General features: G+C 64.2%; 44 protein-coding genes and 1 pseudogene (2 of these 45 only partly in view). 33 read left to right on the top strand and 12 right to left on the bottom strand.

Features of this window, described 5'->3' with window-relative positions:
- Both QYQ99_RS09600 and QYQ99_RS09595 read left to right on the top strand, forming a co-directional pair.
- A protein-coding gene (locus QYQ99_RS09600; RefSeq protein WP_302092428.1) for a hypothetical protein crosses the window boundary here: on the top strand, positions 1-634 show its 3' portion. 437 nt of this gene lie to the left of the window's left edge; the window shows 634 of its 1,071 coding nt (coding positions 438-1,071); its start codon lies beyond the left edge, outside the window; the stop codon is at positions 632-634.
- Positions 635-736: 102 nt separating this feature from the next.
- Positions 737-1,462, top strand: coding sequence for an HAD family hydrolase (locus tag QYQ99_RS09595; RefSeq protein ID WP_302092427.1), 726 nt, complete (start codon positions 737-739; stop codon positions 1,460-1,462).
- Positions 1,463-1,465: 3 nt separating this feature from the next.
- Here the strand turns inward: QYQ99_RS09595 and QYQ99_RS09590 are convergent, their stop codons facing one another.
- Both QYQ99_RS09590 and QYQ99_RS09585 read right to left on the bottom strand, forming a co-directional pair.
- Complete coding sequence (locus QYQ99_RS09590; protein WP_302092426.1) at positions 1,466-2,161, bottom strand: DUF4336 domain-containing protein; 696 nt, start codon at positions 2,159-2,161, stop codon at positions 1,466-1,468.
- Positions 2,162-2,176: 15 nt separating this feature from the next.
- Positions 2,177-3,253, bottom strand: a complete 1,077-nt coding sequence (locus QYQ99_RS09585) for an AraC family transcriptional regulator (RefSeq protein ID WP_302092425.1) — start codon at positions 3,251-3,253, stop codon at positions 2,177-2,179.
- Between the two features lie 135 nt (positions 3,254-3,388).
- On the opposite strand from QYQ99_RS09585, the gene QYQ99_RS09580 reads away from it, so the two are divergent.
- Entirely contained in the window at positions 3,389-5,179 is a 1,791-nt protein-coding gene (locus QYQ99_RS09580; protein WP_302092424.1) for an AMP-binding protein, read from the top strand.
- Between the two features lie 131 nt (positions 5,180-5,310).
- Here the strand turns inward: QYQ99_RS09580 and QYQ99_RS09575 are convergent.
- Positions 5,311-6,546, bottom strand: a pseudogene (locus QYQ99_RS09575) (Na+/H+ antiporter); the annotation flags it as partial.
- A 222-nt stretch (positions 6,547-6,768) separates the two neighbouring features.
- On the opposite strand from QYQ99_RS09575, the gene QYQ99_RS09570 reads away from it, so the two are divergent.
- From QYQ99_RS09570 to QYQ99_RS09510, 13 genes are all read left to right on the top strand, one after another.
- On the top strand, positions 6,769-8,376 hold the full coding sequence (locus QYQ99_RS09570) for a carboxyl transferase domain-containing protein (RefSeq protein ID WP_302092422.1): 1,608 nt from the start codon (positions 6,769-6,771) through the stop codon (positions 8,374-8,376).
- 20 nt (positions 8,377-8,396) lie between these two features.
- Positions 8,397-9,335, top strand: a complete 939-nt coding sequence (locus QYQ99_RS09565; protein WP_302092421.1) for an alpha/beta hydrolase family protein — start codon at positions 8,397-8,399, stop codon at positions 9,333-9,335.
- A complete protein-coding gene (locus QYQ99_RS09560; RefSeq protein WP_302092420.1) occupies positions 9,332-10,114 on the top strand; it encodes an enoyl-CoA hydratase/isomerase family protein in 783 nt (260 codons plus the stop codon). The genes QYQ99_RS09565 and QYQ99_RS09560 overlap by 4 nt, the downstream gene beginning before the upstream one ends.
- 60 nt (positions 10,115-10,174) lie before the next feature.
- A complete protein-coding gene (locus QYQ99_RS09555; protein WP_302092419.1) occupies positions 10,175-10,927 on the top strand; it encodes a DUF4126 domain-containing protein in 753 nt (250 codons plus the stop codon).
- 58 nt (positions 10,928-10,985) lie between these two features.
- Positions 10,986-13,022 carry an acetyl/propionyl/methylcrotonyl-CoA carboxylase subunit alpha gene (locus QYQ99_RS09550; protein ID WP_302092418.1) on the top strand — a complete coding sequence of 679 codons (2,037 nt, stop codon included), beginning with the start codon at positions 10,986-10,988 and terminating at the stop codon, positions 13,020-13,022.
- Between the two features lie 178 nt (positions 13,023-13,200).
- Complete coding sequence (locus tag QYQ99_RS09545) at positions 13,201-14,124, top strand: 2-hydroxyacid dehydrogenase (protein WP_302092417.1); 924 nt, start codon at positions 13,201-13,203, stop codon at positions 14,122-14,124.
- 16 nt (positions 14,125-14,140) lie between these two features.
- Positions 14,141-15,049 carry a hydroxymethylglutaryl-CoA lyase gene (locus QYQ99_RS09540; RefSeq protein WP_302092416.1) on the top strand — a complete coding sequence of 303 codons (909 nt, stop codon included), beginning with the start codon at positions 14,141-14,143 and terminating at the stop codon, positions 15,047-15,049.
- Between the two features lie 75 nt (positions 15,050-15,124).
- Entirely contained in the window at positions 15,125-15,679 is a 555-nt protein-coding gene (locus QYQ99_RS09535; protein ID WP_302092415.1) for a DUF2799 domain-containing protein, read from the top strand.
- A 12-nt stretch (positions 15,680-15,691) separates the two neighbouring features.
- Positions 15,692-16,756: a hypothetical protein gene (locus QYQ99_RS09530; RefSeq protein ID WP_302092414.1), complete on the top strand. Its 1,065-nt coding sequence runs from the start codon at positions 15,692-15,694 to the stop codon at positions 16,754-16,756.
- Between the two features lie 40 nt (positions 16,757-16,796).
- Positions 16,797-17,294, top strand: a complete 498-nt coding sequence (locus QYQ99_RS09525; RefSeq protein WP_302092413.1) for a YbaK/EbsC family protein — start codon at positions 16,797-16,799, stop codon at positions 17,292-17,294.
- The gene (locus tag QYQ99_RS09520) at positions 17,291-17,590 is read left to right on the top strand and encodes a DUF1289 domain-containing protein (RefSeq protein ID WP_302092412.1); all 300 of its coding nucleotides are present in this window, start codon (positions 17,291-17,293) and stop codon (positions 17,588-17,590) included. The genes QYQ99_RS09525 and QYQ99_RS09520 overlap by 4 nt, the downstream gene beginning before the upstream one ends.
- Before the next feature lie 22 nt (positions 17,591-17,612).
- Complete coding sequence (locus QYQ99_RS09515) at positions 17,613-18,248, top strand: 2-hydroxychromene-2-carboxylate isomerase (RefSeq protein WP_302092411.1); 636 nt, start codon at positions 17,613-17,615, stop codon at positions 18,246-18,248.
- 158 nt (positions 18,249-18,406) lie between these two features.
- Positions 18,407-19,180: an SDR family oxidoreductase gene (locus QYQ99_RS09510; protein ID WP_302092410.1), complete on the top strand. Its 774-nt coding sequence runs from the start codon at positions 18,407-18,409 to the stop codon at positions 19,178-19,180.
- A 319-nt stretch (positions 19,181-19,499) separates the two neighbouring features.
- Here the strand turns inward: QYQ99_RS09510 and QYQ99_RS09505 are convergent, their stop codons facing one another.
- Positions 19,500-20,618, bottom strand: a complete 1,119-nt coding sequence (locus QYQ99_RS09505) for an NADH:flavin oxidoreductase/NADH oxidase (RefSeq protein ID WP_302092409.1) — start codon at positions 20,616-20,618, stop codon at positions 19,500-19,502.
- Positions 20,619-20,973: 355 nt separating this feature from the next.
- Here QYQ99_RS09505 and QYQ99_RS09500 point away from each other — a divergent pair, with 355 nt between their 5' ends.
- A complete protein-coding gene (locus QYQ99_RS09500; RefSeq protein WP_302092408.1) occupies positions 20,974-21,894 on the top strand; it encodes a LysR family transcriptional regulator in 921 nt (306 codons plus the stop codon).
- 92 nt (positions 21,895-21,986) lie between these two features.
- On the opposite strand, the gene QYQ99_RS09495 is transcribed toward QYQ99_RS09500, so the two are convergent.
- Both QYQ99_RS09495 and QYQ99_RS09490 read right to left on the bottom strand, forming a co-directional pair.
- Positions 21,987-23,720 carry a cation acetate symporter gene (locus QYQ99_RS09495; RefSeq protein WP_302092407.1) on the bottom strand — a complete coding sequence of 578 codons (1,734 nt, stop codon included), beginning with the start codon at positions 23,718-23,720 and terminating at the stop codon, positions 21,987-21,989.
- Entirely contained in the window at positions 23,717-24,025 is a 309-nt protein-coding gene (locus tag QYQ99_RS09490; protein WP_302092406.1) for a DUF485 domain-containing protein, read from the bottom strand. Before QYQ99_RS09490 ends, QYQ99_RS09495 begins: the two co-directional genes overlap by 4 nt.
- Before the next feature lie 292 nt (positions 24,026-24,317).
- Here QYQ99_RS09490 and QYQ99_RS09485 point away from each other — a divergent pair, with 292 nt between their 5' ends.
- The 6 genes from QYQ99_RS09485 to QYQ99_RS09460 all read left to right on the top strand — a co-directional run bounded on the left by QYQ99_RS09485 (position 24,318) and on the right by QYQ99_RS09460 (position 35,854).
- Positions 24,318-26,000 (top strand): MFS transporter, encoded by a 1,683-nt coding sequence (locus QYQ99_RS09485; RefSeq protein WP_302092405.1) that lies wholly within the window; start codon positions 24,318-24,320, stop codon positions 25,998-26,000.
- A 259-nt stretch (positions 26,001-26,259) separates the two neighbouring features.
- Complete coding sequence (locus tag QYQ99_RS09480; RefSeq protein ID WP_302092404.1) at positions 26,260-27,309, top strand: porin; 1,050 nt, start codon at positions 26,260-26,262, stop codon at positions 27,307-27,309.
- Positions 27,310-27,529: 220 nt separating this feature from the next.
- Positions 27,530-27,667 (top strand): hypothetical protein, encoded by a 138-nt coding sequence (locus QYQ99_RS09475; RefSeq protein ID WP_196354110.1) that lies wholly within the window; start codon positions 27,530-27,532, stop codon positions 27,665-27,667.
- Between the two features lie 137 nt (positions 27,668-27,804).
- Entirely contained in the window at positions 27,805-29,025 is a 1,221-nt protein-coding gene (locus QYQ99_RS09470; protein WP_302089465.1) for an ISL3 family transposase, read from the top strand.
- 115 nt (positions 29,026-29,140) lie between these two features.
- Positions 29,141-35,077 (top strand): excinuclease ABC subunit UvrA, encoded by a 5,937-nt coding sequence (gene uvrA / locus QYQ99_RS09465; protein WP_302092403.1) that lies wholly within the window; start codon positions 29,141-29,143, stop codon positions 35,075-35,077.
- A 15-nt stretch (positions 35,078-35,092) separates the two neighbouring features.
- Positions 35,093-35,854, top strand: coding sequence for a hypothetical protein (locus tag QYQ99_RS09460; protein ID WP_302092402.1), 762 nt, complete (start codon positions 35,093-35,095; stop codon positions 35,852-35,854).
- A gap of 72 nt (positions 35,855-35,926) precedes the next feature.
- Here the strand turns inward: QYQ99_RS09460 and QYQ99_RS09455 are convergent, their stop codons facing one another.
- The gene (locus QYQ99_RS09455; protein WP_302092401.1) at positions 35,927-36,220 is read right to left on the bottom strand and encodes a hypothetical protein; all 294 of its coding nucleotides are present in this window, start codon (positions 36,218-36,220) and stop codon (positions 35,927-35,929) included.
- Between QYQ99_RS09455 and QYQ99_RS09450 the strand changes: the two genes are divergently transcribed.
- Positions 36,210-40,316 (top strand): Pls/PosA family non-ribosomal peptide synthetase, encoded by a 4,107-nt coding sequence (locus QYQ99_RS09450; protein WP_302092400.1) that lies wholly within the window; start codon positions 36,210-36,212, stop codon positions 40,314-40,316. The two genes, QYQ99_RS09455 and QYQ99_RS09450, sit on opposite strands and share 11 nt — an antisense overlap.
- Complete coding sequence (locus tag QYQ99_RS09445) at positions 40,316-40,927, top strand: 4'-phosphopantetheinyl transferase family protein (protein WP_302092399.1); 612 nt, start codon at positions 40,316-40,318, stop codon at positions 40,925-40,927. Before QYQ99_RS09450 ends, QYQ99_RS09445 begins: the two co-directional genes overlap by 1 nt.
- Before the next feature lie 74 nt (positions 40,928-41,001).
- Here QYQ99_RS09445 and QYQ99_RS09440 read toward each other — a convergent pair whose 3' ends face one another.
- The 5 genes from QYQ99_RS09440 to QYQ99_RS09420 form a co-directional block, all read right to left on the bottom strand.
- Positions 41,002-42,288 (bottom strand): TRAP transporter large permease, encoded by a 1,287-nt coding sequence (locus QYQ99_RS09440; protein WP_302092398.1) that lies wholly within the window; start codon positions 42,286-42,288, stop codon positions 41,002-41,004.
- A 299-nt stretch (positions 42,289-42,587) separates the two neighbouring features.
- Positions 42,588-43,103 carry a TRAP transporter small permease gene (locus QYQ99_RS09435; protein WP_302092397.1) on the bottom strand — a complete coding sequence of 172 codons (516 nt, stop codon included), beginning with the start codon at positions 43,101-43,103 and terminating at the stop codon, positions 42,588-42,590.
- A 201-nt stretch (positions 43,104-43,304) separates the two neighbouring features.
- Positions 43,305-44,291, bottom strand: a complete 987-nt coding sequence (locus QYQ99_RS09430) for a TRAP transporter substrate-binding protein (protein ID WP_302092396.1) — start codon at positions 44,289-44,291, stop codon at positions 43,305-43,307.
- A 250-nt stretch (positions 44,292-44,541) separates the two neighbouring features.
- A complete protein-coding gene (locus QYQ99_RS09425; protein WP_302092395.1) occupies positions 44,542-45,342 on the bottom strand; it encodes an HAD-IIB family hydrolase in 801 nt (266 codons plus the stop codon).
- 170 nt (positions 45,343-45,512) lie between these two features.
- Positions 45,513-47,141, bottom strand: coding sequence for a peptide chain release factor 3 (locus tag QYQ99_RS09420; RefSeq protein WP_302092394.1), 1,629 nt, complete (start codon positions 47,139-47,141; stop codon positions 45,513-45,515).
- A gap of 276 nt (positions 47,142-47,417) precedes the next feature.
- On the opposite strand from QYQ99_RS09420, the gene QYQ99_RS09415 reads away from it, so the two are divergent.
- The 8 genes from QYQ99_RS09415 to QYQ99_RS09380 all read left to right on the top strand — a co-directional run.
- Entirely contained in the window at positions 47,418-48,692 is a 1,275-nt protein-coding gene (locus tag QYQ99_RS09415) for an MFS transporter (protein ID WP_302092393.1), read from the top strand.
- 108 nt (positions 48,693-48,800) lie between these two features.
- Positions 48,801-48,896 carry a K(+)-transporting ATPase subunit F gene (gene kdpF, locus QYQ99_RS09410; RefSeq protein ID WP_003061706.1) on the top strand — a complete coding sequence of 32 codons (96 nt, stop codon included), beginning with the start codon at positions 48,801-48,803 and terminating at the stop codon, positions 48,894-48,896.
- Positions 48,897-49,011: 115 nt separating this feature from the next.
- Positions 49,012-50,718: a potassium-transporting ATPase subunit KdpA gene (gene kdpA, locus QYQ99_RS09405; RefSeq protein WP_302092392.1), complete on the top strand. Its 1,707-nt coding sequence runs from the start codon at positions 49,012-49,014 to the stop codon at positions 50,716-50,718.
- Between the two features lie 64 nt (positions 50,719-50,782).
- Complete coding sequence (gene kdpC / locus QYQ99_RS09400; protein WP_302092391.1) at positions 50,783-51,496, top strand: K(+)-transporting ATPase subunit C; 714 nt, start codon at positions 50,783-50,785, stop codon at positions 51,494-51,496.
- Between the two features lie 3 nt (positions 51,497-51,499).
- A complete protein-coding gene (gene kdpB / locus QYQ99_RS09395; RefSeq protein ID WP_302092390.1) occupies positions 51,500-53,590 on the top strand; it encodes a potassium-transporting ATPase subunit KdpB in 2,091 nt (696 codons plus the stop codon).
- An 87-nt stretch (positions 53,591-53,677) separates the two neighbouring features.
- A complete protein-coding gene (locus tag QYQ99_RS09390) occupies positions 53,678-54,565 on the top strand; it encodes a TorF family putative porin (RefSeq protein WP_302092389.1) in 888 nt (295 codons plus the stop codon).
- Between the two features lie 29 nt (positions 54,566-54,594).
- Positions 54,595-57,288: a sensor histidine kinase gene (locus tag QYQ99_RS09385; protein ID WP_302092388.1), complete on the top strand. Its 2,694-nt coding sequence runs from the start codon at positions 54,595-54,597 to the stop codon at positions 57,286-57,288.
- 34 nt (positions 57,289-57,322) lie between these two features.
- On the top strand, positions 57,323-57,671 hold the 5' portion of the coding sequence (locus QYQ99_RS09380; RefSeq protein WP_302092387.1) for a response regulator. The gene runs 359 nt beyond the window's last position; only the first 349 of its 708 coding nucleotides appear in the window; its start codon is at positions 57,323-57,325; its stop codon lies off the right edge, out of view.

Genomic DNA, 57,671 nt, shown 5'->3' with positions numbered 1-57,671 from the left:
ACAGGGCAGCAGCGGCTATATGTACAAGTCCGACGCCGTGTTCAGCGATGTCAGCGATATCCGCAGCGTCTATGTCAAGGACCACAGCCGCAGCGACCAGTTCAGCTACAGAACGGTGACGCCGGTGGCCACGACTGCCGAAGCCTTTGCCACGGAGCTGAACGGCCAGGGCGCCGAAGGCTATCGCTATCTGGGTCCCCAGATCATCAACAACGAGCTGTTCAGCCTGTATGCCAAGCGCAACGACAGCGTCACCTATACCTATCAGGTCGACAAGCTCCCCAGCGCATCTTCGGCCGCCGATGCGGCAGCGATGAGAACGCGCCTGGCCCAGAAGGGTGCGGACGGCTGGTTCATCCGCGGCACGCAGGGTCTGGGCAGCGACCCGATGAACATGAGCTATGTGGATGTCTTCGAGAAAAGCTCGGCGCAGAATGGCGCCATCGAGTATCTGGTCGAGGCCTCGTCAGTCAATGACGCGCTCACGACCCAGCTGAGCAATATGAATGCCAATGCGGCCAACGGCTTCTTCTATTTCAGCGGCATCATGACCGCCGACAACAAGACCAGCACCATCTACGCCAAGAACAGCGCATGGATGATTCATCCGCTGGCCGGAGTGTCCTTCCCCTGAACTCGAAAAGGGGCATGGGCGCATAATCACGCCCTCTGTTTTTTGATCCGAGGCGCCGTTGGGCGCCTTTTTTGCATCCCCTGATGCGCTGGTAATGCTTCCATGACTGCTTTTGACGCTGTGCTTTTCGACTGTGATGGTGTGCTGGTGGACAGCGAATCCATCACCAATCGCGTGCTGTGCACCATGCTCAACGAATCCGGCTGGGCCATCAGCCAGGAGCAGTGCACGCGCGACTTCATCGGCAAGACGGTGCGCAGTCAGGCGGCCGTGATCGAGGCACATACCGGCAAGCCGCTGACCGATGCCTGGATGGCCGAGTTCTACGAGCGCCGCAATGCCGCCCTGCGTGCCGAGCTGGTGGCCATCGATGGCGCGCTGGAAGCGGTCAGGCAGATTCATGCGCTGTGCAACGGTCGCATTGCCTGCGCCTCCGGTGCGGACCGTGCCAAGGTGGAGATGCAGCTCGCCAAGGTGGGCATGGAGCCTTATTTTGCAGGCCATGTCTACAGCGGCCATGAAATGCCGCGCAGCAAGCCCTTTCCGGATGTCTATCTGGCAGCGGCAAAGGCGCTGAACGCCGATCCTGCCAAATGTCTGGTGATCGAGGACACCATGACCGGCGTTCAGGCCGGTGTGGCCGCCGGTGCCACCGTCTGGGGCTATTTTCCGGCCGATCAGGGCCATGCCACGGCAGAGCAGTTGCTCGAGGCAGGCGCCGCCTGCGTGTTCGGCGACATGGGCGATCTGCCCGCCATGTTCGATGCCGTGCGCAGGAGTGCCGCCAGCGCCTTGGCCGGCGATGTCGACGAGCACGACCTGCGCTAAAACTCAGTCCCAGATCGACAGCGCCTCGCGCAGCTTCTTCATGGGCTGATCGTCGATCACGCTGTTGTGCAGCAGGATCACACGCTGTACGGGCCAGCTTTCGAGCCGCTTCACCCAGCTGCGCACGGCGGCCCTGTCCCTGACCAGCAGGCGCACGGTGCGCGGCACGGTCAGGCGCTCATGCCCGCCCGTCAGACCCAGATACATGCGTACCGGCAGGCTCAGCGGCCCCTTCCAGCACTGCAGCACGTCGGTGGCGATGAGGCTGCCGCTGGCCGGATGGAACCACAGCGTCTCGTCGAGCAAGGGAAGGCCGTCCAGTGGCAGGCATTGCAGCTCGCCTGCCCAAGGGGCTTCGGAGTCCGGCGGCAAGGGCTCCAGCAGCGGAAGGTCCGGGCGCTTGCTCAGCACGCCCTGTGTGCCATAGATCCGGGCCTGTGGATAAAGCCTTGCCAGTTTGCCCACGAACAAGTGGTGCATGGCGCTGGGGGCGACGATGTGCTGCAGCGGTCCCAGGGCGTCGAGCGCCGCTTTCTGCCCGTCTGTCAGCGGCACTGCAGAGTGCGAGAACAGGCTGCCGTCGGCCAGCCGGATCACCGTCATGCGTGTGCTGACCTTCAGCCCTGCGTTGCTGAAGTGATAGTTGAGTGTCCATATCCCGTCGGCGATTGGGCACCAGTTTTCTGAGGATTCCTGCATGGAGAGTTCCTTGCGTCAGACGGCACGCTGGCCGGCGGTTTTGCGAAATTCCGAAGGGGACAGCCCGGTCCAGAGGCGAAAGGCGCGGATAAAGCTTTTGTCGTTGAGAAAGCCGCAGGCCTGGGCCACGCGCTTGATGGGGCGGCTGGTGCGCAGCAGCAGCGCAATCGCACGCTCACGCCGGATATCGTCCTTGAGGGACTGCAGCGAAATACCTTCTTCCTTGAGCTGGCGGTGCAGGCTGCGCTGGGACAGATGCAGCTGGCGGGACAGCGTTTCAGCCGTCTGCTGCTCTTCCCCGCTGGCGGCCAGCAGATGGCGCACTCGCTGCACCAGAGTCTTCTCGCGTTGGTAGGGGCGCACCTGGATCGGCAAGGCGCGTTGCAGCATGCGGTTGAGGGCCGCCTCGTCGCGCGCCAGAGGCGCCTGCAGCCAGCGTGCTTCAAACTGCAGGCTGGCGACGGGGGCATCAAAAGCGATGCTGCCCGGTGCGAACAGCACCTTGTAGACGCTGGCATGTGCGGGCTCGGAAAACGGAAAGCTGGCATGCAGCAGGCTGATCGGTTCGTTGATCAGCCAGCTTGCAAAGCCGTGGATATTGCGCAGCACCGATACCATGCAGAACTCGCGCATGCCCCCCAGTGGGCGGCTTTCATGCAGGGTGAGGGTGGCAATGCCGGCTTGCTCGCTGAGCTGAAGCTGTATGTCCTGCGCAATCAGTCCGTGATGGCGACACCAGCGCGCCAGCGCCAGGCCCAGTTGCGGAGCGCTGATGCTGGCACGCGCCAGCATGCCGTAGCTGCCCCAGGGCAGGCGGCGCTCGAACCAGCCCAAGGCTTCATCGTCCAGCTCGCGCATGGCTGCGTCGGAAAGAGCCTCCATCTGCAGGGCCGTGATGCGCTCGTCGGCATCGTCAATCAGATCTGGCGGGATTTGTGCCTTTTGCAGAGCGCCTAGCGCTGACATCTGCCTTGCTTCATAGGCACGGACAATGGCTTGAACAAACGCCATGGGGGTAATTGCCGGGTGCGATTTGAGCACGGAACTGGCATGGTGTGGCAGTGGAGTCTTGACCAGAGAGGGGGTGAGCATTTGGCAATTATTGCAACCTTTGTGACCTCTTCTGGACAGGGCTTGCCCTTATTCTGAGGCGTAGAAAACGGTGCTGAATGGACGCTGCGCAGCCAGTTCGCAGGTGGCTGCCGGCACGCAAGGAGACACAAGACCATGCCATCGCAAGTGAACGTGCTGACCGCCAGCTATGCCAAGGGACGCACGGATGTGCCGCTGATCGAGCAGACGATTGGCGATTTTTTTGCGGCAATGGCCGCGCGCCAGGGCTCGCGTGATGCGCTGGTCAGCCGTCATCAGGGTCTGCGCTACAGCTATGCCCAGCTGCATGTGGCCGCGCGCCAGCTGGCCAGCGCGCTGTTGTCGCAAGGGCTGGTCAAAGGCGACCGGGTGGGTATCTGGAGCCATAACAACGCCGAGTGGGTGCTGATGCAGCTGGCCACGGCTCAGGTGGGTCTGGTGCTGGTCAATATCAACCCGGCCTATCGCACCGCCGAAGTCGAATATGCGCTCAACAAGGTGGGCTGCAAGGCGCTGGTATCCATGCCGCGGTTCAAGACCAGCGACTATCTGGGCATGCTGCGCGAGTTGGCGCCCGAGCTGGCGAGCTGCGCGCCAGGCCAGCTGCAATCCAAGCGCCTGCCGGCCTTGCGCACCGTGGTGTGGATTGACGCGGCCGGCTCAGGCGCAGCCGGCTCAGGTGCGGCCGGCTCAGGTGCAGCCGGCTGTGCGAGCGGCACAGGTGCAGTGGATCTGGACGCCGAACAGCCCGGCATGCTGCGCTTTTCGCAGCTGATGGCGCAGGGCACCAGTGCGGATGAGCGCATCGATGCGATTGCGGCCACGCTCAGCAACCACGATCCCATCAATATCCAGTTCACCAGCGGCACCACGGGCTTTCCCAAGGGCGCGACGCTGACGCACCGCAACATCCTCAACAACGGCTTTTTCATTGGCGAATGCATGCGCCTCACGCCCGAGGACAGGCTTTGCATTCCCGTGCCGCTGTATCACTGCTTCGGCATGGTGCTGGGCAATCTGGCCTGCTTCACCCATGGCTCGACCATCGTCTATCCCAATGACGGCTTTGACCCCCTCACGGTGCTGGAAGCGGTGCAGGCCGAGAAATGCACGGGTCTGCACGGCGTGCCCACCATGTTCATTGCCGAGCTCGATCATCCGCGCTTTGCCGAGTTCGATCTGTCCACGCTGCGCACCGGCATCATGGCCGGCTCGCCCTGTCCCATCGAGGTGATGAAACGCGTGGTGCGCGACATGCATCTGAGCGAGATCACCATCGCCTACGGCATGACGGAAACCAGCCCCGTGAGCTGCCAGAGCGATGCCGACACGCCTCTGGAAAGACGTGTTGCCACCGTGGGCAAGGTGCAGCCGCATCTGGAGGTGAAGATTGTGGATCCGTCCACGGGCGAGGTCATGCCGCCGGGCCAGTCGGGCGAGCTGTGCACGCGCGGCTATTCCGTCATGCACGGCTACTGGAAAGACGAGGCCAGGACCCGCGAGGCCATCGACGCCGAGCAGTGGATGCATACCGGCGATCTGGCGACCATGGACGCTGAAGGCTATGTGAATATCGTGGGCCGCATCAAGGACATGGTGATCCGTGGTGGCGAGAACATCTATCCGCGTGAGATCGAGGAATTCCTCTACCGCCACCCCAAGGTGCAGGATGTGCAGGTGGTGGGCGTGCCCGATGTGCGCTATGGCGAGGAGCTGTGTGCGTGGATCATTGTCAAGCCCGGCCAGGAACTCGGCGAGGATGAGGTGCGCGACTTCTGCAAGGGGCAGATCGCGCACTACAAGGTGCCGCGCTATATCCGCTTTGTCCAGGCCTTCCCGATGACGGTGACGGGCAAGATCCAGAAGTTCAAGATTCGCGACGAGATGATCGAGTTGCTGGATCTGCGCGTCATCAAGACGGCCTGAATATGCGCTACCCCCTGAGCGGCTTCGCACCTTCCCCGCGCCGGGTGCCCCCCAAGGGGAGCGACACCCTCAGTGGGGGGCGGCCCTTCCTCGGTGTCTCTGGCTTAGTGATTGGACGGCGCGCTGGCCGTGGGCAGGCCCACGGCACCGATCACCAGCGTGAACAAAATGGTGCCGGTGGCGAGAAAGACCAGCATGTCGCGGCCCGGGAAGGGCTGGCCGTTGTTCAGCAGCATGGGCACGGACAGCGCACCGGCCAGCGTGACCGCGCCGCGAATGCCGGCCAGCGTGGTGGCCAGATTCAGCAGTGGCGAGGGACGCTCGGACATCTTGCCCTGCCGGTGGGCGCGCAGCAGCGAGCCATGCACACCCAGCACCAGCCAGATCCAGCGCATCAGCAGCAGCGCAAACGAAATCGCGGCCACATAGCCGACCAGAATCCACCAGTCATGGCCGGCCTGATGCAGCGGCACGCCGATGATGGATGGCAACTGCAGGCCCAGCAGCAGGAAGATGGCGCCGTTGAAGGCCGCTTCCACCATGCTCCAGGTGCCTTCGGTCTGCAGGCGTTCGCTGATATAGCTGCTGCGCTCCAGGTCGGCGAAATTGGTGGCGATGCCTGCGGCCACGGCAGCCAGAATGCCGGAGACACCGATTTTTTCGCCCACGATATAGGCGGCAAAAGGCAGCAGCACCAGCAGCAACACCATCTGCGTGGCGGCGACGTCACCCAGGCGGCGTGTGATGGTGCCGCGCGCATGGCTGAAGCCCCAGCCTATCAGCGCACCCACCCCCAGGCCGCCGACGGCCATCCAGGTGAATTCCTTGGCGACTTCGCCCCAGGAGAACATGCCGGTCAGCGTGGCGGCAATCGCAAATTTCAGCGCCACCAGGCCCGATGCGTCATTGAGCAGCGACTCGCCCTCCAGCACATGCATGGTCTTCTCGGGCATGCCCAGATTGCGCGTGATGGCCGAAACGGCCACGGCATCGGTGGGCGAGATCACGGCGGCCAGGGCAAAGGCCACGGTCAGCGGAATCTCGGGAATCATCCAGTGGATGAGATAGCCCAGGCCCAGCACGGTGAACAGCACCAGGCCCAGGGCCAGCAGCAAAATGGGTTTGGCCAGCGCAAAGAATTCACGCTTGGGGATGCGCCAGCCGTCGGCAAACAGCAGCGGCGGAATGAACAGCAGCAGGAACAGCTCGGGGTCGAACGCGATGTGCAGACCGGCTTGCGGCCAGGCAATCAGCGCACCCAGTGCGATTTGAATCAGAGGCAGGGGGATGGCCCGTATATAGCGGGCCACAATGCCTGTCAGCGCTCCCAGCAGCAAGACAAGCAGAACAGTTTCAACAGCGTGCATGAGGCATTTTCTTCAACTGCCGTGGCAGTGCTGTGTCCGAGCAAGAAAAAAACCAAGCTCTCACATCAGTTATCAAGCGGCAAAGTACGAGCCGTACCCCATGAAACTGGCGTGTGCCAAGCACGGGACGGCCGGCAAGGGCCGCCCCGCCGCGAGGCCGTCGTCCCCCCTAGGGGGAAGCGGCGCAGCCGCTCAGGGGCAATCATTTTTTAAGGGCAAGCGATGAGCATTCTGGGTACACAACTGAATCCGCGTTCGGCAGATTTCCTGGCCAACGCTGCCGCCATGCAGGCACTGGTCAATGAGCTGCACGCACGCTGCGATCAGAACGCACTGGGTGGCAATGAGGCGGCACGCGCCAAGCATGTGGCGCGCGGCAAGCTGCTGCCGCGAGAGCGCGTGCAGCGGCTGCTGGACCCCGGCACGCCGTTTCTGGAGCTGTCGCCGCTGGCCGCGCTCAATATGTACAACAACGATGCGCCGGGCGCCGGCGTGATCGTGGGCGTGGGCCGCGTCAGCGGCGTGGACTGCATGATCGTCTGCAACGACGCCACCGTGAAGGGCGGCACCTACTACCCGATGACGGTGAAAAAGCATCTGCGCGCCCAGGAAGTGGCGGCGCAGAACCGTCTGCCCTGCATCTATCTGGTCGATTCGGGCGGTGCCAATCTGCCCAATCAGGACGAGGTCTTCCCCGATCGCGAGCATTTCGGCCGCATCTTCTACAACCAGGCCAATATGAGCGCTCAGGGCATCGCCCAGATCGCCGTGGTCATGGGCTCATGCACGGCAGGCGGCGCCTATGTGCCGGCCATGAGCGACGAGTCCATCATCGTCAAGAACCAGGGCACCATCTTTCTGGGCGGCCCTCCCCTGGTCAAGGCGGCCACCGGCGAGGTGGTCAGTGCCGAGGACCTGGGCGGCGGCGATGTGCACACGCGTCTGTCGGGCGTGGCCGATCATCTGGCCGAGAACGATCTGCATGCGTTGGCGCTGGCACGCCAGGCGGTGGCGAACCTGAACAAGGCCAAGCCCGCGTCACAGGCCGATCATGCGCCAGCGGCGCCCCTCTTTGAGAGCGAAGAGCTGTATGGCGTGATTCCCGTCGATACGCGCAAGCCCTTCGATGTGCGCGAGATCATTGCCCGCATCGTGGACGGCAGCCAGTTCGACGAGTTCAAGGCCCGCTTCGGCAACACCCTGGTCTGCGGCTTTGCACGCATCGAAGGCATGCAGGTCGGCATCATCGCCAACAACGGCATCTTGTTTTCCGAGTCGGCCGTCAAGGGCGCGCACTTCATCGAGCTGTGCTGCCAGCGCAAGACTCCGTTGGTGTTCCTGCAGAACATTACGGGCTTTATGGTCGGGCGCAAATACGAGAACGAAGGCATTGCCCGCCACGGCGCCAAGCTGGTCACGGCCGTGGCCACGGCCGCGGTGCCCAAGTTCACCATCATCATCGGCGGCAGCTTTGGCGCGGGCAACTACGGCATGTGCGGCCGCGCCTATTCGCCCCGTTTCCTCTGGATGTGGCCCAACGCGCGCATCAGCGTCATGGGCGGCGAGCAGGCGGCCAGCGTGCTGGCCACCGTCAAGCGCGACGGCATCGAGGCCAAGGGCGGCAGCTGGAGTGCCGAAGAGGAGGAGCGCTTCAAGGCGCCTATCCGCCAGCAGTATGAAGATCAGGGCCATCCCTATTACGCGACGGCGCGTCTCTGGGACGACGGTGTGATCGATCCCGCCGACACGCGCCGCGTGCTGGCGCTGGGCCTGGCTGCCGCGCGCAATGCGCCGATTGAGGACACGCGCTTCGGCGTATTCCGCATGTAAGCGGGCAGAGGCTGTCAATCATGTCGCGTCGCCATTTCCTCACCTGCTTGCCGCCAGTCCTGCTGTCGGCTGCGCTGGCCATGCCCATGGCTGGCGCTGCCGAGCCAGCGGTGCAGCGCATGGATGCGCGCATTCCGGTCTGGGTGCCAGCGAGCGGCGATTCGCCCGCGCACCGCGCCGAGTTGGCAGGCCATGTCTATCGTCCTCAGGGGCAGGGCCCTTGGGGGCTGATCGTGCTCAGCCACGGCACGCCCAGCGGCAAAGAGGCGCGCGAAGCCATGACCGATCGCTACGGCCCGCAGGCGAGCGCTCTGGCCGAGCTGGGCTATGTGGTGGTGACGGGTTTGCGCCGCGGCTATGGCGCATCGGACGGTCCTCTGGCCGACCGCTACGGCAGCTGCGATGCCCCCGACTACGCCCATGCGGCCCAGGAGGCCGCGCGCGATGTGGCGGCCATCATGACTTACGGGCAAAAGCTGCCCTATGTCGATGGCTCGCATGTGCTGCTGCTGGGAAAGTCCGCCGGCGGCTTTGCATCGCTGGCTCTGGCGGCGCAGCAGCCTGCGGGCTTGCGCGGCGTCGTCAACTTTGCCGGCGGCCGGGGTTCACAGCCGCAGATGCGTGAGAAAGCAGCGGTTTGCGGCGAGGCGCAACTGCTCAAGACCGTGGCTGGCTTTGCCGCCACCAGCCGTGTGCCCCAGTTGTGGATCTATGCCGAGAACGATAGCTACTTTCGCCCGCCGCTGGTGCGCAAGATGGCGCAAAGCTATCTGGCCACAGGCCAGAATCTGAAGCTGGTGTTTGCGCCATCCAGTGGCGCGGAGGGACACCAGTTCTTTGACCGGGCAGCCAATATCGGGCAATGGCTGCCGCAGGTCCGTGAATTCCTGATGCAGCAGCTGCCGGGCACGGCGGCTGCGCAACTGCAAAACCCTAACTCACTGGGAGACAAGCCATGACTGCTTTGACTTTGACCGTGGATGGCGGCATCGCCCGCGTCACGCTGGCTCAGCCCGCCATTCGCAACGCCTTCAGCGATGCGGCGATTGCCGAGATCACCGCCGCCTTCCTTCAGGTCGGCGAGCGTGCCGATGTGCGCGCCGTGGTGCTGGCCGCCGAAGGACCCGCATTCTGCGCGGGCGCGGACCTGAACTGGATGCGCCGCATGGCCGATTACTCGCGCGACGAAAACCGTGTCGATGCGGGTTTGCTGGCCGAGATGCTGCGCGTCATCTACGAATGCCCCAAACCCACGATTGCGCGTGTGCAGGGCGATGTCTATGCGGGTGGCATGGGCCTGGTGGCCTGCTGCGATATGGCGGTGGCGGCCGACACGGCGGGCTTTTGCCTCAGCGAGGTCAAGATCGGCCTGATCCCCGCCACCATCAGCCCCTATGTGATCCGCGCCATGGGTGCCAGGGCCGCGCACCGCTACTTTCTCACGGGCGAGCGCTTTTCGGCGCAGGAGGCGCATCGCATCGGCTATGTGCATGAGGTGGTCGATGCCGACGGACTGGATGCCGTTGTCGACGGCTGGCTCAAGCATTTGCTCAGCGCCGGCCCCGCCGCCGTGCGGGCCTGCAAGCAACTGGTGCTGGACATGGCCGAGCGCGAAATCAGCGAGCAGCTGATTGCGGCGACGGTGGAGTCGATTGCCACCATCCGCGCCAGCAGCGAAGGCAAGGAAGGCGTGCAGGCTTTTCTCAACAAGCGCAAACCCAACTGGCTGCCCGGATGAGATGACCGACCTGGCGGCCGGGGCGCTTCAGCCTGCGGGCTCGCATAGGGAATGAACACCATGGATATCTGGCAAACCATCATCGACTGGCTGCACCGAACCGGCCTGCATATCGACCCCGATACGGCCAGGGCCGTGGGCGATGCTGCCGGCCAGGTCGGAGACGTGGCTGCCAGGGCCGGGCAGGCCGTGGGACAGATGGACATGGCGTCCATGCTGGCGCTGGCGGCAGCCCTGGGCTGGGCCAGCGGCTTTCGCCTCTATGCCGTGGTGTTCGCCGTGGGCCTGCTGGGAGCCAGTGGTCTGATGCCGCTGCCCGGCGGTCTGCATGTGCTGCAGCACCCGATGGTGCTGGTCATCAGCGGCGGTCTGCTGTTCGTGGAGTTCTTTGCCGACAAGATTCCCGTGGTCGATTCGGTCTGGGACCTGTTCCAGAGCGTGTTGCGCATTCCTGCCGGCGCGGCGCTGGCGGCCTCGGTCTTTGCTGCCGACAGCACCACCATGGCCATGGCTGCCGCGCTGATGGGCGGCACGCTGGCCGCGACCAGCCAGGCGGCCAAGACCACGACGCGAGCCCTCATCAACACCTCGCCCGAACCGTTCTCCAACGTAGGAGCCAGTCTGGCGGAAGACACGGTATCGCTGGGTGCCCTCTGGCTGGCGCTGACCCATCCGCTGGTGTTTGCCGCCGTGCTGCTGGTTGTGGTGATAGCGATGTGGCTGGTGATCTGGGCGCTTTGGCGCTTTCTCAAGGCGATTATTCGACGCCTGCGCGGCAGTGGTGAGGCGCAGGATCCATTGCAAAAAACATAGCTGCTTGCGTTTGACGGATATGCGCTGAGTGGTGATTTGACCGATAACCGGAGACGATATGTTCAAGAAAATTCTGATTGCGAATAGAGGTGAAATCGCCTGCCGCGTAGCCGCCACCGCCCGTCGCATGGGTGTGAAGACCGTGGCGGTGTATTCGGATGCCGATGCCCGGGCCAAGCATGTCGCGGCCTGCGACGAGGCCGTGCATATCGGCGGCAGCGCGCCCAAGGACAGCTACCTGCGCTGGGAGCGCATTCTGGAAGCTGCCAAGGCCACGGGTGCCGAAGCCATCCACCCCGGCTATGGCTTTCTCTCCGAGAACGAGGACTTTGCCAATGCCTGCGCAGCGGCCGGCCTGGTCTTCATCGGCCCGCCCGCCAGCGCGATTCGCGCCATGGGTCTCAAGGCCGAGTCCAAGCAGCTGATGGAAAAGGCCGGCGTGCCGCTGGTGCCCGGCTATCACGGTCACGACCAGAACCCCGAGCTGCTGCAACGGGAGGCCGATCGCATCGGCTATCCCGTGCTCATCAAGGCCAGCGCGGGCGGCGGCGGCAAGGGCATGCGTCTGGTGGAAAAGAGCGAGGACTTTGCGGCCTCGCTGGAGTCCTGCAAGCGCGAGGCCATCAACAGCTTCGGCAACGATGCCGTCTTGATCGAGAAATACGTGCTGCGCCCGCGCCATATCGAGATCCAGGTGTTTGGCGACACGCAGGGCAACTGCGTCTATCTGTTCGAGCGCGACTGCTCGGTGCAGCGCCGCCACCAGAAGGTGCTCGAGGAAGCGCCGGCGCCTGGCATGACTGCCGCGCTGCGCCAGAAGATGGGCGAGGCCGCCGTGGCCGCCGCCAAGGCCGTGAACTATGTCGGCGCGGGCACGGTGGAGTTCATCGTCGAGCAGCCCGGCGGCTACGACCAGCCCGAAGCCATGAAGTTCTACTTCATGGAAATGAACACCCGGCTGCAGGTGGAGCACCCCGTGACCGAAGCCATCACGGGCGAGGATCTGGTGCGCTGGCAGCTGCTGGTGGCTTCGGGACAGCCTTTGCCCAAGGCGCAGTCGGAACTCCGTATCCAGGGGCATGCCATCGAGGCACGCATCTGCGCCGAGAACCCCGAGAACAACTTCCTGCCCGCTACCGGCCATCTGGCCGTCTATCGCAAGCCCGAATGCAGCAGCTTCGAGATCAGCGATGTGCGCGTGGACGACGGCGTGCGCGAGGGCGATGCGATCAGCCCCTTCTACGACTCCATGATCGCCAAGCTGATCGTCCATGGCGACGACCGTGCCCAGGCGCTGGCGCGTCTGGATGCGGCGCTGGCCCGGACCCATATCGTGGGCCTGACGACCAATGTGCAGTTTCTGCGCCAGGTGGTGAAGAGCCAGGCTTTCTCCAACGCCCAGCTCGATACCGCGCTGATCGAGCGCGAGCGCGAGGCCTTGTTCGGCAAGGATTTCGTGGGCCGCGACCTGGCCGTCGCCGCCGCCATGGCCTGGCAGCTGCAGGTTGAGCAGGCAGCGCAGGGCGCAGACCCCTTCAGCCGCCGCGACGGCTGGCGCATGTCTGGCCGCTATGTGCGTGCGTTCGGCTTTGCCTACCGCGGCGAGGACTTCACGGCCGGCCTGGCATACGGCCGCGGCACGCAGGCGGCGCAGACCTATCAGCTCGGCATTGGCGAGGGCGAGAGCCGCAGCGATGCCCTGCTGCAGTGGCGCGCACTGGCCGACGGGCGGCTGGAGCTGGGCCTGGACGGCAAGCGCACGGTGGTGGTGGTCCATGCCCAGGGCGACCAGCTGTCCATCTTCACCGAGGCGGGCAGCACCCAGATCACCGTGGTCGACCAGCTGGCCCATGCGGGCGACACCGGCCATGAAGGCGGCCGCCTGACGGCGCCCATGCCGGGCAAGGTGGTGTCCTTCACCGTCAAGGCCGGCGACAAGGTCAGCAAGGGCCAGCCGCTGGCGGTGATGGAAGCCATGAAGATGGAGCACACGATTGCCGCCCCCGGCGATGGCGTGGTGCTGGAGCTGCTGTATGTGCCCGGCGACCAGGTCAGCGAAGGCGCGGAGCTGCTGCGCATCGAGGTGGCCGCCTGATCTGGCCAGGGTTGAACTGTTTAACAAAAAGAGCGGCTTGCGCCGGACCATCCATGAATTCAGTCACTTTCAATGATGAAATCAAGACAGGTACAGCGCAAGAAGCTTCTTTTTTGATAGCGGTCCGTTGGTCATCCGCGTCTGCAGCAGGCACGGCAAGGCGTTAGGCTTGGCACCCATGAAAGTCTTATTTTGCTGTGACGATACGCGGCCGGAACCCTGGCTCAAAGGTTTGCATGACGCGCTGCCGGGTGCGGAGATTGCCATCTGGGAGCCGGGCGCGCCCCAGGCCGACTATGCGCTGGTCTGGGCGCCGCCCCAGCAGTTCCTCGACGAGCAGGCGGCTGGCCTCAAGGCCATGTTCAACATCGGCGCGGGCGTGGATGCGCTGCTGCCGCTGACTATCCCTGCGGAGTTGCCCGTCTACCGTCTCGAAGATGCGGGCATGGCCGTGCAGATGGCCGAGTATGTGGCCCAGGCCGTGATCCGATTCTTTCGCGGCCTCGATCGGTACGAGGCCGATATGGCGCAGGGCCTGTGGCAGCACCAGCGCAACCCCAGGCGTGTGGACTATCCCGTGGGCGTGATGGGCCTGGGCAAGATGGGCGAGCGCGTGGCCAGGGCGCTGACGGTGTTCGATTTCAAGGTCAATGGCTGGAGCCGCTCGCCGCGCGAGCTGCAGGGCGTTGAATGCTTCAGCGGCATGGACAGCCTGGACCGCTTTCTGTCCGAGACGCGCATTCTGGTCAACCTGCTGCCCCTGCACGACGAGACCCGCGACATCATCAACGCCCGCACGCTGGCGCTGCTGCAGCCCGGCTCCTATGTGATCAACGTGGGGCGCGGCGGCCATGTGGTCGATGCCGACCTGATTGCGCAGATCGAGTCCGGCCATGTCAGCGGCGCCATGCTGGACGTGTTCCGCGAGGAGCCGCTGCCCGAGAATCATCCGTTCTGGGAGCAGTCCAGAATCATCCTCACCCCCCATACCTCGGCCCGCACGCTGGCGGCGGACAGCATTGCCCAGATTGTGGGCAAGGTCGCCGCCATGAGCCGGGGCGAGCCCGTCACAGGTCGAGTCGACCTTGGCAAGGGCTATTGATAGCAAGGAGACAAGAATGAAATACCCCGCACGCGTCAAGATCATCGATGTGGGCCCGCGCGACGGCCTGCAGAACGAAAAGCAGCCTGTGCCTGCCGCCGTCAAGATCGAGCTGGTGCAGCGCCTGCAGGACGCAGGCCTCCAGGAGATCGAGGTCACCAGCTATGTGTCGCCCAAATGGGTGCCGCAGATGGCGGACAACGCACAAGTCATGGCTGGCATCGTGCGCAGAGCCGGGGTGCGGTATTCGGTGCTCACACCGAATCTCAAGGGCTTCGAAGCCGCGCTGGCCGGAAAGCCCGACGAGATCGTGGTGTTCGGTGCGGCCAGCGAGGCCTTCAGCCAGCGCAATATCAACTGCTCGATTGCCGAGAGCATCGAGCGCTTTGCGCCCGTGGTACAGGCGGCTCTTGAGGCCGGCATTGCCGTGCGCGGCGCCATGAGCTGCACCGTGGGCTGCCCCTACGAGGGCGAGATCGCGCCCGAGAAGGTGGGCTATCTGGCCGGGCTGATGAAGGGCATCGGCGTGCAGCGCGTGGACGTGGCCGACACCATCGGCATGGGCACGCCCGTCAAGGTGCAAAAGGCGCTGGAGGCCACGCTGGCACACTTCGATCTCGACCAGGTGTCCGGCCATTTCCACGATACCTACGGCCAGGCCCTGAGCAACACGCTGGCGGCGCTGGATCTGGGGGTCTGGAACTTCCAGTCCTCGGTCGCTGGCCTTGGCGGCTGTCCCTATGCCAAGGGCGCCACGGGCAATGTGGCCACCGAAGACGTGGTCTATCTGCTGCAGGGCATGGGCATAGAGACCGGCATCGACCTCGACAAGCTGATCGATGCGGGCCAGTTCATCAGCGAGCATCTGGGCCGCCCCACGCAGTCGCGCGTGGCCAAGGCCTTGCTGACCAAGCGCGCGGGTTGAGGCCCGGCCCGGCCAAGCCCGGCCCAACCGGCCCGAGCGGCCCGGGCAGGCATGGGCGTTGTTACCATCGCCGCCATGCAAGCAAGATCACATTTTTCGCGGGCCCTGTGTCTGGCGGCAGTTGCCCTGCTGGGCGGCTGCGCCGGCATGGATGCCCAGGAGTGCAAGGACACGGACTGGGCCTATCTGGGGCAGCTGGACGCCATGGACGGCAAGCAGGACATCACCACCCGGGCCAAGCGCCATTTCCGTACCTGCAAGGACAACGGCGTGCAGATGGATGTGCGGGCCTATCAGCAGGGCTGGCAGCAGGGACTGCGGGGTTTTTGCACGGCTGAAAGCGGCAAGGCTTTTGCCGAGACGGGCCGCAAATACCAGTATGGCTACTGCCCGGCGCAGGTGGAGTCTGCCTTTTTGCAGGGCTATGGCCCGGTGCGCGAGCGGCTGGAAATGCAGGAAGAAATGGCCCAGCTGCAGCAACGCATCGACATGAAGAAAAAAGAGCTGCGCGAAGCACGCAGCGCCAAGAACAGCTCCAGTCATATTGCTTATGTGGAGAAAGACTTGCGTGATCTGAATCTCGAGTTGCTGCAACTGCGCTTCAAGCTCGCGCAGATGCCGCCCAAGTAAGCGCAGCCGCAGATGCAGACAGCAGCAGATTTCATTGCGGCACTGGATGTGGACGAATCCGTCAAGGCCGTGCAGCTGGAGTCGATCTCGCGCGCGCTCATGCCCTGGCTGCAGCAGGCGCCAGCGGCCGAGGTCAAGCAACTGGCGCAGGCGCTGCTGGCGGGCAATACGCGCTGGCATGTGACGCTGCACGACACGTTGTCCTGGCTGGCCGACGACGACTGGCCGGCGCTGGTGGCCGCAGCCCTGCAATCGGCCCAGGCGCGCGGCAGCGTGAGCGAGGCAGAGCGCACGGTGCTGGAAGCCGCCAGCTATCAACAGCCCGAACTCATCAAGCCTTTGATAGCGCCCCTTGCAGAACTGGACTGCGATGTCGAGCCATTTGAGACTGAAGCGCAGGTGCAGAGTGCGCAAGCAGCTATGCATTTGATATTCCCTGCGCGCTATCTGGATCACGCAATTGCCTGGATTCCCCGGCACTGGCACCCCAGCTGGAATCTGCTGCACGGCCCTGAGCGCTATCGCTTTGGCGGCGTGGGCGCAGGCAACTGCCAGCATTGCGGCGAGCTGCTGCAGCACCTGATCAGCTTGCCGGCCAGCAAGGTGTTTGGCAGCGATCAGCCTGCTGACCCAACCGTGCATCTGCAGCTATGCCTGTCCTGCATGGAAAGCGGCGTGGGCGAGCTGCATTACCGCCACGACGAAGCAGGCCAGGCGCATTGCCTGAACGCGGCCGCAGATGGTCAGCTGCAGGAGCCGGACTGGGAGTACGGGCCTTTGCGCGCTACCGAGGTGGCACTGGCAGAAACGCCCGCACGCTGGCAGCGCCAGGATTGGGGCCAGTCCAACGGCCGCGAGAATCTGTACCGCGTGGGGGGCGAGCCTGCGTGGATTCAATCGCCCTGGCAGCCGCTGTGCACCTGCTGCGGCCAGAGCATGCGCTTTGTGCTGCAGCTGGATTCTCAGATTCCGCAGGCTGATGGTGCAGACGCTCATTACTGGGGCAGCGGCGGCATGCTTTACGGCTTTGCCTGTACGCCTTGCGCGTGCAGCGCCTTCATCACTCAGTACACTTGATGCACGGGGCGCGGTGGGCGCTCTTTCTTCGAGAGTTTGTATGTGTGGATCAGAACTTCATGCGCTGCCGGAAGGCGTGCAGCGCGTCAGCCGCTTTTTGCAGGATGCCGGTCATCCGCATGCGCCGCAGATGCTGGATGGCGCGGCCCGCACTGCACAGGAGGCCGCCGATCAGCTCAGTATTCTGGTCGGGCAGGTGGCCAAGAGCATCATCTTCAAGCGCAGGAGCGATGGCGCGGCCGTTCTGGTCGTGACCTCGGGCGACAAGCGGGTCGATGAAACGAAAGTGACGCAGCTGGTGGGCAAGGTCGGCCGCGCCGATGCCGAATTCGTCAAGTCCAGCACCGGCTTTTCGATTGGCGGCGTCAGCCCCGTGGCGCATGCCACCAAGGTCGTGACCTTGATGGATGCCGAGCTGCAGCGCTTCGAGACCGTGTGGGCCGCAGCAGGCCATCCGCACGGTGTGTTTCCCGCATCGCCCGCGCAGCTGCAGGCGCTGACGGCCGCCCCCTGGTCGGACGTGGTGGAGCAGGCATGAGTACCGAACTTCTTCAGGAACAGCAGGCCCTGCAAGCCCAGCAGGCCCAGCAGCTGACGCAACTGGCCGCCAAGGCCGAGGTGGCCCTGGTCTGGGCCGAGGCCGACCAGCCCGTGGCTTCGCCCTGCATCAACGTCTGCCGCATGACGCAGGACCGCAGCCATTGCCAGGGCTGCTTCAGAACCATTGACGAGATTCGCGCCTGGTCCAAGGGCGATGCCGAGCTGCGTCTGCAGATCTGGAGCCAGCTGCTGCAGCGCGCAGGCCTCAAGGACCCGCGCCAGGCCGAGATCTGATCACCCTTTGAGGAGAGCCGACATGAAGCACATCACCTGTTATCTGGACTTTGTGTCGCCTTATGCATGGCTGGCGCTGGAGCAGATGCCCAAGGCGCTGCAAGGGCTCAGCTATCACGTGGATTACCGCCCGGTGCTGCTGGGGGCCTTGCTGCAAGGCAATGCCAACCCCGGGCCGGCCGGTATTCCTGCCAAGCGCGCCTGGACCTACCGCCATGTCACATGGCTTGGCCGGTCGCTGGGCATACCGCTGCAGATGCCGGCCCGGCACCCGTTCAAGCCGTTGCCGCTGCTGCGGCTGGCGCTGGCCCATGGACGTGAAGGCAGCATCAACCGCTTTGTGGCGCAGGCGGTGATGCAGCATGTCTGGCAGGGCGGCCATGAGGCCAATGACGCTCAGCGCCTGCAGGTGCTGCGCGAGCAGCTGAAGGAGCAGCTGCGCCATGAGGAGGACGGTGCCGAGGTCAAGCAATGGCTGCGCAGCAATACGGAGCAGGCGCAGCAGGCCGGCGTATTCGGCGTGCCGGCCTGGGTCGTGGACGGCCATGTATTCTGGGGCCTGGACGGCCTGCCCATGCTGCAGGCCTATCTGCGCGGCGACGAGTGGTTTGCGCAGCAGTGGGAGGCCGCAGCCGGCGTAGCCTGGGGGCTGGAGTAGGGCGGCAGGTATGGGGCGGCAGGTATGGGGCCTGAGCCGGGATCGAGGCGCAGGACGGTGCTTTCTGCCTGGCATCGGCCATGGCGCCTAGGCGACGCCGGGCGTGGCGGGCCTTGCATAAGCTGGTGCGGTTTGAACACCATCAAGGAGACCGCACCATGGATACCCAGCAGATGTTTTCGCTCAAGGGCCGCACGGCTCTTGTCACCAGTGGTTCGCGCGGTATCGGCCGCATGATCGCCGAAGGCTTTGTGCGCCAGGGCGCGCGCGTGTACATCTCGGCGCGCAAGGCCGAGGCCTGCGAGCAGACGGCGCGCGAGCTGTCGCAGCTGGGCCACTGCGTTTCGCTGCCCGCCGACGTGTCCACCATGGACGGCGTGAAGTCGCTGGTCGATGCCTATGCGGCGCACGAAGGCCAGCTGGACATCCTCGTCAACAACGCGGGCGCGGCCTGGGGCGCGCCCTATGACGAATTTCCCGAAAGCGGCTGGGACAAGGTCGTGGACCTGAACATGAAGTCCCCCTTCTTCCTGACCCAGGCGCTCACGCCCATGCTGCGCAAGTCGGCCGCAGGCGAGCAGCTGGCCAAGGTCATCAACATCGCCTCCATCGACGGCGTCTCGGTCAACGCCTGGGAGACCTACTCCTACGCGGCCAGCAAGGCCGGCCTGATCCACCTGACCAAGCGCATGGCCCTGCGCCTGGCGCCCGAGCGCATCGTGGTCAGCGCCATCGCGCCGGGCCCCTTCGCCTCGGAGATGAACAAGAACGCGCGCGACCATGCTGAGGAGGCCGCAGGGCGCGTGCCCCTGGGCCGCATCGGCGAACCCGAGGATATGGCCGGCGCGGCCATCTTCCTGGCCTCGCGCGCCGGCGACTATGTGGTGGGCTCCACCCTGGTCGTGGACGGCGGCTGCGCCTGGGCGCGCTGAGCTCGCCCGAGCGCATTTAACGCATAAAACGATAGCTGTTAGCGCTTGATGGATAAGAAACTCAGATACAAAAGTATTTGAGTTTCAATTTAAGTAAGCGGTGGCAGCTATTGTTTTTGAACCATCCTTCCGACAGAAATGAATCCTTTCGGGGGCCGGTTCCCTGGCCTCAGGGCACGGAGGAGTCCGGCTCCACAGTGCTGCTCGTGAGGCCGGGCCTGCCGGTGAAAACCCTGGCTGCGCTACCTGGCGCGGTCGCGCAGGCGGCCGGGGCACGTTGCGATCGAGATCATTGGCGCGTTGAGGGGCGACGGCCCACTCAGGCTGCGGCCTGCTTGGCGGCGCCGCGATAGCGTTCCAGCCAGTGGGCATAGGGTGCGGGCAGGGTCCAGTCGGGGCGGGCCACGCCCAGGCTTTGTGCCAGTTGGTAGGTGTAGTGCGGATTGGCCAGATGGGCGCGGCCGATCATGACCAGATCGACCTGGCGCTCGGCCACGATGCGCTCGGCAATCTGCGGATCATCCATGCCCCAGCTCGATGCCACGGGCAGGCCGGCACTGCGGCTCACGCGCTGGGCAATGGGAGCCAGGAAGGCGGGCGTGCCCCAGGGGATCTTCACATCGGGAATCACGAAGTTGACGCTGACATTGAGCAGATCCAGGCCGCGCTCGCGCATCTGGCGCGTGACGGCGATGGACTCCTCCAGCGTTTCCTCATCGCGGCCGTCGTACTCGATGACGCCGAAACGCGCCGTCAGCGGCAGATGCTCGGGCCAGACCTCGCGCACCTTGGCCACGGTCTCCAGCAGAAAGCGGGCGCGGTTGCTGAAGCTGCCGCCATAGGCGTCGTCGCGCTGGTTGCTGTGGGCCGAGAAAAAGCTCTGCGCCAGATAGCCGTGGGCAAAGTGCAGCTCCAGCCATTCGAAGCCGGCTGCAAGGGCGCGGCGGGCTGCCGCGACAAAGTCGCCCTGCACGCGGGCGATGTCCTCCAGTGTCATGGCGCGGGGCACGCGCGGCAGACCGCCGCCAAAGGCGATGGCCGATGGCGCAATCGGCTGCCAGCCGCGGGCATCGCCTTCGGCAATATGGTCGTCGCCCCCCCAGGGGTTGTTGGCGCTGGCCTTGCGCCCGGCGTGGCCGATCTGGATGCCGGGCACGGCGCCTGCGGCCTTGATGCCGGCGGCAATGCGCGACATGCCTTCGATCTGGGCGTCGTTCCACAGGCCGGTGCAATCGGGCGAGATGCGGCCCTCGGGCGACACGCCCGTGGCTTCGACAATCACCAGCCCCGCGCCGCCGCGCGCCATGGAGGCGTAGTGAACCTGGTGCCAGTCATTGGTGAGTCCGTCCACGGCGCTGTACTGGCACATCGGCGGAATGGCGATGCGGTTGCGCAGGGTCAGGCTTTTGAGGGTGAATGGGGTAAAGAGTGCAGACATGCGGAGTATCGGTGGTGCGAATGGAATGAGTCGGCAGTCCTGCGGCAGAGCAGGAAGCCAAAGGTTTGATAGCGCCTAGCGCTCTTCATTGCTGGTTTTCAGCATTAAAGGCATCTGAAAATCAATGAATGAAGGTGCTGGCAGCTATCAAAAAATCAAGGACAGCGAGGCTCGGAAAGCGGTGAATACAAGCCCTGGGAAATGAGCTCGCTGGAGACGAAGTGTTCGGCGGTGCCCGGCATGTAGTCGGCGGGCCAGTGAATGCGGTGCATGCAGGGCTTCTGTCGAAGGGAATGGGGAAATGATGGGGTCTGTGGTGAAATAAATCCAATCGATATTTCTGATTTGTGAAATCATGCCGACTGATATCAAGAGTCTGGATCTGAATCTGCTCAAGGCCCTGGATGCACTGCTGGACGAGCGCAGCGTGACGCGCGCTGCAGAGCGTCTGGCGCTGACCCAGCCGGCGGTCAGCGGCATGCTGACGCGACTGCGCGAGAGCTTCGACGACCCGCTGTTCGTGCGCACGCAGCGCGGCATCGCCCCCACGCTGCGCGCGCTGGCACTGGCAGGGCCGCTCAAGGAATTGCTGTGCAATGCCGAAGCGCTGCTGCGCCCCCAGGCCTTTGATCCGGCTACGGCACATATGACGCTGCGCATTGCCGCCACGGATTACGCGCTGCAGGCGGTGGTGCTGCCGTTTCTGGCCGTGTTGCGTCAGCGCGCGCCCGGTCTGTGTGTGGCCGTGGTGCCGGCCCAGCATCTGCCGCTGCACGAGCGGCTGGAGCGCGGCGATATCGATCTGGCGCTGGTCACGCCGGAGCGCACGGCCCCCGATCTGCATGCGCGCCGGCTGTTCGACGAACGCTATGTCTGCGTGATGCGCCAGGGCCATCCCGATGTGCGCCGGCGTGGCCTGTCGCTGGAGCGCTTCTGCGCTCTGGACCATGCGCTGGTGTCCTATGACGGAGGCAGTTTCCATGGTGTGACGGACGAGGCGCTGGAGCGCCTGGGGCGCAAGCGGCGTGTGGCGCTGTCCGTGACCAGCTTTCTGGTGCTGCCCGAAATCCTGCGCAGCAGCGATCTGATTGCCGTCGTGCCGCGGCGTCTGGTCCAGCCCGACTCGGGGCTTTTGGTGCTGGAGCCGCCGCTGGAGATTCCGGGTTTCACCAAGACGGCTGCCTGGCATGCACGTACCCATCGCTCTGCCGGACACCAATGGGCGCGCGAGCTGCTGTTCGAGCTGGCGCAGGGCGGCGGGCTGGACGTGGAATGAGCGCGGCCCGCAAAAACCGTAGCGGTCTCTGCGGGCCGAGGTGAGGGCAGATTTCTGCCCGGGCCCGGCATGGCGCCGGGCCATTCACATCATCAGTGGCCGGATGCGCCTGCGGCACCCAGACCGGTTTCCGAACGCACTTGCTGCGCAGGGAACACGGCGCGCTCCTTGGCAGCCTGCGCGCTCTTGTCGAGCACGGAGAACAGCCACACGCCGAAGAAGCCGATGGCCATGGAGAACAGCGCAGGCGAGGCGTAGGGGAACCAGGCCGAGCCGGCGGGATGGCCCAGAGTCGCTTCCCACACCGAGGGCGAGACGATGGTCAGGCCCACGGAGGAGAACAGGCCCATGAAGCCGCCGATCACGGCGCCCTTGGTGGTGCAGTTCTTCCACAGCACCGACAGCAGCAGCGGCGGGAAGTTGGCGGAAGCCGCCACCGCAAAGGCCAGCGAGACCATGAAGGCGATGTTCTGCTTCTCGAACACAATGCCCAGCAGCACGGCCACAAAGCCCAGGCACAGCGTGGTGATGCGCGAGACCTTGAGTTCGGAGGCGCTGTCGGCCTTGCCCTTCTTGATGACGGTGGCGTAGAGGTCGTGCGAGACGGCCGAGGCGCCGGACAGGGTCAGGCCTGCGACCACGGCGAGAATCGTGGCAAAGGCCACGGCCGAGATAAAGCCGTAGAACACATCGCCGCCCACGGTCTTGGCCACCAGCACGGCCGCCATATTGGCCGTGCCTGCGCCGCCGTGGATCACGCCCTTGGCCGTGTCTGCCATTTCGGGGTTGGTGAGCACCAGGGTGATGGCGCCGAAACCGATGATGAAGATCAGCACATAGAAGTAGCCGATCCAGGTCGTGGCCCAGAACACGCTCTTGCGTGCTTCCTTGGCGTCAGGCACGGTGAAGAAGCGCATCAGGATGTGGGGCAGGCCCAGCGTGCCGAACATCAGCGCCATGCCGAAGCTGATGGCGGAGATCGGGTCCTTGATGAAGCCGCCCGGTCCCATGATGGCCAGGCCGAGCTTCTCGGCCACAGAGGCCTCGGCACCGCCATTGGCCGCGATCTGGGTACGCACCTTCACGCCTTCGGCAAACAGTGCCTCGGGGCTGAAGCCATACTTGGCCAGCACCATGAAGCCCATGAAGGTCACGCCGGCCAGCAGCAGGCAGGCCTTGATGATCTGCACCCAGGTGGTGGCCGTCATGCCGCCGAACAGCACGTAGATCATCATCAGGCCGCCAACCATCACCACGGCGATCCAGTAGTCCAGCCCGAACAGCAGCTTGATGAGCTGACCGGCACCGACCATCTGGGCAATCAGATAGAAGGCCACCACGACCAGCGTGCCGCAGGAGGCAAAGATGCGGAACGGCGTCTGCGCAAAGCGGTAGCCGGCCACATCGGCAAAGGTGAAGCGGCCCAGATTGCGCAGGCGCTCTGCTAGCAAAAAGGTGAGCAGGGGCCAGCCGACCAGAAAGCCGATGGAGTAGATCAGGCCGTCATAGCCGCTGGCCATGACGGAGGCCGAGATGCCGAGGAAGGAGGCGGCGGACATATAGTCGCCCGCAATCGCCAGACCGTTCTGAAAGCCGGTGATGCCGCCGCCTGCGGTATAGAAGTCGGAGGCCGACTTGGTGCGGCCCGCCGCCCATTTGGTGATCCACAGGGTGGCCAGCACAAAGGCGGTGAACATGATGATGGCCGTCCAGTTGGTGGCCTGCTTGGCGGCGTTGCCGACGTCACCGCCGGCGGCCAGCACAGGAGCTGTCACGGCCAGCGCCGCAGCGCCCGCCAGCCATTGGGAAAAGATGCGCTGCTTCATTGCTTGATGCCTTTGAGAATGTCGCGGGTGAGCTGATCAAACTCGTTGTTGGCGCGGCGCACATACAGGCCGGTAATGATCACGGAAAAAATGATGACGCCCATGCCGATGGGAATGCCCAGCGTGGTCACTCCGGCACCGATGGGCCGGGCCAGGAACTCCTTGTCGAACGCGATCAGCGCGACATAGCCGTAGTACACGACCAGCATCAGAACGGTCAGCGCCAGGCCCAGGCGGTTGCGCTTGCGGCGCAGTTGCTGGTAGGCGGGGTTGTTTTGGATTGTCTCTATCACCGGGTCTCGCACAGCGTTGTCTCCTTTGAAGTTTTCCAGCCTGCCATCCGGTGCACGGTGGCTTGCCTGCAATGCATTCTGAGAAGCCCGTCTGACCGCCTCCTTACTTACGATATCGGTGTTTGCCCCTGGTTTTTCACATCAAAAAAAAACGAATCCGGGTAAGTGCGGAGAGGGTCGGGTAATGCCCAGTCTTGAATTTTTGAGAAGCTTTTTTTTGTAAGTTAGCGGTCAGTTGTCGCTTTGATATTGGACAAACAGGTGAGTTGGCAGCGCCTGAAATTCCAAAACCTAGGAGACAAACATGGCCATCAATGCGACAGCACATATGGGAGGTAAATCGGCCCCAAGGCCGATGAGCCCGGAAGAGCGCAAAGTCATCTTTGCGTCTTCACTCGGAACCGTTTTCGAGTGGTATGACTTCTATCTGTACGGATCTCTGGCGGCCATCATCGCCAAGCAGTTCTTCAGCGGTCTGGATGCAGGATCGGCCTTCATCTTCGCGTTGCTGGCCTTTGCGGCAGGCTTCATCGTGCGCCCTTTCGGCGCGCTGGTGTTCGGCCGTCTGGGCGACATGATCGGGCGCAAGTACACCTTCCTGGTGACGATTCTGATCATGGGCCTGTCCACCTTCATCGTCGGCATCCTGCCCAACTACGCCAGCATTGGCGTGGCCGCCCCCGTCATCCTGATCGCGCTGCGCATGCTGCAAGGTCTGGCCCTGGGCGGTGAGTACGGCGGCGCTGCCACCTATGTGGCAGAGCATGCGCCGCATGGCAAGCGCGGTGCTTACACCTCGTGGATCCAGACCACGGCGACGCTGGGTCTGTTCCTGTCGCTGCTGGTGATTCTGGGCGTGCGTACCACGATGGGCGAAGAGAAGTTCGCCGACTGGGGCTGGCGCATTCCATTCCTAGTCTCCATTTTGCTGCTGGCCATCTCGGTCTGGATCCGCATGACGCTGTCCGAGTCTCCTGCCTTCCAGAAGATGAAGGCCGAAGGCAAAGTGTCCAAGGCGCCTCTGACTGAATCGTTCGGTCAGTGGAAGAACCTCAAGATCGTGATTCTGGCGCTGGTCGGCCTGACGGCAGGCCAGGCGGTGGTCTGGTATACCGGCCAGTTCTATGCGCTGTTCTTTCTGACGCAGCAGCTCAAGGTCGATGCCGTGACGGCCAATCTGATGATTGCCGCCGCACTGCTGATCGGCACGCCTTTCTTTGTGATCTTCGGCACGCTGTCCGACAGGATCGGCCGCAAGCCCATCATCATGCTGGGCTGCATTCTGGCCGTGTTGACCTACTTCCCGGTCTTCAAGGCGCTGACCGAAGCCGCCAACCCCGACCTGGCTGCGGCTCAAGCCAAGAACAAGGTGGTCGTCGTGGCCGATCCTGCGGAGTGCTCCTTCCAGTTCAACCCCACAGGTACGACCAAGTTCACCAGTTCCTGCGACGTGGCCAAGCAGGTGCTGGCTGCGGGTTCCGTGAGCTATGAAACCGAAGATGCTGCTGCAGGCACGCAGGCCATGATCCGTATCGGCGCGACCGAGATTCCCTCGTTCTCGCTCAAGGGTCTGAGCCCTGAAGACGCCAAGGCCAAGGACGGTGCGTTCAAGAAGACGGTGGCCGCCGAACTGGCCAAGGATGGCTATCCCACCAAGGCCGACCCCGCCAAGATGAACAAGGTCATGATGGTCGTGATCCTGACCTATCTGGTGCTGCTGGTGACCATGGTCTACGGCCCCATCGCGGCCATGCTGGTGGAGCTGTTCCCGACACGTATCCGCTACACCTCGATGAGCCTGCCCTATCACATCGGCAACGGCTGGTTTGGCGGTCTGCTGCCCACCATGTCCTTCGCCATCGTGGCGCAGACCGGCAATATGTACAACGGCCTCTGGTACCCCATCATCATCGCCGGTGTGACGGCCGTGATCGGCACGCTGTTCGTGCCCGAAACCAAGGATCGCGACATCTACGCCGAAGACTGATGCCAAGCGCTGATGCTGCAATTTATGCAGCATCGCATCGAAGATCTGCAAGGTTTGTGCTTTGCAGATCTTTTTTGTTTGCCGCAGCACTAGTGGGTTACAGCAGTGTGGCAACAAAGCATCATTGCGTTACTTTTTTGCGATGGAAATCATGCTTTCGAGAGGGGCCAACCTAGAATCACACCTAGCCGCGAGAGGGCCAACAACCTACAAGCCAATGCGGTGCAAAAAACACTATCCCAGGACATAGGAGCATTGAATGACCAAGATGACTCGCATCGCACTGGCCGCACTGGCTGTGATGGGCGCAACCACCGCAATGGCACAGAGCAGCGTGACGCTGTACGGCCGCGTGAACACTTCGATTGAGCACCAGAAGCTGGGCGACACCTCCGCTACGGGCATGGTCAACAATGCTTCGCGCTTCGGTATCCGTGGAACGGAAGATCTGGGTGGCGGCCTGAAGGCTGGCTTCACGTTGGAGTCCGGCTTCAATTCGGATGACGGCGCAGGCACTCCCTGGACTCACGGAACTGGTTCCGGCCTGACTTTTGGTCGTCAAAGCGAGGTGAACCTTTCTGGCGGCTTCGGTATGGTCCGTCTGGGCAACTTCGTTCCCGAGTCCTACTACGCAACTGCTGACTACATCAGCATGCACAACCACGACACCGGCCCATCTTCGGATGCGCTGTACTACGATCCCGTCTGGTTCGGCGGTCTGAGCACCAAGAACAAGGTCGGCTATCGCACCCCCAACATGGGCGGCCTGACAGTGGATGCCTCCGTGTCGATGCACGAGAAGGATCCCTCGGTCGGTCCTCGCAAGAATGGCTACGATCTGGCCGCCAACTACGCCACCGGACCCCTGCACCTGGGCGCCGGCTTCAGCAAGGTGGGCGACAACTGGCAAGCTGCCCTGCGCGGCCTGTACACATTCGGTCAAGTGACTCTGGGTGCCTACTACCAGCGTAACAAGGACGACAACCAGATCAGCGGCACCGGCGCTGGTTCGCGCAACAACTTCCGTCTGTCGGCCATGTACACCATGGGCGCTTCGGAATTCCATGCCAACGTGGGTCATGCCAACAAGTGGAGCAATATTGCTGATTCTGCGGCAACACAATGGACGCTTGGCTACAACTACAACCTGAGCAAGCGCACCAAGGTCTATACCTACTACACACGTATCAACAACAGTAACGGCATCAGCTATCTCAATGGCGGTAGCACTATCTCCTCTCTGCGTGCAAGTGGTGGCGCAGGCAAGGACTTCAGCTCCTTTGCTGTGGGTATCCGTCACAACTTCTAATTTGTGCACCGCGCAAGCGGTGTCTCCAGCAGCTGCAGCTGATAATGCAGACCATTACTCCAAGTTCACACCCCATGTCGCAAGGCATGGGGTTTTTTCTTATGTGCAGCCTGTCTGGCAGTAAGCCACGCGCAAACTCGCTCAGGCTCAATGGTCGTGCTGACTGGCGTGGCACGAGCGGCTGCACCGGCTGCTTGTTCATAACACTCTGGAGACTGATATGTGGAAGCTGGCGATTGGTTTTGTGGTGTTTGCCGCCGTGGCGCTGTTTGTCATCATGAAGGCCGGTGACAAGGTGGATATGAGTGGAGAAAAGCATGGTGCCGAAGCGATTCATGCACCGGCGGAGTCCAAATAAAGACTGCCGCAAGCGATCAAAGGATCAAAGCCCCATCGGTCGGGGCTTTTTTTAGGTTCATCGAGGAATTTCGTGGAGATAAGCCCGTTCGTTTTGTAATCTGATGGCAACGACACTGACATCGGAGAACAAATCAAATGCTGGACTCGAAGTTATTGCAGGCTCTTGGCGGCTGGGAGGGCTACGTGGTTGAACGTGTGCAGTGGCCCCAGGGCGATAGCCGCACCGTGTCGATTTATCTGAAGCCGCAGGCCAGCGTCATGCATTGCGAGCGCTGCGGTGCGCAGTGCAGCCAAGTCCATGAGACCACGACACGGCGCGTGCGCGATCTGGCATTGTTCGAGTACAGAGTGGTGCTACATGTGCCGCGTCGGCGTCTGTGGTGCGATAGCTGTGGTGGCCCGCACCTGGAGAAACTCAGCTGGCTCGGTCGCTACCAGCGCGTCACAGACCGTCTGGCGCAGGCGTGCAGCCAGTTGCTTCGCAGCAGCAGCATCAAGGCGGTAGCGGCCTTCTTCGATCTGGGCTGGCACACCGTCAAGTCCATCGACAAAGCCTTGCTGCTGGCCAACACTGCGCAGCCGCAATGGGATCAGATCGAGTACCTGGCGATGGACGAGTTTGCGCTGCACAAGGGCCATCGCTACGCCACAGTCGTCGTCGACCCCATCAGCCGGCAGGTGCTGTGGGTGGGGCAAGGGCGCTCACGCGAGACGGCCCGCCAGTTCTTCGAGCAGTTGCCCGCTGGCGTTGCCCAGCGCATTCGCGCAGTTGCTATCGACATGACTACGGCTTACGAGCTGGAGATTAAGGCCCACTGCCCTAACGCCGAGATCGTCTATGACCTGTTCCATGTCGTGGCCAAGTACGGCCGGGAGGTCATCGACCGAGTGCGTGTCGATCAGGCCAACTTGCTGCGCCAACAGCCCTCAGCACGTAAGGTGCTCAAATCCAGCCGCTGGTTGCTGCTGCGCAATCGCAACAAGCTGCAGCCTCAACAAGCAGTGCAACTCAAGGAACTGCTGGCGGCCAATCAACCATTGATGACGGTATACGTCTTGCGCGACGAGCTCAAACAGTTGTGGTTCTACCGTCGTGCGACTTGGGCGCATCGCGCCTGGCGGCACTGGTGTGATCAAGCCCATCAAAGCGGCATTGCCGCACTGAGCACCTTCGCTCAGCGCTTGCAAAGCTACCTGCACGGGATCATCGCCCGATGCAGGCATCCGTTGAACACAAGTGTTGTGGAGGGCATCAACAACACCATCAAGGTCATCAAGCGCCGGGCCTATGGCTACCGCGATCAGGACTACTTCTTTCTGAAGATTCGGGCAGCATTCCCCGGTAATGCGCGATGAACCTTTTTTTATTGCACTTTTCAATGCTGCTGCACAGCCGGAATGCACATGTGCAACCCAGGCTCTTGCCAGGACTGCCTAGAATGTTTGGCCTCCATAGAAAAGACCGCAGAACATGACGCAGGGCCTGATCCGTATCCGTGGTGCTCGCCAGCACAATCTTCGCAATCTGGACATCGATATCCGTACCGGTGAGCTGACCGTAGTCACCGGCCCCAGCGGCTCGGGAAAGTCCAGTCTGGTGTTCGACACGCTGTACGCCGAAGGTCAGCGCCGCTATGTCGAGACCTTCTCCGCCTATGCGCGCCAGTTCCTCGATCGCATGGACAAGCCGGCTGTGGACAAGGTCGAGGGTGTGCCGCCCGCGATTGCCATCGACCAGACCAACCCGGTGCGCAACTCGCGCTCCACCGTGGGCACGATGACGGAGATCAACGATCACCTCAAGCTGCTGTTTGCGCGCGCGGCCCAGCTGTTCGACAGCAGGACGGCCCTGCCGGTGCGCCACGACACGGCGGACAGCATCTATGCCGAACTGGCCCAGCGCTGCGAGGCTGCAGGCGACCCGCGCATTGCCATCACCTTCCCGGTGGAGCTGCCGGCCAATACCTCGGCCGAAGAGGTGGAGCAATGGCTGTCTGCCAGCGGCTTCACCAAGGTGCAGGCCGAGCGCGAAGTGGAGCGCGCTCACGCCGCCGCCGATGAGGTCGCCAAGGGCAAGAAAAAAGCCAAGCCAGCCCCCGAGAAGATCAAGGTGCTGGATGTGATTGCCGACCGCTTTCGCCTCGGCAAGGCCGAGCGTTCCCGCGCCATGGAGGCGATCGAGGTGGGCCTCAAGCGCGGCAGCGGCAGGCTCACGGTCTATGTGTTGCCTGAAAGCGCTGCAGAGGCGGCCGAGCCCGAGCTGTGGAAGTTCTCGCTGGGTCTGCACTGCCCCGAAAGCAATCTGACGTATCAGGAGCCGATTCCCTCGCTGTTCTCCTTCAACTCTGCGGTGGGCGCCTGCGATGCCTGCCGTGGTTTCGGTCGCGTCATCGGGGTCGACTGGGGACTGGTGATTCCGAACGAAAAACTCACCTTGCGCACCGGTGTCATCAAGCCGATCCAGACGCCTGCCTGGAAGGAGATTCAGGACGACCTGATGCGCCATTCCGAGGCCGAGGGCATTCCGCGCGATACGGCCTGGTCCAAGCTGACCCGCGAGCAGAAGGACTGGGTGATCGAAGGCTCGCCCAACTGGAACGGCAAGTGGAGCCAGACCTGGTATGGCATTCGCCGCTTTTTCGAGTACCTCGAAAGCAAGGCCTACAAGATGCATATCCGGGTGCTGCTGTCCAAGTACCGCAGCTATACCGAATGCCCGAGCTGCGGTGGCGCCCGCCTCAAGACCGAAAGCCTGCTCTGGCGCATTGGCGGCAAGCAGGCAGCGGATGCGGTGCTGCCGCCCGGCGACGAAGGCGGGCGATACCAGCGCTTCATGCCGCAGGCGGTGGGCTGGAGCCGCGAGCAGCTCGACAGCCTGCCGGGCCTGTGCCTGCATGACTTGATGCGTCTGCCGATCACGCGCCTGCGCGACTTCTTTGCGCAGCTGGTGCCAGACAAGGATGCCGTTAGAAATGATGGCGAAGCCCAGGCCTTGAAGATGCTGCATGCAGAAGTCATGACGCGGCTGCAGTACCTGTGCGATGTGGGCATAGGCTACCTCACGCTGGACCGCCAGAGCCGCACGCTGAGCGGCGGCGAGGTGCAGCGCATCAATCTGACCACGGCGCTGGGAACCTCGCTGGTCAACACCTTGTTTGTGCTCGACGAGCCTTCGATCGGCCTGCACCCGCGCGATATGGAGCGCATCACCGAAGCCATGCAGCGCCTGCGCGATGCGGGCAATACGCTGGTGGTGGTGGAGCATGACCCCGCCGTGATGTTTGCCGCCGACCGCATGATCGACATGGGGCCGGGCCCCGGTGCGCGCGGCGGCCAGATCGTGTTCGACGGCACGCCCGAGGATCTGCGCAAGGCCGATACCCTGACCGGCGCCTATCTGGGCGGGCGCAAGCAGGTGGGCTTCGGGCTCAAGCGCATGGTGACCGAGAGCACGCCGCGCCTGATTCTCGAAGGCGCGCGCGAGCACAATCTGCGTGATATCAGCGTGGACTTTCCGCTGCAGCGCCTGGTCACCATCACCGGCGTTTCGGGCTCGGGAAAATCCACGCTGATCCAGGATGTGCTGGTGCCTGCGCTGATGCGTCACTTCGGCAAGCCCACCGATGCTGCGGGCGCGTTCGAGCGCCTGCTGGGCGCGGATCATCTCGCCGATGTGATGTTTGTGGACCAGTCGCCGATCGGCAAGACGGCGCGTTCCAACCCGGTCAGCTATGTGGGTGCCTGGGATGCGCTGCGCGAGCTGTTCGCCGTGGCTGCACTGTCACGCCAGCGCGGCTACACGGCTGCCAAGTTCAGCTTCAACAGCGGCGACGGCCGCTGCCCGACCTGCGGCGGCTCGGGCTTCGAGCATGTGGAGATGCAGTTCCTCTCGGACGTCTATCTGCGCTGCCCCGACTGCAACGGCACGCGCTATCGCCCCGAGATCCTGGAAGTGAAAATCGAGCGCAACGGCCAGTCGTTGAATGTGGCCGATGTGCTGGAGCTCACGGTGGCCGAGGCCGCGCTGCTGTTTGCGCAGGACCGTGACGTGATCCGCGCGCTGCAGCCCATCGTCGATGTGGGCCTGGAATATGTGAAGCTGGGCCAGCCCGTTCCCACCTTGTCGGGTGGCGAAGCGCAGCGCTTGAAACTGGCAGGCTTCCTGGCGGAAGCGGCTCGCGCGCAAAGCAAGTCCAAGCAGTCGCTGGCCAAGAAAGGCACGTTGTTCCTGTTCGACGAGCCCACGACCGGCCTGCATTTCGAGGACATTGCCAAGCTCATGCGCGCATTGCGCAAGCTGCTGGAAGCCGGCCACTCGCTGATCGTCATCGAGCACAATCTGGACGTGATTCGCGCCAGCGACTGGCTGATCGATCTGGGCCCCGAAGGTGGTGACGGCGGCGGTCTGATCGTGGCCGAGGGAACGCCCGAGGAGGTGCGCCATGTGAAGGAATCGCACACGGCCCAGGCCCTGCGCGAATACGACCTGGCCATGGGCGTGGGCGGCGAGGCGGTGCGCGAAGTCGCCCCCATGCTCTACAAGCCCCAGCGCAAGGCCCAGGCCGAAAAGGCACCGCAGACCAAGAATGCGATCGAGATCGTCAATGCCAAGGAGCACAACCTCAAGTCCCTGAGCGTTCAGGTTCCGCGCGGCAAGTTCAATGTGGTGACCGGGGTGTCGGGTTCGGGCAAGTCCACGCTGGCTTTCGACATTCTGTTCAACGAAGGCCAGCGCCGCTATCTCGAATCGCTCAATGCCTATGCGCGCTCCATCGTGCAGCCTGCGGGCCGTCCCGAGGTCGATGCGGTCTATGGCATACCGCCCACGGTGGCCATCGAGCAGCGCCTGTCGCGCGGCGGTCGCAAGTCCACGGTGGGCACGACCACCGAGGTCTGGCACTTTCTGCGCCTGCTCTATGTGAAGCTGGGCGTGCAGCACTGCATCCACGACGATGCCATCGTGCAGCCGCAGACCGAGGAAAGCATTGCCGCGCAGCTGATGACGAACTTCCGTGGCCAGACCATAGGCCTGCTGAGCCCGCTGGTCGTCAACCGCAAGGGCGTCTATACCGAGCTGGCCGACTGGGCCAGACCCAAGGGCTACACGCATCTGCGCGTGGACGGCGAGTTTCTGCCGACCACGGGCTTCCCGCGCATAGACCGCTTCAAGGAACACACCATCGAGCTGCCCGTGGCCAGCGTGACGGTGACCGCGGCCAACGAGAAGGAGCTGCGCGGCCATCTGCGCCAGGCGCTGGAAATCGGCAAGGGCGTGCTGCATGTGCTGTCCGGCATCGAGAACCTGGCCGATGCCATGCAGGGCGGCCAGAGCACGGCCGGCATCGGCGCGCTGCAGGTGTTCTCCACCCAGCGTGCCTGCCCGGTCTGCGCCACCAGCTATGCCGAGCTCGATCCGCGTCTGTTCTCCTACAACAGCAAGCACGGCTGGTGCCCCGATTGCGTGGGCACGGGCGTGAAGCTGAGCAAGGACCAGCGCAAGGTCTATGACGACACCTTGCTGGCCGAGGACAACCGGGGCCGTGAGGTGAAGTTCGAGGGACAGGAAGTGGAGGACCTGGCCGAGGTGGAATGCCCCAAGTGCCACGGCACACGTCTGAACCCTGTGGCGCGAGCCGTGAAGTTTCACGACGAGGCGATCACCGATATTGCCCAGTTGTCAGTCAGTGATGTGCGCCACTGGATACAGAGTCTGGAGCTTACGGGCCGCGAAGCCGATATTGCGCGCGATCTGATTCCCGAGATCCAGAGCCGTCTCGAATTCCTGGAAGAAGTCGGTCTGAACTATCTGACGCTGGACCGCGGCGCCCCCACCCTGAGCGGGGGCGAGGCCCAGCGCATCCGCCTGGCCGCGCAGCTGGGCAGCAATCTGCAGGGCGTCTGCTATGTGCTGGACGAGCCCACCATCGGCCTGCATGCGCGCGACAACCAGATCCTGCTCAATGCCCTGCACAAGCTCGGTGACAAGGGCAACACGCTGGTGGTGGTGGAGCACGACGAAGACACGATTCGCCGCGCCGATCATGTGATCGATATCGGCCCCAGCGCCGGCATTCGCGGCGGCCGTCTGGTGGCCGAGGGCACGGTGGCCGACATCATGGCGGCCGAGGATTCGGTCACCGGGCGCTATCTGCTGCACGCCATGCGCCACCCTTTCAAGCCGCGTCTGTGGGTGGGAGAGGGCGAGCCACCGGTGCAACCGAATGCTATCAATACAGAAGCTGATAGCGCCCGTGATATAGAGGTTTCAGATAAGAAGCCATCAAAAACCAAGAAAAAGAAAGCGGTAGCTGCTACTGAAATTGCACTACAGCAAGAGAGCGACGCATTGCACTGGCTGACGGTGCTGGGCGCGAACCTGCACAATCTGCAGAATGTGGAGGCCCGGGTTCCGCTCAAGCGGCTGGTGGCCGTAACCGGCGTTTCCGGCTCGGGCAAGTCCACGCTGGCGCGCGATGTGCTGCTGAGCAATGTGGCGGCCTGGGTGCAGCAGCGCTCGACCAAGGCCGGGCGCGATGCCATGGATGCCGGCAAGTCGCCGGCGCTCGTGGGCTGCAAAGGGATCAAGGGCTTCGAGACCATCGATCGCGTGCTCGAAGTCGACCAGACGCCGATCGGAAAGACCCCGCGCTCCTGCCCCGCGACCTATATCGGCTTCTGGGACACGATTCGCAAGCTGTTTGCCGAGACCCTGGAGGCCAAGGCCCGGGGCTATGCGGCCGGTCGCTTCTCGTTCAACACCGGCGAAGGCCGCTGCCCGGCCTGCGAAGGCCAGGGCGTGCGCACCATCGAGATGAGCTTTCTGCCCGATGTGAAAGTGCCTTGCGAGGTCTGCCACGGTGCGCGCTTCAACCCCGAAACCCTGGCCGTGAGCTGGCGCGGCAAGAGCATTGGCGATGTGCTGAAGATGGAGGTCGACGAGGCCGTGGAGTTCTTCGCCTCCATGCCCTCGATTGCCCATCCGCTGCAGTTGCTCAAGGACGTGGGTCTGGGCTATCTCACCCTGGGTCAGCCGTCGCCCACGCTGTCGGGCGGCGAGGCCCAGCGCATCAAGCTGGTGACCGAGCTGACCAAGGTGCGCGATGATATCGGCCGCCGCGGACAGAAGGCCCCGCACACGCTGTATGTGCTGGACGAACCCACCGTGGGCCTGCACATGGCCGATGTGGACAAGCTCATCCATGTGCTGCACCGCCTTGTCGACGGCGGCCACAGCGTGGTGGTCATCGAGCATGACCTCGACGTGATTGCCGAGGCGGACTGGATCATCGATCTGGGCCCCGAAGGCGGCAAGGAAGGCGGGCGCATCGTGGCCACGGGAACTCCCGAGGAGCTGGTCAGAATCGGCACCCATACCGGCAAGGCGCTGGCGCCGGTGCTGGCGCGGTAAGAGGCGGCGCGCACCATGTCCTTCTCGCGCAGCAGCTTTCCTGCACCGGCTGAGCTGGCAGCCTCGCGTGTCGCGTGGATGGCGCAGATCGAGCGCCCACCGCTGCCGCCGGCGGTGCAGGCCTGGATGACGTGGGCGCGTGGCTGGCAGGATGCGCTGCCGTGGTTGCAGCTTCCTGCATGGCGTGAAGGCGCGGGCAACTGGCTCGCGATGCAGCGTGCCACCGATACGGCCGGGCTGTGGTCCCAGACTGGTGAGTATCGCTTTGGTCTGGACCTCAAGGCCAGCACGCCCGGTGATCTGCGCTGGATCGACGGTGCGGTGGCGGATGGCTGGAGCCCGCACTGGCTGGTGCTGACCCATGGCCTGGATGGCGACCCGCTGATCGGTGACATGAGCCGGCCCGAAGTGCCTGTGCTGTGGAAGTGGCATGACGAGCCGCACCGCGCGGCCAGGCCATTGTTCGCCTCGCTCGAGGAGTTGATGGCGCACCTGCAGCCCAAGGCAGCCAAAGCGCCTCTGGTGCCGCGTGAAACGCACTCTTCCATCATCTTCTACACCGTGCGCCTGCTGGAGCTGGGGCCCGATCCGGCCAGGGTCATGCTGGCGCTCAGGAAAATCTTCACGATGCTGTCTGCGCAGGAGCTGCTGAAACTCAAGACCCGGCTGCCGCTGACGCTGCTGGACGATAGCGTCAGCGCCTTGCAAAAGGACCGCCTGGTGCAGCATTTCGAGGGTCTGGGCGCTCGCGTGGAAGTGCGTGAACGGAGCTTGTAGCGCGCACGCAAGGGCGGCCGATACGGCGCATGCAGCGCGTCCTTGCACAACACACCTCACCATCATCACGCATCACGCATCACGCATCACACGCGCCATTTCTGCAAAGGCAGGTTCATGGTGTTCATGGGGCAGCGGCACCGATTTTTGATCGAAGAAAAGCCCCCCGTGATGTACGGAGGCCTGGCAGGTCCGCTGCAGCGACTGCTCTTCATGGATGCAAATATGTGCAACGCCGGAGCGGGAAGCCGGCTGTGCAACACTTAAAACGATCACTCCGCTCAATAATGGCGGACAGAAAAGAGCGGTACCACCAGGTTCGGATGCATGGTTGCTCCGGGTAAGCCGCTTATCTATGTCTGACACTGTTGTTTTGCGTGGGCCCGAGCGGCCAGACTTGCTGCGCCATGAGGTGCTGGCCGATATCTTCGAAGCGACTGCCGCCGCCCACCCCGAACAGATCGCGCTGATCGAGGGACAGGGCGAGACGCTGCGTCAGCGCAGCTATGCGGAGCTGGACGCCGATGCCAGCCGCGCCGCGCACCGGCTGATCGAGGCCGGCATCCGCCCCGGCGACATGGTGGGCCTGTGGCTGCCGCGCGGCGTGGAGCTGCTGACGCTGCAGCTGGCGATCGCCAAGACCGGCGCGGCCTGGCTGCCCTTCGATGCCGAAACGCCCACCGAACGCATCGCCACCTGCCTCGACGATGCGAATGCCAAGGCGCTATTGATAGCGCAGCGGCAGACGCATCTGGTGAACGCCCAGGCAGGTATTTCAGCGCAGGTCTTCAGCGACGCCGCACTGCTGGCGCCGCTGCCGGCGGGCACGGCGCTGCGCCGGCGAGATGGCGCGCAGCCCGGCCACCCGGCCTATGTGATCTATACCAGCGGCTCCACGGGCAAGCCCAAGGGTATCGCCATCACCCAGGGCAGCATCTGCCACTTTCTGCGCAGCGAGAATGCGCGGCTTGGCGTGCACCGGGGCGACAAGGTCTACCAGGGCTTCTCGGTGGCCTTCGACATGTCGTTTGAGGAGATCTGGATCAGCTATCTCGTGGGGGCGACGCTGTGGCTGGCGCCGCGAGAGATCGCCGGTGATCCGGAGGCGCTGCCGCGCGCGCTGATAGAGCAGCAGGTGACGGTGCTGCATGCCGTGCCCACGCTGCTGGCGCTGTTCGCGCAGGACGTGCCGAATCTGCGCCTGATCAATCTTGGCGGCGAGATGTGCCCCGAATCGCTGGTGGCGCGCTGGGCCGACCGGGGGGGCGGTGATCCGCGTCAGATGTTCAACACCTATGGGCCGACCGAGGCCACGGTGTCCGCGAGCCTGGCCGAGCTGCGGGCCGGCGAGCCCGTGACCATCGGCACGCCGCTGCCCAATTACGGCCTGGTGGTGGTGCGGGTGATCGAGGCCGACAGCTTTGCAGCTGGCACCGCGCCCGCTTTGGTGGGCTTGCCGCAGGGCGAGGTCGGCGAGCTGTGCATCACCGGCCCCGGCGTGGCGGCCGGCTATCTGGGTCGCCCCGATCTGACGGCCGAGAAATTCCTCCCCAACCCCTGGGCTCAGGGTCCGCACGACACGCGGCTGTACCGCACCGGGGATCTGGCGCGTATCGACGAGCATGGCCAGATCCACTGCCTGGGCCGGGCCGACGATCAGGTCAAGATCCGCGGTTTTCGCGTGGAGCTCGGCGAGATCGAAGCCGTGCTCGCTCAGCAGCCGGGCGTGGGCACCACGGCGGTGCTGCTGCGCCAGGACGAGGGCATAGACCAGCTGGTCGCCTTCTACGTGCCCACCGAGATTGCCCCGCCGCCCGTGCATTCCGCGCTGCGGGCCTCCCTGGCCGAGCGCCTGCCGCCCTATATGGTGCCCGCGCGCTTCGAGGCGCTGGCCGAGATGCCGCGCCTGACCTCGGGCAAGATAGACCGCAAGGCACTCAAGGTCCAGCAGCTGTCCTCGGCGATGGATGCTTCCGGCTCCGACCTGCCCGAGACGCCGGCCGAGGAGGTGCTGTTCGCGGCCCTGGCCCAGCTTTTTCCGGGACAGTCCATACGCCGCGGGCTGGATTTCTTCAGCGACCTGGGCGGGCATTCCCTGTTCGCGGCGCGGCTGACCTCGCTGCTGCGTGCCGATGCGCGCTTTGCCCGGGCCACGGTGAGCACCATCTACCAGCAGCGCCACATAGGCCTGATCGCCGATGCGCTGCAGGCCGTCCAGCTGGCCGACGATGAGGCGGCAGCCGGCGTTGCGCAGAGGCCGTTCCGCATCCATTCCGCGTGGCGGCGCTGGCGCTGCGGCGCGGCCCAGGCCGTGGCGATTCCGCTGCTGGTGCTGATCAAGATGGCACAGTGGCTGGTGCCGTTCTTCACCTATCACTTCTTCACCGGCGACGAGAACGACTCGGTCGGGTTTGCCGTGGCCATGTCGGTGCTGGCTTTCGCGATCGCCACCCTGGCCGAATTCGCGATCGCCTGGGCCGGCAAATGGCTGGTCGCCGGGCGCCTCAAGCCCGGGCGCTACCCGCTGTGGGGATGGACCTATTTCCGCTGGTGGTTTGCCGACCGGCTGGTGGAGGCCGTGCCCATCGCGATGATCACCGGCTCCTCGCTGCACCCGCTGTGGCTGCGTGCGCTGGGCGCGAAAGTGGGGCTTGAGACCAATATCGGCTCGATGACGGTGCGGGTCCCCGACCTGCTGGTCATAGGCGACGGCGTGAGTGTGGGCAATGCCGTGAGCATGGAGAACGCGCGCGTCGAAGGCGGTGAGTTGGTGCTGGGCCGTATCGCCATCGGCAACGAGGTCTGCATAGGCTCGTATGTGGTTGTGGAAGGCAATACCCGTCTCGAAGACTGGGCCCACCTCGAGGGGCAGTCGGCGCTGGCCGACGGCATGGTCCAGCCCGCGCGCAGCATCTGGGCCGGCTCGCCGGCGCGGGCCGTGGGCGAGTTCGACCCTGCCAGCCTGCCGCCACGCCAGAGCGCCGGGCGGCTGCGCCAGGCCCTGGAGATGCTGGTCTTCCTGGCGGGAGGGCTGCTGGTGGCCACGCTGTTCTTCATGCCGGTGTTCCCGACCTTCATGCTGATCGACGTGCTCGACGTCGAGGCGATCTCGGTGCGGCCGTTGCTGGAGCAGGGCGTGGTCGATGCGGGTGGGGCCTTCGTGCTGCGCCTTCTCAAGTTCTTCGTTCTGGCGCTGCCCTCCAGCCTGGTGCTGGTGGCCTGCACGGTGCTGGCGGCAGCGCTGGTGCGCTATCTGTTCCTGCCGCGTACGCGGGCCGGTACCTGGTCGGTGCACAGCGGGCGTTACCTGGGCAAATGGCTGGTCAACCAGATCCAGGAGGCGAGCCTGTCCACGCTGCACGGCATCTACGCCACGGTCTACTCCTCCACCTGGTACCGGCTGCTGGGCGCCAAGGTCGGCAGGCAGACCGAGCTGTCCACGGCGCTGGGCGTGGTGCCCGATATGCTGACGCTGGGTGACGAGTGCTTTGTGGCCGATGCAGTGATGCTGGGCGACGAGCTCATCGACGGCGGCTGGATGACGGTCAAGCCCACGGTGGTGTCGCGCCGCAGCTTCATCGGCAACGGTGCCTATGTGCCCGATGGCTCGACCATTCCCGAGAATGTGCTCATCGGCGTGATGACGGCCGTGCCGCGCAATGCGGACATGCAAAGCGGCGACACCTGGCTGGGGGCTCCCGCGATCAATTTGCCGGCGCGCGAGGTCGCACAGGGCTATCCCGAGCACCTGACGTTTGCGCCCTCTGCATGGCGGCGAGTCGCGCGCGGATTGGTGGAGGCCGTTCGCATTGCCGTTCCCCATGCGCTGGTGATTGCCGTGGGCTACGCCATTGTGCTGGATGCGATGCCTCTGGCTTCCGAAGAGCGCTGGGGGGCCGTGGTGCTGGAGCTGGCCATTTCGGGGGTGCTCTTTGGGGTCGTGGCGTTCTTTGTGGTGGCGCTGTTCAAATGGCTGGCGATCAGGCGCTACGGCAAGACGGCCGTGCCCATGTGGACGCCTTTTGTCTGGCTCTCCGAGGCCGCGACCAATATGTATGAGGGCATGGCCGTGCCCAATTTCCTGCGCTACCTGCGTGGCACGCCCTGGCTGCCACTGGCCATGAACCTGATGGGCTGCAAGATTGCGCCCAGCGTCTATCTGGATACCACCGACATCACCGAGCATGACTGCGTGACGATCGGCGCTCACAGCGAGCTCAACGCGCTGTGCTGCCCGCAGACTCATCTGTTCGAGGACCGGGTGATGAAGATAGACCATGTGTCCATAGGCAGCCGCGTGACCATGGGCGCGCGCTGCACGGTGCTCTACAGTGCCAGCGTAGGCGATGATGTGCAGCTCGGGCCGCTGACCCTGGTGATGAAGGGCGAGACCCTGCCCGCGCGCACGCGCTGGGAGGGCGCGCCGGCCGCACCGGCCCGACGCCGCACCGGGGTGGCCTGATGCAGATCGGGCCCTGCCTCTTTGCCGGCGAGCAGCGAGCCGCAGCGCCACAGTTGAGGCTGGTGCAGGGCCTGGACGCCACAGACCGTGACAGCGCGCGCGGCCAGGCCCGGGCGGCGCTGCGTACCTGTCTGGCACCGGAGCTGGGCTGTACCGAGGCCGAGCTGGAGGTCAGCAACCTGCGCAACCAGGCACCGCGGCTGTTGCTGTGCGGCAAGCCGCTTGCGGCGCCGCACTGCTCCATCAGCCATGCGCCTGGACTGGCACTGCTGGCGTGGCATGGCCGGGGTGCGGTAGGTGTGGATATCCAGGCCGTGGACGCGACCGTGCCGCGCCGCGAGCTGGAGGATGTAGTGCGCCTGTTTCTGAGGCCGGAAACCGCTCGGAAGCTTCTGGATATTGCGCCGGATACTCTATTTTTTGAAGCGTTTGCGAGCGCCTGGACGCAGCACGAAGCCAGACTCAAATGCGCTGGCCTGGGTCTGGCGGAATGGAGCGGCTCGTTGCAGGCGCGGCTGACGGGCATGGACTGCGCACCGCTGGAGACTGCAGCCGGGTATGCGGGCGCCGTGGCCTGGTACGGAGCTGCCGGCAGCGGCGGCCTGCGCTGAACAGGCGGCAGATCAGGATTCCGATCGCCCAAAAAAAGGCTGCCGGAGGCAGCCTTGTCAGGTGAGCGCGGTGCTTACTGGAAGCCCAGCGTATGCGGCAGCCAGGTGGACAGTGCCGGGATGAAGGTCAGCAGGCACAGCACGACGAAGTGGGCCAGCAGGAACAGCGGCATCTCGCGCGTCAGCTCGGTGATGGACACGCGCGTGGACACGGCGGTCACGAACAGCAGGCCGCCGACCGGTGGCGTGATCATGCCCAGCGTGAGGTTGACGATCACCACCATGGCGAAGTGCGTGGGATCGATGCCCAGGCTGAAGGCGATGGGCGCGAGAATGGGCACCAGAATCATCACGCCGGGCAGCGGCTCCATGAAGATGCCGAAGACCAGCAGCAGAATGTTCACGGCAATCAGGAACATCACGGGCGAGAGTTCCCAGCTCACGATCAGCTCGGACAGATACTGCGGAATGCCTTCCACCGTGAGCACCCAGGCAAAGGCGGCCGAGGTCGCCATCACCAGCAGCACCGAGGCCGTGAGCATGGCCGAGCGCGCCAGAATGCCGGGCAGGGCCGACCACTTGAGCGTGCGGTAGACCCATTTGCCGCAGACCAGCGCATAGAACACGGCCACGACGGAGGCTTCCGTGGGCGTGAAGATGCCGAAGCGGATGCCGACCACGATGAGCACGATGAGCATCAGCGCGGGGATGGCCTTGAAGCTGGTGCTCCACATCTCGCGCGCCGAGGGACGCGGTTCGGTGCTGCGGTAGTCGCGCTTCTTGCAGACCCACCAGTTGACGGCCGCCATGGCCAGCGCGATCAGAATGCCGGGAATGAAGCCGGCCATGAACAGGCCGCCCACGGACACGTGCTCATCCTGCAGCGCATAGATGATCATGCTGACCGATGGCGGAATGATGGGGCCGACGATGGCGGTGCTGGCCGTCAGCGCGGCCGCATAGGGGCGGCTGTAGCCGGCCTTGTCCATCATCTTGACCATCATGGAGCCGGGTCCGGCCGCATCGGCCAGGGCCGAGCCGGAGATGCCCGAGAACATGGTCAGCGACAGCACATTGGCATAGCCCAGGCCGCCGCGCAGATGGCCGACGAACTGGGCGGCAAAGCGCAGCAGCACGGCCGTGAGCGCGCCGCCCGACATCAGCTCTGCGGCCAGGATGAAGAAGGGCACGGCCATCAGCGGAAAGCTGTCGATGCCCGTGAACATTTCCTTGAAGACGATCAGCTGTGGATAACGTCCGCCCACGAAGACCGCCAGGGCTGCCGCAATGGCCAGCGCAAACGCCACCGGAAAGCCCAGCGTGAGCAGGGCGACGATGGCAACAAATAAAGTGATACCCATGGTGTTTCAGTCAATCAGTGATTCATGGTGTGGCGCATCAATTCGTGCGCGCACCAAGCCAGGGACAGCGAGCAAGGGCCTAGGCCGGCCGCGCCGCCCCGCAGCGGGGGCTACCCCAGCGAGGCTGTCGTCCCCCTCCCGCGAAGCGAGAGAGGGGGAAGGCGCGCAGTGATTCAGATTCGCGGCGCAACGCATAAAACTGGCCTGACCCAAGCCAGGGACAGCGAGCAAGGGCCGCCCTGAAGCGAGGCTGTCGTCCCCCTTCCAGGGGGAAGGCGCATAGCGACTCAGGGGGTGTTTCATATAGACGCTGCAGCGTCCGCATCCATTTCATCGGACTCGGCGAAGCTGCCGGCGGCGATGTAGCCGCGTGCGATGAACAGCAAATGGATCAGCATCAGCACAAAGCCCACGGGCATGGCACCGTAGATATAGGAGATCGGGATGTCCGTGGCCGCCGTGGTCTGAAAGCGCGTGGCGTACACGTACTGCGACGAGGTCACGGTCATCACGGCAAAGAAGATTGCCAAAATGAGCACGACAAAGCCGCGCATGGCCTGTGCCTTGCGGGTGCTCACGCTGCGGTGCAGATTGTCGATGGCCACATGGCCGCCAAAGCGCAGCACCAGGCCTGCGCCCAGGAAAGTGACCCAGATCATCATGTGGCGGGCCACTTCTTCGGCCCAGACGATGGAGTCGCCCGTGGTGTAGCGCAGCACCACGTTGGCAAAAACGATGCAGGCCATGGCCAGCAGCAGCAAGATCAGCAGCCAGCGATTGCCGGCCACGAGAAGGCGTTCGATACGATCAAGCATAGGAGTGGGGGTGAGCTGAGGCAGCGGTGAAACCAGGCGCAAGAGCCGGCTGCGTCACAAAGTTGAAGGCTGCGTCATCATCGGCGGGAATTGGCGCAAGTCCATTCGTGCTGACCGCAGCCGGGCAAGGTCCTGCCTTGCCCAGGTGGGAGAAAAATGCACGGGCCCGCCTGCACGGAGACCGGTCCATGCCGGCAGTGCTTACTTGACGGCGGTGATGGAGTCCAGCGTCTTCTGGCCGAACTTCTTGGCGTATTCCTTGTACGCAGGCTCCAGCGCGGTGCGGAAAGCGGTCTGGTCGACCTTTTCCACGACCTTCATGCCGTTGGCCTTGGCTTCTTCCACGCCCTTCTTCTCCACGTTGTCCACAAAGGCGCGCGAGGCCAGGGCCCCCTTCTTGGCGGCTTCCGTGAAGGCGGTCTTCTGGGCGGCGTTCAGCGATCCCCAGAACGAGGGCGACACGATCAGGGCCATGGGGGCGTAGACGTGGGAGGTCAGGGTCAGGTGCTTTTGCACCTGCCACAGCTTGGCGGACACCAGCACGGAGATGGGGTTCTCCTGGCCGTCAATCGTGCCCTGCTGCAGCGCACCGATGACTTCGGGCCAGGACATGGGGGTGGGCGAGGCACCCAGGGTGCGGAAGGCCGTGATGTGCACGGGGTTCTCGGTCACACGGATCTTCAGGCCCTTGAGGTCGGGCACGCCATTGACGGCATGCTTGTTGTTGCTCAGATGGCGAAAGCCCTGCTCGCCCCAGGCCAGCGCGATCAGGCCGCGCTTTTGGAACTTGGCCAGCAGCTCCTGACCGAAAGCGCCGTCCATCACGGCTCGTGCGTGCTGGGTGTCGCGGAACAGGAAGGGGATGTCGACCACGCCCACATCGGGCACGAAGTTGCTCAGGGCGCCGGTGGAGACGATGGCGGCTTCCACGGTGCCCAGTTGCAGGCCTTCGATCAGCTCGCGCTCGCCACCCAGGGCGGAGGCCGGGAACTGCTTGAACTTGTAGGCACCGCTGGTGCCTTTTTCCACGCCTTCGGCCCAGGCGTTGGCGGCCGCGCCGTAGTGGGAGTTGACGGCCAGCGCATAGCCGATCTTGACTTCCTTGCCCTGGGCAAATGCAGTGCCGACGGTCAGGGCGGCTGTTGCTGCCACGGCCGTGGCGACGAAGGTGCGGCGAATCATGCGCATGGTGTTGGTCTCTCAGAAATGTTTTGAAATGAATCAAAAATTGTAGTGAGTGCCAACCGTGGGTTTTTACGCATCCGGGGGTCGTCTTGTACGGGTGGGTACATCGTGTCCGGCGATGGGTGGACGTCAAAAAGGCCTCTGTGCCGGCAAGCATAGAGGCCTTTAAAAATGAGAGCTTCTTGCGCTTTCTATCAAACGATTTCAGGTTGTTTTTATATTGAAATCGTTATGCAAAGCGCGGTTGAAGCTACTATTTTTGCTGATCCAGCAACTGATCGACAAGCTGCACAAAGCCGTCGCCGCGCTCGGCCGTGGTCACATGGCGCGGCAGATGCCTGAGCTGGGGCACGAAGCGCGCGATATTGGCCACGCCCACGCTGTGGGGCATGTGCTCGAACATCTGCTGGTCGTTGGTCGAGTCGCCGATATACACCCAGCGCGCCAGCGTGGCGTCCAGATCGATGTCGAACAGCTCGCGAGCGATCCAGCGCGCGCCTTCGAGCTTGTTGTGCTCGCCGAACCAGCCGTTGATGTGAATGGAGCTGACGGTGGCATTCATGCCGGCCGCCTTCATGATGGCCACGCATGCATCGATCTGTGCCTGGGGCAGGTTCGTGAATTCGCTGTGGTCGACGGCGATATCGCATTCGCGGCCGCCCGAGTCCGTGGCGCGTTGGGCGCCGGGCACGGTGGCCTCGATCTGCTCGAGCACCTGCTGCATACGGGCAAAGTTGCGGGCGCGCTCATCGGCAGACTGCTGGTAGAGCTTGTCCAGGCTGCCCTGGGCATTGCGGCGCAGGGCCACGGCACCGTTCTCGGCCACGATGGCGTCCACGGCCCAGGCCGATGCAAACGGCACGCTCCAGCCGACGGGTCGGCCGGTGATGGGCACCACTTTCAGACCCGCATCCTTGAGGCGCGCAATCGCGGCCACCACATGCTCGGGCACCACGCCGTCGGTGGTCAGCGTGTCGTCGATATCGGTCAGCACGCCCAGCAGGTTCTGGGGAACCTTCAGTTCAGACAAGGGGCGCAGAAATTCTTGGCTCACAACAAACTCTCTCGATGTTGATCCTCGCCTGAAGCTAGCGCGGTCCAACTCAGAGACATCGAGCAAGAGCCGCCTCGCAGCGAGGATGTCGTCCCCCTCCGGCGCGTAGCGCCAGAGAGGGGGAAGCGGCGGGGCCACCTAGGCGGAGCCGCTCAGGGGGTGATCACGTCTCAGTTCGCCGAGCCCAGTGCCAATCCCGCATGCTCGCGCAGCGGGTGGAAGTGGATCTTGGGGAAACGCTCCTGTGCCAGGCGCACGTCATAGGGGCTGGTGCACAGATAGGCCAGGGTGTCGGCCGCATCATGCGCCAGGCGCATGGGGTAGGCGTTCTCGAACTCGCGCAGCTCGGCGGGCGAATCGGCCGTGATCCAGCGTGCACCTGTGTACTGGCAGCCTTCCAGGCGGACGTCGCAGTCGTACTCGGTCTTGAGGCGGTGCTGCACCACTTCGAACTGCAGCTGACCCACGGCGCCCAGCAGCATATTGCCGCCGACATCGGGCTTGAACACCTGGATCGCACCTTCCTCACCCAGCTGCATCAGGCCTTGCTGCAGCTGCTTGGTACGCAGCGGGTTCTTGAGCACCACGGTCATGAACATTTCGGGCGCGAAGAAGGGCAGGCCGGTGAACTGCAGATTGGGGCCGTCGGTGATGGAGTCGCCCAGTTGCACGCCGCCGTGAATCGTGAAGCCGATGATGTCGCCCGCATAGGCTTCGTCGACGGCTTCGCGGCGCTGCGACATGAAGGTCACCACGGACGTGGGACGCAGCTCCTTGCCGGTGCGCTGCACCTTCATCTTCATGCCGGGGGTGTACTTGCCGCTGGCCACGCGCACGAAGGCGATGCGGTCGCGGTGGTTGCTGTCCATATTGGCCTGCACCTTGAACACCACGCCTGCGAAGGTCTTGTCTTCGGGGTTGATGGTGACTTCTTCGCGCTGGCGGTTCACTTCGGTGAAGGCAACGCGCGGGCCGGGTGGGGGCGACATGTCGACCACGGCGTCCAGCACTTCCATCACACCGAAGTTGTTCACACCGGAGCCGAAGAACACGGGGGTCAGCTTGCCTGCCAGGAAGGCCTCATGGTCCCATTCGGCCGAGGCGCCAACAGCCAGTTCCATGGATTCCAGGGCATCGTCGAAAGCCTTGCCAAAGCGCGCACGCAGCTTGTCGCCTTCGTTCAGCGGAATGACTTCAAAGTCCTTGGGGCCGCGGTCGCTGCCGGGCGTGAACACCGTCATGCTCTGCGTGCGCAGATTGATGATGCCACCGAAGCTCTTGCCCTGACCCACGGGCCAGGTGATGGGGCAGCAGGGCATGCCCAGCTCGCGCTCGACTTCGTCCATGATGTCCAGCGGGTCGCGCACTTCCCGGTCGAACTTGTTGACGAAGGAGATGATGGGCGTGTTGCGCTGGCGGCAGACCTCGATCAGGCGGCGGGTCTGCGATTCCACGCCGTTGGCCGCGTCGATCACCATCAGCGCCGAGTCCACGGCCGTCAGCACGCGGTAGGTATCTTCCGAGAAGTCCTTGTGGCCGGGAGTGTCGAGCAGGTTGATCACATGGTCGCGGTAGCTCATCTGCATTACCGACGAGGCCACCGAGATGCCGCGCTGCTTCTCGATTTCCATCCAGTCGGAGGTGGCGTGGCGCGAGGCCTTGCGGCCCTTGACGGCGCCGGCAATCTGGATCGCGCCCGAGAACAGCAGCAGCTTTTCGGTCAGCGTGGTCTTACCCGCGTCCGGGTGGGAGATGATGGCGAACGTACGACGGCGCCGGGTTTCTGGGGCGTATGACACAGTATTGAGAGCTGTAAATACAGCCGGAGAACGCCGGCTGTGACAACAAAAGGTACGGCGGTCCGTTTGCCGCACCAGGCCCGCACCCATGCAGGGCAGACCTGTGAATAAGTCTTGAGGGCGCTTATTTTAACGGCAGGGCCAATTCTTGGAGAGGCTGCGGCCAATGCGGGCCGGGCGACGCCAATGACGACGCCATTGGCTAATCGCTAAGACTAAGGCTTGCGGCAGATGCGCAGCACAATAGCGGCCTAGTCTCTGGCCCTCATTTTTCCCATGAACAGCGCCCCGCAGGAGGTGAACACCTCCTTAGCCACCCAGTCTCCAGCCTTTGCCGCCCCGGTATGGATCCAGCGCGGCACGCCCGATTACTGGCGGGTCAGCGTGGCGCTGTTCCTGGCGGGGTTTGCCACCTTCTCCCTGCTGTACTGCGTGCAGCCGCTGCTGCCCGAGCTGGCACACCGCTTTGCCATCAGCCCGGCCCAGAGCGCGCTGGCGCTGTCGGTATCCACGGCCTGCCTGGCCGGCTCCATCGTGCTGGCAGGGGCCTTGTCCGAGGGGCTGGGGCGGCGCAAGCTGATGTTCATCTCCATGGCGCTGGCGGCGCTGTGCAATCTGCTGGCTTCGTTGATGCCGCAGTGGCATGCGCTGCTGGCCGCACGCGCGCTGGAAGGCTTGCTGCTGGGCGGCGTGCCCGCCGTGGCCATGGCCTATCTGTCCGAAGAGATCGACCCGCCGGGCCTGGGCTTTGCCATGGGCCTGTATGTGGGCGGCACGGCACTGGGCGGCATGCTGGGCCGGGTCGGCATGAGCGCGATGACCGAGTTCTGGGGCTGGCGCCACGCCATGGCTGCGCTTTCGGTGCTCGATCTGCTGGCCGCCCTGGGCTTTGTCTGGCTGCTGCCCAACTCGCGCAACTTCGTCAAGAAGACCGGGCTGGGTGCCCGGTATCACCTGCAGGCCTGGGGCCGGCATCTGCGCCACCCGGGCCTGCCGCTGCTGTTCCTGATCGCCTTCGGGCTGATGGGCGTGTTTGTCAGCATCTACAACTATGCCGGCTTTCTGCTCAGTGCTTCGCCCTATGGTCTGAGCCAGCTGCAGATCAGCCATATCTTCTACGCCTATCTGCTGGGCACGGCGGCTTCGCCGATTGCCGGGGGGCTGGCCGACAGGCTGGGCCGCGGGCCGGTGCTGCTCGCAGGCACTTTGCTGATGGCCGCAGGCGTGGTGCTGACCCTGTTTCAGCCCCTGGCCGCCATCGTGGCCGGCATGGTGCTGCTGACAGCCGGCTTCTTTGTCGCGCATTCGGTGGCCAGCGGCTGGGTGGGGCGTCTGGCCACGCAGTCCAAGGGGCATGCGTCATCGCTATACCTCTGGGGCTATTACATGGGCTCCAGCGTGCTGGGGGCCGGGGCGGGCTGGTTCTGGTCGCGCTGGGGCTGGACGGGCGTCGGCTCCGTGGCCTTGGCTGTGCTGGCGCTGGTCAGCATGCTGGCCCTGCGCGTGCAGTGGCTGGCCGGGGTTGCGGCCGCGAATCGGGCCGCTTCTTGATGCCATCTTGATATCGGCAAGCCCAATCTCTACCCGTTCTTGACGGGCGAATTTCTACAGTTCCTCCATCGCAATCAAGCCGCGTGAACGGCTTGCGGGAGGAATGAAATGACCATCACCTGGATTGAAGCCCTGGCCGCCCTGACGGCGCTGGGGCTGTTTGCCTATTTGGGCTATGCGCTGCTGCGCCCCGAGAAATTCTGAAGGGGCTGCCATGCAAGTGCTGCAAGACCTGATTTTTGTGAGCCTGACGGTGGTCTGCTTTGTCGGACTGCTGGGCTTTGTGCGCGCCCTGGCGCGTCTGTGAAAGGGGTACATCATGTGGTTACCCTGGATGGAATTTGCCGCCGTGCTGACTGCGGCAACCTTGCTGACCATACCCATGGGCCAGTGGCTGGCGCGCTGCTTTACCAGCGAGCGCCATGGCTGGCTGGAGCGCCTGAGCTACCGGGCCATGGGCGTGAATCCGCAGGAGCGCATGGGCTGGAAGCGCTATGGCGCCGCTCTGGTGCTGAGCAATGCGCTGATGATGCTGCTCGGTTATCTGCTGCTGCGCCTGCAGGGCGCACTGCCGCTGAACCCGCTGGAGATTGCGGCGCAGGCGCCCGACCTGGCCTTCAACACCGCGGCCTCCTTCATCACCAATACCAACTGGCAGGCCTACGCGGGTGAGAGCAGCCTGAGCAATGCGACGCAGATGGTGGTCATCACCTTCCTGATGTTTGCCGGTGCCACCACCGGTGTCGCCGCAGGCGCTGGTTTTGTGCGCGGTCTGGCGCGGTCAAGCGCACAGGATATCGGCAACTTCTGGGTCGACTTCGTGCGCGTGTTCTGGCGCGTTCTGCTGCCGCTGTCCTTCATCATGGCTCTGGTCTATGTCTGGCAGGGCATCCCGCAGACCCTGCACGCCGAAGCCGTGGCGACGACGCTCGAAGGGGGCCGGCAGCAGCTGCTGATGGGACCCGTGGCCAGCCTGGAGAGCATCAAGCATCTGGGCACGAATGGCGGTGGCTTCTTCAGCATGAATGCAGCCCATCCGTTCGAGAACCCGACACCGCTGACCAATCTGCTGCACATCCTCTCGATGCTGCTGATCCCGGCCGGCATGACCTACGCCTTTGGCTCCATGCTGCTGCGCCGCAAGCAGGGCTGGGTGCTGTTCGCGGCCTGCATGGTGATGTTCGTCGGCTTTCTGAGCCTGGTGTTCGTGGCCGAGCAAAACGGCAGCCAGTTGCTGGCGCGCGCCGGAGCCGATCAGCAATACAGCCTGACCCAGAGCGGCGGCAATATGGAGGGCAAGGAGCTGCGCTTCGGCATTGCCGATACGGCCATGTTTGTGGCCACCACGACGGCGGCCACCACGGGCTCGGTCAACGCCATGCATGATTCTCTGACCCCGCTGGGCTCCATCACGCCGCTGGCGCAGATGATGCTCAACTGCGTCTTCGGCGGTGACGGCGTCGGACTGATCAATCTGATCCAGTACGCCATCCTCACGGTGTTTCTGGCCGGCATGATGATTGGTCGCACCCCTGAATTCCTGGGCAAGAAGATCGAGGTGCGCGAGATCAAGCTGGTCATGCTTGCGGTGCTGGTGCCGCCAGCCTGCATTCTGGGGTTCACGGCGCTGGCCGCGCTCTGGCCCGATGCCGCAGCCAGTCTCAACAATCGCGGCCCGCATGGCTTCTCGGAGATTCTCTACGCCTATGCCTCTGCCACGGCCAACAACGGCTCGGCCTTTGCAGGGCTGAATGCCAACACGCCCTTCTTCAACACCACCACGGGCCTGGCCATGCTGGCGGGGCGCTTTCTGACGCTTCTACCCATGCTGGCCGTGGCCGGCAGCCTGGCGGCCAAGGCCACCGTGCCCGCAGGCCCGGGAACCTTCCCCACGGCCACGCCGCTGTTCATGGGTCTGCTGGTGTTTGTCGTGCTGGTGGTGGGCGGTCTGACCTTTCTGCCGGCGCTGGCCCTCGGGCCCGTGATCGAACACCTGCAAATGCTGGTGGCTCAGCTGTACGCCTAACGTTCAATCCAATTGATGCCAATGGTCTGCAGCCCATGCACGGCTGCAGATCAGGGAGCAAACCATGAAAACTTCGACTCAAACACTTTGCGCTTCAGTGCTGCCTAGCCACGCACAAGCGCAGCCCGAGGCGCAATCCGCCTCCTGGTCACGTCTGCTGGGCTCCAGCGTGCGCGCCGCCCTGCTGGTAATGGTGGTCTCGGGCATTGCCTATCCCTTGCTGACCACGGGCGTGGCGCAGGCACTGTTTCCCCAGGCAGCCAATGGCAGCCTGATCGAGCACCAGGGCCGGATCGTGGGCTCTGCACTGATCGGCCAGCAATTCACCGGGGCGCAGTACTTCCATGGCCGTCCCAGCGCCACGGTCGCTCCCGATCCGGGCCAGGAAGGGGCAAGCATTGCGGCTCCCTACAACGCCGGCCTGTCTGGTGCCAGCAACCAGGGGGCAACGCACAAGGACTTGTCCGAAGCCGTGGCGCAGCGTGTCGCGCAGTACCGCGCCGACAACGGTCTGGCCGCAGACCAGGCGGTGCCGGTAGATGCGGTCACGGCGTCGGCATCGGGCCTGGACCCGCATATCTCGATGGCCAATGCGCTGCTGCAGCTGCCGCATGTGGCGAAGGCGCGAGGGCTCTCGCCAGAGCAGGTGCAGCCATTGCTGGCGCAGAAAACAGAGCAGCGCACGCTGGGCTTGCTGGGCGAGCCGCGCGTGAATGTGCTGCAGCTCAATCTGGCGCTGGACGCCTTGCAGCCCGCCGCCAGCGCAGTGAAGGAGTAAGCCATGAGCACAAAGAAAATGACGGCAGGCCGCAGCCTGCTCGATGCCAAGCTGGTGAAGTCGGCTCTGTGGGATGCGGTGCGCAAACTCTCGCCGCGTACGCAGTGGGCCAATCCAGTGATGTTTGTGGTGTATCTGGGTGCGATCCTTAGCAGTCTGTTGTGGTGGCAGAGCCTGATGGAGCCGGGCAGCGAGAACAGCGGCTTTGTTCTGGCGATTGCGCTGTGGTTGTGGTTCACCGTGCTGTTTGCCAACTTTGCCGAAGCATTGGCCGAGGGCCGCAGCCGCGCGCAGGCCGCCAGCCTGCGCGGCATGAAGCGCGATACCGTGGCCAAGCTGCTGCAGCAACCGCATTTCGGCAGCTCATGGATTCCCATGCGCGCCAGCGAACTGCGCAAGGGCGTGGTCATCTTCGTGGAAGCCGGCGACACGATTGCGCTTGACGGCACGGTGATAGAAGGCGTTGCTTCGGTGGACGAAAGCGCGATCACCGGCGAATCCGCGCCCGTGATCCGCGAGGCCGGAGGCGACTTCTCGTCGGTGACCGGAGGCACACGCGTGCTGTCGGACTGGCTGGTGGTGGAAGTCACGGTCAACCCTGGCGAGTCGTTTCTGGATCGCATGATCTCCATGGTCGAGTCGGCCAAGCGCCAGAAGACACCGAACGAGTTGGCGCTGACGATTTTGCTCGTGGGGCTGACGCTGGTCTTCCTGCTGGTCATCGTCACGCTGTGGCCTTTCTCGGCCTTTGCGGTGACGCAGGCCGGAACGGGCTCCGTCGTCGGTATTGCCGTGCTGATTGCGCTGCTGGTCTGCCTGATCCCGACCACGATTGGCGGCCTGCTGTCGGCCATTGGTGTGGCCGGCATGAGCCGCATGATGCAGGCCAATGTCATCGCCACTTCGGGCCGTGCCGTGGAGGCTGCCGGTGATGTGGACGTGCTGCTGCTGGACAAGACCGGCACCATCACCCTGGGCAACCGCCAGGCCTGCGAGTTTTTGCCGGCCCCCGGAATAAGCGCCGCGCAGCTGGCCGAAGCCGCACAGCTGTCGTCTCTGGCAGATGAAACACCTGAAGGCCGCAGCGTGGTGGCTCTGGCCCGGGAGCGCCATGGCTTGCCCGAACGCAGCAGTGCGGATTTTCCGGGCGAGTTCGTCCCCTTTACCGCGCAGACGCGTATGAGTGGGGTGGATCTGCAAAGCCCGCAAGGCCTGCGCAGCTTGCGCAAGGGTGCCGCCGATGCCGTGCGCCGGCATGTCGAGGCGGCGGGAGGCAGCTTCCCGGCTCAGGTGCAACTGTCCGTGGATAACGTCTCGCGCAAGGGCAGCACGCCTTTGGTGGTGGCCGATGGTGCCAAGGTGCTGGGCGTGATCGAGCTCAAGGACATCGTCAAGCCCGGCATGCGCGAGCGCTTTGCCGAACTGCGCCGCATGGGCATAAAGACGGTGATGGTGACGGGCGACAACCCGCTGACGGCAGCCGCCATTGCCGCCGAGGCCGGCGTCGATGATTACCTGGCCGAAGCCAGGCCCGAGGACAAGCTGCAGCTGATCCGCTCGCACCAGGCGGCGGGCCGTCTGGTGGCCATGACGGGGGACGGCACCAACGATGCGCCGGCCCTGGCCCAGGCCGATGTGGCCGTGGCCATGAACAGCGGCACCCAGGCTGCCAAAGAGGCCGGCAACATGGTGGATCTGGACAGCAACCCCACCAAGCTGATCGAGGTGGTGGAAACCGGCAAGCAGATGCTGATGACGCGCGGCGCGTTGACCACCTTCAGCATTGCCAACGATGTGGCCAAGTACTTCGCCATCATTCCGGCCGCCTTTGTGGGCACTTATCCGCAACTGGCCTCGCTCAACGTGATGCAGCTGCACAGCGCCGATTCCGCCATCCTGAGCGCCGTGATCTTCAATGCACTGATCATCATCGCCCTGGTGCCGCTGGCCTTGCGTGGTGTGCAGTATCGCGCCGTGGGTGCGGCCCTGCTGCTGCGCCGAAACCTGCTGATCTATGGTTTGGGCGGGCTGATCGTGCCGTTTGTGGGCATCAAGCTCATCGACATGCTGCTGACCGTGCTGGGCCTCGTCTAAGTCCTATCCAGGCCTTGCTTTCTCGTCTTTGTGACTTGTCCGCGCTCCCTGCGGGCGCGGCAAGTCTGATCTGTTTGCTTCACCATCATGCGTCTCTCTTTCCCCCAAAAAACATTCCACGCATCGCGTTCCTGGGTCATCAGCTCTGCGTTGTTGATGACAACTTTGAGCTGGGCCAATTCCTCTGCTGCCGAGGAGGCAAAAGCGCAATCTGCTTCTGAAACCACAGCGGCTGTGCCGGCCGACAGCAAGTCCTCCCTGACCGGCTCGCTGAGCCTGATCAGTGACTACCGCTTTCGCGGCATCTCGCAGACCTGGCAAGGTGCGGCAGTGCAGGGCGCAGTGGAGCTGGCCTTGCCCAAGGGCTTTTATGTGGGCACGTCGCTGTCCAATGTCTCTACCAACAGCTACGGCCGGGGCCAGGGGCTGGAGCACGATATCTATGGTGGCTGGCGCGGCGAGCTCGTGCCTGACTGGTTGCTCGATGCCGGGCTTTTGCAGTACCGCTATCCCGGCGCACGGCTGGGCGCAAGCGATGGCAGCAGCAAACGCTTTGACACCACCGAGCTCTATCTGGGGGCGACCCATGGTGGCCTGAGCCTCAAATGGTCTGTGGCACTGACGCCTTATTTCGGCCTGGGCGAGAGTACCGCCGACTCGGCGTTCGCCACTGCGCTGCGGCCAGCGGGCAGCAGCCGCGGCAGCCAGTATCTGGATCTGAACTATCAGCATCCGCTGGGCGATCTCGCCACCTTGGGTCTGCATGGCGGCTATACCTGGGTGCGCAATTACAGCGATGTTTCCTATGCCGACTGGCGCATCTCGCTGTCCAGGGCCTGGGGCCCGTGGACCGCATCGCTTGCCTACGCGGGTACCTCGGCCGATGCCAGGTACTACAGCGCTGTCAACAGTCGTGGCCAATGGCGTGATCTGGCACGCAGCGGCTGGCTGCTGGGCCTGAGTGCCGGGTTTTGACCGCACTTGAGTGATACGCTGATCGTCTGATGCCTTCATCCACACCTTCATCCGCCGCGCAGCGCCCCGACCCCGACGCGCTGGTTGCTCAACTGCAGGCAGATCGGCAGCGCGCCCATCTCGGCAAGCTGCGCATCTACTTCGGCTCCAATGCCGGAGTGGGCAAGACCTATGCCATGCTGGCGGCCGCGCAGCGCGAGCGGCAGGCCGGGCGCAAGGTTCTGGTGGGGCTGGTGGAGACGCATGGCCGTGCCGAGACCGAGCAGCAACTGCATGACCTGGAGCTGCTGCCGCGGCGCACGCTGGCCTACCAGGGCAGGCAGCTGGACGAGTTCGACCTCGATGCAGCTTTGCAACGCCGCCCGGAGGTGCTGCTGCTCGACGAGCTGGCGCACAGCAATGTGAGCGGCTCGCGCCACCCCAAGCGCTGGCAGGATGTGCAGGAGCTGCTGGAGGCGGGCATCGAGGTGTGGACCACGCTCAACGTTCAGCACCTGGAAAGCCTCAACGATGTGGTGGGTGGCATTGTGGGCATACAGGTCCATGAGACCGTACCCGACCATATCTTTGACGATGCCGACGAGGTCATCGTGGTCGATATCCCGCCCGAGGAGCTGCTCAAGCGCCTCAAGTCGGGCAAGGTCTACCCGCTGGAGCAGGCCGAGCGGGCTTCGCGCAATTTCTTTCGCCAGGGCAATTTGCTGGCGCTGCGCGAGCTGGCCTTGCGCCGCACGGCTGATCGTGTCGATGAAGACATGCGCGACTACCGCCGCGAGCGCTCCATCGGCGATGTCTGGCCCACGCGCGAGCGTCTGCTGGTGGGCGTGGGCGGCCGCGCCGGTGATGATGCCCTGGTGCGCCAGGTGGCACGCCTGGCAAGGCGGCTGGAGGCCGACTGGGTGGTGGTCTATGTGGATGCGCCGGAGCGCCAGCATCGGCCCCGGGCGGCGCAGGAGGCCGTGCTCAAGACACTGGCGCTGGCTGCGCGTCTGGGCGCGGACACGGCCACCATTCCCGGCGCCCGTGTGGCCCAGGCGCTGGTGGACTTTGCGCGTGAGCGCAATGCCAGTCATCTGGTGCTGGCACGTGTGCATGAACCTTTGGGCCGCTGGCTGCGCTGGCGTGCCCCCAGCCTGTCCGAGCAGATTGCGGCGCTGGATCCCGGCCTGGACGTGCTGCTGCTGTCCGTGAAGCAAAGCAAGAATGACAGCACCTTGCGATTGCCGGTGGCGCGTGAAAAGACCATTCCGTGGAAGGGCTATGCGGGCGTGACCTTGGCATGTCTGGCCGCTACGGCGGTGGCGGAGCTGCTGCTGCAGGTGTTCGACCCGGCCAATGTGGTCATGCTTTTCCTGCTGGTGGTGGTGCTGTCGGCCGTGCGCTGGGGGCGCGGTCCCGGAGCATGGGCGGCCCTGCTGTCAGTGCTGCTGTTCGACTTCTATTTTGTGCCGCCGCGCAACTCTTTCAGCGTCAACGATACGCAATACCTGTTCACCTTCAGCCTGATGCTGGGTGTGGCCCTGGTCTGCGGCCAGCTGACGGCGCGGCTGCGCCACGAGGCGCGCGTGGCCGCAGAGCGCGAAAGGCGGGCCGGCGCGCTGGCCAGGCTGGCGCGTGACCTGTCGGGTGCGCTGACGCAGGAGCAGGTCACGCAAATCGCGCTGACTACGATTTCAGGCGTTTTTGATGCCCAGACCGGGCTGCTGGTGCCCGATGCCGATGAGCGCTTGCAGCTGGCGAAGGGCAGCGAAGGTCAGATCGACACCAGCGTGGGCCGCTGGAGCATGGAGCATGGCCAGATGGCCGGCCACGGCACCGATACCCTTGCCGCCGCGCCGGCGCTCTATGTGCCGCTGATGGCACCCGTGCGCTCGCGCGGCGTGCTGGTACTGCAGTTGCGTGCGCCGCAGAAATTGCGGGTGCCCGAGGAGCGCCGCCTGCTCGACGCCTGTGCCAGCCAGATTGCCCTGGCACTGGAGCGTGTGCATTTTGTGGAGGTGGCGCAGCAGACCCAGATCGCCATGGAGGGCGAGCGCATGCGCAACACCTTGCTCTCGGCCGTCTCACACGATCTGCGCACGCCGCTGACGGGCATCCTGGGCGCGGCCCAGGCGGCCTTGCCGCATGCGCCCCAGGGGCCGGCGCATCACATGCTGGTGCAGATTCGCAATCAGGCACAGGCGCTGCAGCAACTGGTGGACAACCTGCTGGCCATGGCGCGCCTGCAGCAAGGCGGCGTGCAGCTCAAGCGCGAATGGCTGCCGGTGGACGAGCTGGTGGGCAGCGCGCTGGCGCAGATGCGCGAGCGACTGGCCGCTCATGTGCTGCAGACCTCGCTGCCGGCCGATCTGCCTTTGCTGCAGCTCGATGCCGTGCTGATGGAGCGTGTGCTGGTCAATCTGCTGGACAACGCCATCAAGTACACGCCCGAAGGCACGACGATCACCGTGACAGCGAGCGTGGCCGATGGCGACTGTGTGCTGAGCGTGCAGGACACGGGGCCGGGCCTGCCCGTGCATCTTTCGCCCGAGCAGTTGTTCGAGCCCTTTACCCGCGGGCAGGCGGAGAGTGCCGTGTTCGGCATGGGGCTCGGGCTGGCTCTGGCTCAGCGCATTGTGCAAGCCCATGGCGGCAGATTGCGGGTCGCGGCGGCAGATCCCGGGCCGGGCACCATTTTCAGCGTGCACCTGCCTGTGCCCGAGCAACCGGCCATGGACGAATGAGCCGACAATCCCGTGCATCCATTGAAACTCCGACATGACGAGCACCGCCCCCCGCATTTTGCTGATTGAAGACGACGCCAGCATCCGCCGCTTTGTGCGACTGGCATTGGAGGACGAAGGCTGGCAGGTGTTCGAGTCCGAAACCGCCAGGCGCGGCCTGATCGAGGCCGCCAGCCGCCAGCCCGACGCCGTCGTGCTGGACCTGGGGCTGCCCGATGCGGATGGCAAGACCGTGATTGCCGAGCTGCGCAGCTGGAGCCAGTTGCCGATTCTGATCCTGTCCGCGCGCGAGCGGGAAGAGGAGAAGGTGGCGGCGCTGGACGCCGGTGCCGATGACTACCTGACCAAGCCCTTTGGCGTGCCGGAGCTGCTGGCCAGGTTGC

The organism is Comamonas testosteroni (genome assembly GCF_030505195.1).
GTDB lineage: Bacteria > Pseudomonadota > Gammaproteobacteria > Burkholderiales > Burkholderiaceae_C > Comamonas > Comamonas testosteroni_G.
The sequence above is the reverse complement of the archived record's forward strand: the minus strand, read 5'-3'. Positions and strand labels throughout refer to the sequence as shown.

Bases quoted from the DNA above. Each gene is read 5' to 3' on its own strand.
- QYQ99_RS09480 (WP_302092404.1), top strand. From the start codon at position 26,260: ATGACCAAGATGACTCGCATCGCACTGGCCGCACTGGCTGTGATGGGC.
- QYQ99_RS09415 (WP_302092393.1), top strand. From the start codon at position 47,418: ATGAACAGCGCCCCGCAGGAGGTGAACACCTCCTTAGCCACCCAGTCT.
- QYQ99_RS09475 (WP_196354110.1), top strand. From the start codon at position 27,530: ATGTGGAAGCTGGCGATTGGTTTTGTGGTGTTTGCCGCCGTGGCGCTG.
- QYQ99_RS09500 (WP_302092408.1), top strand. From the start codon at position 20,974: ATGCCGACTGATATCAAGAGTCTGGATCTGAATCTGCTCAAGGCCCTG.
- QYQ99_RS09460 (WP_302092402.1), top strand. From the start codon at position 35,093: ATGTCCTTCTCGCGCAGCAGCTTTCCTGCACCGGCTGAGCTGGCAGCC.
- uvrA (WP_302092403.1), top strand. From the start codon at position 29,141: ATGACGCAGGGCCTGATCCGTATCCGTGGTGCTCGCCAGCACAATCTT.
- QYQ99_RS09565 (WP_302092421.1), top strand. From the start codon at position 8,397: ATGTCGCGTCGCCATTTCCTCACCTGCTTGCCGCCAGTCCTGCTGTCG.
- QYQ99_RS09550 (WP_302092418.1), top strand. From the start codon at position 10,986: ATGTTCAAGAAAATTCTGATTGCGAATAGAGGTGAAATCGCCTGCCGC.
- QYQ99_RS09440 (WP_302092398.1), bottom strand. From the start codon at position 42,288: ATGGGTATCACTTTATTTGTTGCCATCGTCGCCCTGCTCACGCTGGGC.
- QYQ99_RS09495 (WP_302092407.1), bottom strand. From the start codon at position 23,720: ATGAAGCAGCGCATCTTTTCCCAATGGCTGGCGGGCGCTGCGGCGCTG.
- QYQ99_RS09560 (WP_302092420.1), top strand. From the start codon at position 9,332: ATGACTGCTTTGACTTTGACCGTGGATGGCGGCATCGCCCGCGTCACG.
- QYQ99_RS09520 (WP_302092412.1), top strand. From the start codon at position 17,291: ATGAGTACCGAACTTCTTCAGGAACAGCAGGCCCTGCAAGCCCAGCAG.
- QYQ99_RS09515 (WP_302092411.1), top strand. From the start codon at position 17,613: ATGAAGCACATCACCTGTTATCTGGACTTTGTGTCGCCTTATGCATGG.
- QYQ99_RS09585 (WP_302092425.1), bottom strand. From the start codon at position 3,253: ATGCTCACCCCCTCTCTGGTCAAGACTCCACTGCCACACCATGCCAGT.
- kdpC (WP_302092391.1), top strand. From the start codon at position 50,783: ATGAAAACTTCGACTCAAACACTTTGCGCTTCAGTGCTGCCTAGCCAC.
- kdpA (WP_302092392.1), top strand. From the start codon at position 49,012: ATGTGGTTACCCTGGATGGAATTTGCCGCCGTGCTGACTGCGGCAACC.
- QYQ99_RS09470 (WP_302089465.1), top strand. From the start codon at position 27,805: ATGCTGGACTCGAAGTTATTGCAGGCTCTTGGCGGCTGGGAGGGCTAC.
- QYQ99_RS09540 (WP_302092416.1), top strand. From the start codon at position 14,141: ATGAAATACCCCGCACGCGTCAAGATCATCGATGTGGGCCCGCGCGAC.
- QYQ99_RS09450 (WP_302092400.1), top strand. From the start codon at position 36,210: ATGTCTGACACTGTTGTTTTGCGTGGGCCCGAGCGGCCAGACTTGCTG.
- QYQ99_RS09555 (WP_302092419.1), top strand. From the start codon at position 10,175: ATGGATATCTGGCAAACCATCATCGACTGGCTGCACCGAACCGGCCTG.
- QYQ99_RS09525 (WP_302092413.1), top strand. From the start codon at position 16,797: ATGTGTGGATCAGAACTTCATGCGCTGCCGGAAGGCGTGCAGCGCGTC.
- kdpB (WP_302092390.1), top strand. From the start codon at position 51,500: ATGAGCACAAAGAAAATGACGGCAGGCCGCAGCCTGCTCGATGCCAAG.
- QYQ99_RS09545 (WP_302092417.1), top strand. From the start codon at position 13,201: ATGAAAGTCTTATTTTGCTGTGACGATACGCGGCCGGAACCCTGGCTC.
- QYQ99_RS09535 (WP_302092415.1), top strand. From the start codon at position 15,125: ATGCAAGCAAGATCACATTTTTCGCGGGCCCTGTGTCTGGCGGCAGTT.
- QYQ99_RS09445 (WP_302092399.1), top strand. From the start codon at position 40,316: ATGCAGATCGGGCCCTGCCTCTTTGCCGGCGAGCAGCGAGCCGCAGCG.
- QYQ99_RS09435 (WP_302092397.1), bottom strand. From the start codon at position 43,103: ATGCTTGATCGTATCGAACGCCTTCTCGTGGCCGGCAATCGCTGGCTG.
- QYQ99_RS09390 (WP_302092389.1), top strand. From the start codon at position 53,678: ATGCGTCTCTCTTTCCCCCAAAAAACATTCCACGCATCGCGTTCCTGG.
- QYQ99_RS09485 (WP_302092405.1), top strand. From the start codon at position 24,318: ATGGCCATCAATGCGACAGCACATATGGGAGGTAAATCGGCCCCAAGG.
- QYQ99_RS09505 (WP_302092409.1), bottom strand. From the start codon at position 20,618: ATGTCTGCACTCTTTACCCCATTCACCCTCAAAAGCCTGACCCTGCGC.
- QYQ99_RS09595 (WP_302092427.1), top strand. From the start codon at position 737: ATGACTGCTTTTGACGCTGTGCTTTTCGACTGTGATGGTGTGCTGGTG.
- QYQ99_RS09590 (WP_302092426.1), bottom strand. From the start codon at position 2,161: ATGCAGGAATCCTCAGAAAACTGGTGCCCAATCGCCGACGGGATATGG.
- QYQ99_RS09385 (WP_302092388.1), top strand. From the start codon at position 54,595: ATGCCTTCATCCACACCTTCATCCGCCGCGCAGCGCCCCGACCCCGAC.
- kdpF (WP_003061706.1), top strand. From the start codon at position 48,801: ATGACCATCACCTGGATTGAAGCCCTGGCCGCCCTGACGGCGCTGGGG.
- QYQ99_RS09570 (WP_302092422.1), top strand. From the start codon at position 6,769: ATGAGCATTCTGGGTACACAACTGAATCCGCGTTCGGCAGATTTCCTG.
- QYQ99_RS09530 (WP_302092414.1), top strand. From the start codon at position 15,692: ATGCAGACAGCAGCAGATTTCATTGCGGCACTGGATGTGGACGAATCC.
- QYQ99_RS09430 (WP_302092396.1), bottom strand. From the start codon at position 44,291: ATGCGCATGATTCGCCGCACCTTCGTCGCCACGGCCGTGGCAGCAACA.
- QYQ99_RS09580 (WP_302092424.1), top strand. From the start codon at position 3,389: ATGCCATCGCAAGTGAACGTGCTGACCGCCAGCTATGCCAAGGGACGC.
- QYQ99_RS09510 (WP_302092410.1), top strand. From the start codon at position 18,407: ATGGATACCCAGCAGATGTTTTCGCTCAAGGGCCGCACGGCTCTTGTC.